The organism is Vibrio navarrensis, assembly GCF_000764325.1.
Taxonomy (GTDB): Bacteria; Pseudomonadota; Gammaproteobacteria; order Enterobacterales; family Vibrionaceae; genus Vibrio; species Vibrio navarrensis.
Genome location: NZ_JMCG01000001.1, coordinates 749728 through 807398, shown reverse-complemented (window position 1 = coordinate 807398; position 57671 = coordinate 749728). Strand labels below are relative to the sequence as shown.

The window sequence follows — 57671 nt, the reverse complement described above, 5'->3', positions numbered from 1 at the left end:
ACTGAGTGCTTCTCCATGAACTCCGACATATCAATGCGCACCATGGCGTCTTCGCTGTCGAACATGAAACTCGCGAGCGTTTTACACAATTCGGTTTTACCGACCCCAGTTGGCCCCAAGAAGAGGAAGGAACCAATCGGTTTGTTCGGATCGGACAAACCAGCGCGGCTACGACGAATGGCATTCGACACCACTTCTACCGCCTCTTTTTGTCCAATGACGCGATTGTGCAGAACCTCTTCCATATGCAGTAGCTTTTCTTTCTCCGCTTCCAGCATTTTTGACACAGGAATACCGGTCTGCTTAGAAAGCACTTCTGCGATTTCGTTGTCGGTAACCTTATTTCTCAATAAGGTCATCTCCTGCATTTCGGCTTGCGTGGCCAGATCAAGTTGCTTCTCGAGCTCAGGGATACGGCCGTATTGCAATTCGGACATGCGGCTTAGATCCCCAGCGCGGCGAGCAAACTCCATATCCATGCGTGCTTGCTCAAGCGCCGTTTTGATATGTTGAGTGCCCGATAAAGCGGCTTTTTCTGCATTCCAGATCTCTTCTAGCTCTGCAAACTCACGCTCTTTTTCGTTCAACTCTTCATTGAGCGAGCGCAGACGCTTTTCACTCGCTTCATCATGCTCATTGCTAAGCGCCTGCTGCTCAATTTTCAATTGAATGATCTTGCGCTCTAGTTTATCCAGTGCTTCTGGTTTGGAGTCGATCTGCATACGAATACTGGACGCTGCTTCATCGATCAAATCAATCGCTTTATCCGGCAACTGTCTGTCTGAAACGTAGCGATGGGACAAGCTGGCTGCCGCCACGATCGCTGGATCGGTAATTTCAACGTGATGGTGCAGCTCATAGCGTTCTTTTAAACCACGCAAAATCGCGATGGTGTCTTCCACGCTTGGCTCATCCACCAGCACTTTTTGGAAGCGTCTCTCCAAGGCGGGATCTTTCTCGATGTATTGGCGGTACTCATCCAAGGTTGTCGCACCAACACAATGAAGCTCGCCACGAGCCAAAGCGGGTTTGAGCATGTTGCCCGCATCCATTGAACCTTCACCTTTACCCGCACCAACCATGGTATGCAACTCATCGATAAAGAGGATGATATTGCCCTCTTCTTTAGAGAGCTCGTTCAAGACCGATTTGAGGCGCTCTTCAAACTCACCACGGTATTTCGCACCAGCCACCAACGCACCCATATCGAGTGACAGCACGCGGCGACCACGCAGCCCTTCAGGAACTTCATTATTAATAATACGCTGCGCTAATCCCTCGACTATTGCGGTTTTCCCGACACCGGGCTCACCGATGATCACCGGGTTGTTTTTGGTACGGCGCTGCAATACTTGAATGGTACGGCGAATTTCATCGTCGCGGCCAATGACCGGATCAAGTTTGCCCTGCTCCGCTCGCTCGGTAAGATCGATGGTAAATTTTTCAAGTGCTTGGCGCAGCTCTTCCGCATTCGGGTCATTGACTTTCTGACCGCCACGAATTTGCTCAATCGCTTGGCTCACTTTTTGTTCTGTGAGCCCCAGCTCTTTAAGTAATTGACCTAACGGACCTCTGTCTTCAAGAGCGGCCAGCAGGAAAACTTCCGACGAGATGTAACTGTCTTGGCGCTTCTGCGCAATTTTGTCACAGAGATTGAACATGGTGCCCATCGATGAGGACAGCTGTACATCACCACCAATGCCACTGACTTTCGGCAGGCGATCCAACATTTCACTGAGCTTGGAACGTAGATGCGTGACATCCACATTTAAGATGGTCAGCAGCGGTCTGATTGGGCTGCCATTTTGATCGAGCAGCGCCACCATAAGATGAACGGGTTCGATGTATTGATGATCGCGCCCTAACGCCAATGACTGTGCATCAGAGATAGCGATTTGAAACTTACTGGTAAATCGATCAAGACGCATACCTACCTTCCCTCAACTGAAATGAATGGTTTAATCAGTATGAAAGATGGATACGTGCTCGACGTTTTTCAAGGGGGACTAAAGCGGATGTCGCACAAATTATGCTGTTATTCTTCCATCCAGATAAAGCTGGCCTGACGGCCAGTAACGCCATCACGGCGGTAGGAAAAGAACTGGCCCGAATTACGGTAGGTGCACATCTGCGATGAAAAGACTTGCCTAACACCTGCACGATTCAGACGCTGAGTCGCGAGCAAAAATATATCAGCAAGCCACTTTCCACTTTTCGCTTGTGCCACAAAAGCTTTAGCGGCTTGTGGATCAAAGTCGGTGAATGCCTGACGGACATCATCGCCTACCTCAAATGCCAAAGGACCAATCGCTGGGCCAAGCCAAACCATGACTTCACCACAAAACTTGTCGAGCGCGTTTTCCACGATGCCCGCAGAAAGGCCACGCCATCCTGCATGCACTGCTGCAACTTGGGTGCCTTGTGTGTTGGTGATCAGCAGCGGCAAACAATCCGCCGTCATCGCACTGCACACCACTCCGACGGTTTGGGTAAATAGCCCGTCGGCATCCAACACTTGCTCTGTCGGAGTCGATACCTCTGCCACTCGTGTTGAGTGGGTTTGATTCAACCACACTGGCGCGCTTGGCATTTGCGCCTTTTGGGCTAACCAAAGGCGATTTTCCCTAACTAGGTGAAGCTCGTCCCCGACATGCGTGCCCAAGTTTAGGCTCGCATACGGTGCATGCGAAAAACCGCCTTCACGCGTTGACGCAAAGGCTTTGATATTTTTCGGAGCAGGCCAGTTAGGGAGAATCATGGTTGATCAGTAGACGTCCGGTAAGCCATGTTCTTGAGTATCACGGCGTAGTGTTTCGGTTAACTCAACCATATCATCTGGCACAGGTGCATGGAACTCCAGCTCTTCACCAGTGATAGGATGATTAAAGCGCAGCATAACAGCATGCAGTGCTTGACGATCAAAGCCACGTATCATCTCGACCACATCATCTGACGCGCCAGATGGAATACGCGCGCGGCCACCGTAAGCGATATCGCCAAGCAGTGGATGCTGAATGTAGGCCATATGCACACGGATCTGGTGAGTACGTCCGGTTTCAAGACGTAAACGCAAGCGTGTGTGCTCACGGAAATGCTCCGCAACACGGTAATGTGTTACCGCCGGCTTGCCCATAGGGCTGACTGCCATCAAGGTACGTTTGGTTGAGTGGCGACCAATCGGTTGGTCCACTTTACCGCCTGCGGTCATACGGCCAATCGCAATGGCTTCATACTCACGGGTAATGTCGCGTTTTTGTAGCGCTCGAACGAGGCGTGTTTGCGCCGGAACGGTTTTCGCAACCACCATCAAACCTGTTGTGTCTTTGTCCAAACGATGCACGATACCCGCACGAGGCACTTCTGCAATTTCCGGACAATGAAACAGCAGTGCATTGAGCACGGTGCCATCAGGAGTTCCTGCCCCGGGATGAACCACGAAATCACGCGGCTTGTTAATGACTAAAATGTCGTCATCCTCGTAGACGATATCCAGAGGAATATCTTGCGCTTCCCAGCGCTCTTCGTCTTCAAGCTCGGCGAGCACCGTGATCGCTTCGCCGCCCATCACTTTCGTACGGGGTTTGGTGATCACCTCACCGTTCACTTTTACTTTTCCGTCCAACAACCACTCTTTCAGGCGCGAACGAGAAAAATCGGCGAACAATTCTGCGATAGCCTGATCAAGTCGTTGACCCAATTGGCTATCTTTTACGGTATTTGTTAATTCAATCTGCTGAGCCATATCGAACTTTTTTAAAAACTGTGAGACTAATGCTCACTACTGTGGAAAAATAGTTGTTGTTCATTGTATCCGTTACTGACGAGAAAGTAACGGAAGCTTAAGAAATATTTAGAATCAAGGAATCGACTCCTGACATGAAACACCATACTTTATCAGGCCTTTTGGCGGTATCACTGCTGTTTGGATGTTCAAGCAGTGAACAAATTGTCCCTGATGTGCCACCAGCCGAGCTGTATTCAGAGGCACAAATTTCTCTTCAAAGTGGTAACTGGCTAACGGCGATTGAGAAACTTGAAGCGCTCGACTCCCGTTATCCGTTTGGTGCTTATTCGGAGCAAGTGCAGCTTGATTTGATTTATGCCTATTACAAGAACGACGACCTCGCCCTAGGGCTGGCAACGATCGCCCGCTTTACGCGGCTCAATCCAACCCATGAGAAAATGGATTGGGTACTTTACATGCGCGGCCTTACCCACATGGCGCAAGATCGCAACTTTATGCATGACCTGTTTAACGTTGATCGCAGCGATCGCGATCCTGAGCCTGTCAAAGAAGCATTTGATGATTTTAAGAAGCTGCTTGAGCGCTATCCAGACAGCCCATACGCGCAAGATGCACAAAAACGCCTATTTGCGCTGAAAAATCGTTTAGCGGAGTATGACCTTGCGACGGCGGATTATTATTTGCGCCGCGAAGCTTGGATTGCAGCGATTAATCGCTGCCAAGAGTTGCAGAAAACCTATCCAGATACCACTGCAGCGAGAAAATCTTTGGCAATTCAACTTAAAGCCTACCAACAGTTGGGACTAGAAGATGCGGTTGCAAGAACAAAAGAGCTGATGCGCCTCAATCCACTCTAATACGCCTCTTTTGATGATTCCGTTTACAAACGCAAAAACGCCGCTGAGATATTCAGCGGCGTTTTTTTCATTCTCTCTTGCCCACGGGTGGCGATCACATTTTTCACTTGGTGCAATTTGACTACAGATTTTACTTAGGCAGTAAAAAATCCCTGAAAAATGGTTTAATTTCAGCGAACTACTCGATTCAATCTACTGCTTTCCAAACGAATCTCAAGCTTTTTCATAAGAAAAATCGACAAGCCTTGCTTAAGATCACATTCTGTTTAGCCACTTAAAACACCATAATAAATAATGATCTCGGTCACATTTTTTTTAGTTCAAAGTCGTAATCTGGAGTCAACCCATGAGGGATACCACAGAGGAAAGCATCTATGAAAGTAAACATCACTGGTAAAAACATTGACATCACCTCTGCTATCCGCACTCACATTGAGAGCAAATTTAAGAAGCTAGAAAAATGGCAAGCGGACATCATCAGTTGCCAAGCCACCTTTAGCGAAGAACCGAACAAACAGAAAAAATTTGAGGCCGTGATTAAGGTTCCTAAAGGTCAACTTATCGCTTCAGCGGTTAACGACGATTTGTATGCTGCCATTAATGAAGTGGAGCAAAAACTGGAAAGACAGCTAAACAAACTACAGCACAAATCCGAAGCGCGTCGCGCCGAAAAACCTGAGTTGGTTGAAGAAGAAGACGAATAAAACGAATTCATTTTGTGAGAGGAAGTAGCGCCGAGAGGCGCTATTTTTTTGCTTGACGCTCCACGCCTGCTTGCTTATTGTGTGGTTAAACGTAACCAAGAAAGATATTTATGCAATTCAATCTACTGTTTATTTTTGACTTCTTTTTCCTCCCCTAACCGCCGGAGGCAAAGCCGTTTGTGAAAGAAAAGTCAAAAACAAACAGAAAGCCTCCCAACTCGGGGGGCTTTTTTATAAGGAATACCACGATGACTGACCAGCCAATCTCACTTGAAGAGATCCGTCTGCGCTTAAATGACCTCGACGACCAATTGCTTAGCCTCCTCTCGGAGCGCCGTAAACTCAGTATTGAGGTGGCGAAAAGCAAAGTGGAAACCTCAAAACCCGTGAGAGATGCCAGCCGTGAGCAGCAATTACTGGTTAAGCTGATCACCAATGGACGAGAAAAATATCAGCTTGATGCTCAATATATTACCAAGCTGTTTCATACCATCATTGAAGACTCGGTACTGCTGCAACAATCTTATCTGCAGAATCTGTTGAATCCAGAGCAAAGTCGCAAACCACTCGCGCGCGTCGCCTTTCTGGGTGCAAAAGGCTCTTATTCACACCTGGCCAGTCGAGAGTATTTTAGCCGTAAGAACACGGAACTGATTGAGCTCAACTGTGAACATTTCAAAGAGGTGACGCAAACCGTTGAATCCGGTCATGCTGATTTCGGCGTTCTGCCGATTGAAAACACCAGCTCAGGTTCGATCAACGAGGTGTATGATCTGCTGCAACACACCACACTCTATATTGTTGGTGAATTGACCCAACCGATTGAACACTGTTTGGTAGCGACCAAAGAGCTGCGGCTTGAACAGATCAAAGTACTTTACTCACACCCACAACCACACCAGCAATGCAGCGAGTTTCTCAGCCGTCTAAAAGGGGTCACACTCGAATCTTGTGCCAGCACCGCCGATGCGATGAAGAAAGTGCAAGAGCTGAATCGCGATGATGTGGCCGCCATTGGCAATGCTTCCAGTGGCAAGCTGTATGGCCTGCAACCTATCCAAGGCAACATCGCGAACCAAACAGAGAACCACACGCGTTTTATCGTGGTTGCGCGTAAGCCGGTGGAAGTCTCTGCACAAATCCCAGCGAAAACGACCCTGATTATGTCGACGTCGCAAAAGGCGGGCTCGCTGGTCGAAACCTTGCTGGTATTGCAACGCTACGGCATCAATATGACTAAGCTGGAGTCGCGTCCTATTATGGGCAATCCTTGGGAAGAGATGTTCTATGTGGACTTAGAAGCACACCTAGATTCCGAAAGTATGCAGCTTGCGCTCAATGAGCTCACCAAGCTGACGAAACACTTGAAAGTACTTGGCTGCTATCCGAGTGAAAATGTCAAACCGACCCAAGTCAAACTAGCCTGACAGTAGCAAATGAACCACGGTGAGTAAAAAGATCATGGCAACTCAAAAAGTGATTATCGCGTCACTCAACCCAGCTAAGCTCAGTGCAGTTGAAAGCGCCTTTCAACAAGCCTTTCCACAGCGCAGTTTTACCTTCAGTGGTGTAAGCGTCCCCAGTGAGGTGGCAGACCAACCGATGAGCGATGAAGAAACCCATTTGGGCGCACTCAATCGGGTAAAAAATGCCAAACAAGCGGTCAGTGATGGCGATTATTATGTGGGCTTGGAAGCGGGCATTGAGGGTGATGTGACCTTTGCCTGGATGGTGATTGAATCGAACACTCATCGCGGCGAATCACGCTCGGCCAGTTTAATGCTGCCCCCCGCGGTGCTGGCAAAGCTTGCCGATGCCAATGAGCTGGGCGATGTGATGGACGAGGTGTTTGGCACCGACAACATCAAGCAAAAAGGAGGCGCAATCAGCTTGCTGACGCAAAACCTTCTCACGCGCAGTTCGGTTTATCACCAAGCTTTGATTCTGGCCTTGATCCCTTTTACCAACCCACAACATTTCCCGGCCAATTTGGCAAGCAAGGGTTAAAAAAGGCGGATTATCCGCCTTTTTTATTGGCCTCCAGCAAGGTCATTAACACCGCTTTCTCTTCATCAGAACGCGCTTTGAGTTCGTTAGAACCACGGGTAATTGTTGCCACGCCAACGCCCAGCAGTTGACTGATCTGACGCTGAGAAAGCTCGCCTTTCAACAACTCGCGCACAATGTTCACCCGAGAAAGCAACGCTTCTCTTTCATCCGGGGTCATCAACATGGTCAGCAACATCTCATGCTGCCCCTGCTCGACACTGTGTTTAACCAGTTCAATGATTTGCTGCCAGTCTGAATACTCGGGTTGCTGCGACATTCTCTACCTACTTCAATACTTGGTTTCGAGTTCATGCTGATTGAGAAACGCACCATCAACCCCCAAAATATCCCGATAGTAGTTCTCAAACATCAGGATATTTTGCACGTAGCCACGGGTCTCTTTAAACGGAATCGCTTCGATAAAGGCGTACGCATCCAATTTTCCGCCCGTGCGCTCACGCCAGCTATTTACTCGGTTAGGTCCGGCATTATAAGCCGCAAACGCAAAAATTCGATTATTATCGTACTGCTCAAGGAGCCCATTCAAATAGTGGCTGCCAATTTCGATGTTTTTCCCCACCTGATATAACTCGTCCTCTCCGGTGTAACTCAACTGATATTTCTTCGCGGTGTAGCGCGCCGTTGAGGGCATGATCTGCATGATGCCGCGCGCACCGACTGGCGATCTTGCTTCCACATCCATCGCGCTCTCTTGCCTTGCCAGAGACATCAAGGTGATCGGATCAATATTGTGTTTATTGGCGTAAAAATTAAACCACCAGCGATGCGCTACGGGAAAACGCACTTCCACATTGTCCCACATTTTGGCAGAAATACTGGCGGTAACGGTTAAATGGTACCAACGCTTGGAAGCGGCGTACACGGCAAGCATCGCTTGGGTGTCATCGTCAGTTCGCGAGAGCAAGTAACGCCACTCGCTCTTCGCGGCGGCAATTTTATCCAGTGCGATCAACTCTTCGATCCGCTGTAGCGATGTTCGAAAAGGGGCGATCCGTTCGCTCTCCAGTGTTAAGGTCGTGACGGGATATTCAATCGACTGCCCGACCTCTTTGGCGGCCGCCACGCTGTAAAAATTGCGCTGCCCGAGCAGTGACTCTAAACGCTGTTTACCTTGCGTTATTTTGCCAAGCGCGATGTCGCTACGCCCCAACCAATATTGCCAACGAAGCGATTGGCGATGTTCGTCATCCAGACGTAAAATCCACTGCCGCACGCCCGCCCAATCGGCCTCTTGTATCGCTAAGCGCACGCGCCTTTCAATCAATGTCTGCCGTGATGACTGGGCTAGTGTCTTGTCTCTCCACGCCGCTAGTTTCGCATCGTCCGTATTGATCAAGCGAAATGCCACATACTCTGCCAACTCTTGCGCTTGTGGCTTGGGTATTTTTTGCGCTTTGACCACATCACTCAAGACGGCTTGTGCCCCGACCACATCCTTGCGGGCTAGTTTTTTAAACGCGTGCACCACTTGCATACGGTTGAAATCGTTGGCTTTGCTTTTTTTGGCAAACTCAGCAACCGATTCAGGTTGAGTAAATAACGCTTTCATCTGCTGCGCTTGCTTCTGCGCCTTAGCACTCTGTGGCAACTTCATCAGGTAAGTCATCAAGTTGCCATTTTTCTCTTCAAACGCCAGTAACATGCGCTGCAAGATGAGTTCATCACTGCGAAGACCGGCTTGCTCCCAAACGGCAAACAGGTGATCGCACTCATCCGCTACCCCTTGACCGCTCAACCATAGCCGTTTGGCTGCGGCAAAGGCTTTATCTCGCGCCCCTTGCTGGTAATGCGCATAGTAGTAAATGCACTGATAACTCTCTCCATTAGGCTCTTGGCGTTGAAACGTCAGGACATTTTTCCAATCCTGCGCTTGATAAAGCGCATCAAGATAAGGTGCACGAATACGCCCAGAGAAAGGATAATCCTCTGATTGGGCAATAAAATGTTCCACCTCAGCTGGCGTTTTGTCTTTCAGTTGCAGCAAAAAAACACGGTAATCGAGATAAGGAGTTAAGGCATAACTGTCCAATTGCGGACGCAACTTGGCAAATTCCTCTAGATCTTTGTTGTCTAGACTTTGTTGCGCTTGTTGATACATTTCTCTCTGCTTTTCCAAGCTCGCGATATCAGCGGCGCTCACCGTTACTCCAGTCAGCCCACACAAAAGACCCACCAAAGCTCGACAAGGTTTGGGCAGTCTTAAAAAATTCAGTCTCATTAGAGTCATATCCTCTGACGTTTTGTCGTCACTTCTAAATTCCCGATCTTAAGCCCTCTTGCTTTTTAAGAGGCGCAAGCGACGATATGCATCTATTTACTCTTATTCATTACACCTTTGTAAAGGTGACAGATGTAAATAATAGTGATTTCATTTTAATGAAACACCGTTGGAGGGGAAACTCACTTGACCAACACCTGACAGACCATCGCCAGTCAGATTGCGCTTTGATTCTAGGCGACTAAAATCACCTTCGACAGTAACAAACGGGCGTCAGTTGATATAAAATGGCGGTCTTACGTGGATTTTAATCTTAGGAACGATCGGCAATGGCTGAATACGTATATACCATGTCGCGGGTGAGCAAAATCGTGCCACCTAAGCGTCAAATTCTGAAAGACATTTCTCTTAGCTTCTTCCCAGGCGCAAAAATCGGTGTCTTGGGTCTAAACGGTTCTGGTAAATCTACCCTGCTACGCATCATGGCGGGCATCGACACCGATATTGACGGTGAAGCACGTCCTCAGCCGGGATTAAAAGTTGGCTATCTGCCACAGGAACCTGTGCTAGACGAGAGCAAAACCGTACGTGAAGTGGTCGAAGAAGCGGTTGGTGATGTCGCTGGCGCGCTGAAACGTTTGGATGAGGTTTATGCGGCCTACGCTGATCCGGATGCAGATTTTGATGCACTGGCCAAAGAGCAAGGCGAATTAGAAGCGTTGATCCAAGCCAAAGACGGTCACAACCTCGACAACGCGCTGGAGCGTGCAGCAGATGCACTACGCCTGCCAGAATGGGATCAAAAAATTGCCCACTTGTCGGGTGGTGAACGTCGCCGCGTTGCGATTTGTCGCCTGTTGCTGGAAAAACCAGACATGTTGCTGCTCGACGAACCAACCAACCACTTGGACGCAGAGTCAGTGGCTTGGCTAGAGCGCTTCTTAGTGGATTACTCCGGTACCGTAGTGGCCATCACCCACGACCGTTACTTCCTAGATAACGCCGCTGGCTGGATTCTGGAACTGGACCGTGGTGAAGGTATTCCTTGGCAAGGCAACTACACCTCTTGGCTAGAACAGAAGGATGCGCGTCTGCAACAAGAAGCGTCTCAAGAAAAAGCGCGCCAAAAAACCATTGAGAAAGAGCTGGAATGGGTTCGCCAGAATCCAAAAGGCCGTCAGGCAAAATCAAAAGCGCGTATGGCTCGCTTTGAAGAGCTACAAAGCACTGACCATCAAAAACGTAATGAGACCAACGAGCTCTTCATTCCGCCAGGTGAGCGCTTAGGTGATAAAGTCATCGAAGTGAAAAACCTGACCAAATCGTTTGACGGTCGCGTGTTGATCGACAACCTTTCTTTCAGCATTCCTAAAGGCGCCATCGTCGGCATCATTGGTGCGAACGGCGCGGGTAAATCGACACTGTTCAAGATGCTCAGCGGTGTTGAACAACCCGATTCCGGCACCATCGAAATGGGTGATACGGTGAAACTGGCGTCGGTTGATCAGTTCCGTGATTCGATGAACGACAAAAACACCGTGTTCAAAGAGATCTCTGAAGGCGCTGATATCATCAAGATCAATAACTTTGAAATCCAAGCGCGTGCCTACTGCTCTCGCTTCAACTTCAAAGGCGTCGATCAACAGAAGATCATCGGTGAGCTATCCGGTGGTGAGCGCAACCGCGTGCACTTGGCGAAGCTACTAAAAGCAGGCGGCAACGTTCTGCTACTCGACGAACCGACCAACGATCTCGATGTTGAAACACTGCGTGCGTTGGAAGAAGCGTTGCTTGAGTTCCCTGGCTGTGCCATGGTGATCTCGCACGACCGTTGGTTCCTTGACCGTATCGCCACGCACATCATTGATTACCGTGATGAAGGTCAGGTCAACTTCTACGAAGGCAACTATACTGAGTACATGGAGTGGCTGAAAAAGACCCTTGGTCCAGCGGCAGCAGAGCCTCACCGTATCAAATACAAGCGTATTACCAAATAACTCATTACTGCTTGAAATTTGTGCAAGGGCCGCTAATATAGCGGCCTTTATTGCAAACACGGTCTTATGTTTCCTGTTGCCAAGCAGCCCTGAATCGTCAATTGAGAGAGTAAACATGGCTGAACGACGTCGATTTTCCCGAATTATCTATCAAGTTCCAGCGCGTCTGGTGCAAGGTGATCTGGTGCTAGACACCACCATTCAGGATCTCTCATTGCACGGGTTGTTATTGCGAACAGACTCAATTCACACGTTAAACAACGACGATCTGGTGTTGGTGTACTTCACACTTTCAGATAGTGATATTGATATTAGTCTCGAAGCAGCGGTAGTAGGCTTTGATCAACAGACGATTAGACTTAAGATTAATCACATTGATATCGAAAGTATCAGCCATTTGAAACGCTTGGTTGAACTCAATGTCGGTGATGATGCTCTCCTGCACAGAGAAATAGAATTTCTCTCTGATCTCGGTGAGCTTGAAGACTAATTGTCTGCTCGATAAGTCGAAGTAACGATGTCCAAGAAAATTACCATGCAGATCCCCACTCAAAATGGGGATCAGTTTTTTTATTTGGCTAAAGGCACTGTCTTTACCATTTTGCTTTCCCTGACCGCCCTGCCGATCTCACTCGGTGGTGGTTGGTATTTGTACCAAAAGCAAAGCGGTGAATCGCAGTCTCTGCAGTCACAAATCGCTCATCTCACTGCTGAAAAGCAGCAGTTAGAGATGGAATATCAAGAGCAGTTGGATGTAAACCACACGCTTTCCCAATCCTTGACCGAGAAAAGCAATCAAATCCAATTACTTGGCAAACGTGTCTTTGATGTGGAATCCGTGCTCGGTCTTGCCGACGAAGAGCTGCTGATTGACGAAGCCAATCTCGAGAACCGCATCGATGCCGCGGCGGTCGACTCAGCGGTGCGCGCGACCATGTTCCGCCTATTGCCTAATGATACGCCGATGGCTTATCAGCGCATCTCCTCCTCTTTTGGTCGTCGCACTAACCCGATCACCGGAAAACGCCACACACACACGGGGATTGATCTCACCTGTAAACGCGGCGAAGAGATCGTCGCGCCGGCTGATGGTGTGGTAGAAACGGTGCGCCCGAGCAAAAACGGTTTTGGCAACTTCCTGACCATGCGTCACTCTTTTGGTTTTATGAGTTCCTATGCGCATTTGCAGCATTTCAAAGTGAAAAGTGGCCAGTTCGTCAGTAAAGGTGATGTGATTGCCACCTGTGGAAACTCTGGCAATTCCACGGGCCCTCACCTGCATTACGAAGTGCGTTTTCTTGGTCGGGCACTTAACCCGCAATACTTGATGGATTGGACACCAGAAAACTTCAATCATCTGTTTGAAAAAGAGAAAACAGTGAAGTGGGCACCTTTGGTGGAGATGATCAGCAGCGTGGTGCGCCTGCAAGTCAATCTGACTAATTCACCCTATCGCGATGCGAGCATCGAAACGGTTGCCAGCGAAGAAACGCCCAGTGTCGAGCCACTGCAAACCAACTAACCAAACCGCCAATAACAAAAGAGCAGCTTCGCGCTGCTCTTTTCGTTTTGGGTCACGAAGGCAACGGCCTCATCCGCGATGAATGTTATCATTCGCTTGTTTAAGCAAGTTTTGGCTCTCGGCCATAAATTGCTGCGAATAGCTGCCAAACCACTGGCTGACCTGTTTGAAGCTCTCAACAAAACTGCTTTTATCATGCTGCTCAAGCAGAGCAAGCGCATCACCAAAGCGTTGATGGAAACGTTTGATCATCTCAATATTCTCTTCGGAAGAGAGAATGATGTCGCCGTACAGATTCGGATCCTGGGCAAAAAGCCTGCCGACCATCGCCAGCTCTAAGCGATAAATCGGTGAGCTGAGTTTCATCAACTTGTCTAGGCTCGGATTCTCTTTGCTCAAATGCATCCCGTAAGCGAACGAGGTAAAGTGGCGTAGCGCTTGGATCAAGGTCATGCCATGATCATGCTCCGCCGCATCGATTTGACACACGCTCGCTCCCCAAATAACAAACTGTTGCAATAGCCACTGATAGGCTTCGCTGTCTCGGCCATCGCAGCAGACAATCACCTGCTTGGCCAAGCTCGGTACGTCTGGGCCAAACATCGGGTGTAAGCCGACAACTGGCCCGCGATGCACATTGAGCATCGCCTGCAATGGCTTGGCTTTGATGGAGGTCAGGTCGCACAAAATGCAGTCTTGCGGCAGATTCCCTAACTTATCGATCACGCCTTGGGTTAAATGAATCGGCACAGTGACAACCACTAAGCCCGCGCCATCAAGGATCTCATCGGCACGTGGCCAATCTTGGCTACCCAACACTTTTACGCCGTAACCTGACAAACGGAACATGCGCGCAAACAACCCACCCAATTGGCCATGACCACCAATGATCACCACCGAGCGCAGTTCTGGATTGAGGCACTTGAAACCGGAATCTTTTTCACTGGCGTAGGACTCGCGCATCACACGACGCAAAATATCTTCAATCAATTGCGGGGGAATGCCCATTGCCTGAGCTTCTGCTCGGCGTGATGCCAGCATGGCCGCTTCTCGATCGGGGGCATAGATGGGCAAGCCGTGCTGGCTTTTCACTTCTCCCACCTTTTCCACCAAAGCGAGACGCTGCGCGAGCAGTTCCAGCATTTGTTTGTCGACGGCATCAATTTGATCGCGCAATGCGTTGAGTTCAACAGCCATGATATCCCTTGTTTACTGTTACTTCAGACGTTGTTGTAAAAATGGCACTAGCTCTTTGTGCGCTTTGCGCAGCAGTGCCTCTGTGGTATCCCAATCAATACAGGCGTCGGTGATAGAAACCCCGTATTGCATTTCACTCAGTGGCAGTTCCGACGATTGATTGCCTGCGTTAATATGGCTTTCAATCATCAAACCAATAATCGATTTGTTGCCTTCGCGGATCTGATGAATCACATCTTCCGCGACCAAAGGCTGACGACGGTAATCTTTACGTGAGTTGGCGTGACTACAATCGACCATCAATGACGCATCCAAGCCCATTTTCGCCATATCTTGCTCACACTCAGTCACGGACACTGAATCGTAATTAGTCTGCTTACCGCCACGCAAAATCACGTGACCGTTTGGGTTGCCTTGCGTAGTCAGAAGTGCCACCTGACCTTCGCTGTTGATCCCCATAAAACGGTGGCTTGACGAAGCCGCTTGCATCGCATTGATCGCCGTAGACAAACTGCCATCAGTGCCGTTTTTGAAACCAATTGGCATCGAAAGGCCACTCGCCATTTCACGGTGAGTTTGCGATTCCGTGGTTCGAGCTCCAATCGCGGCCCAACTGAAGGTATCAGCAAGGTACTGCGGGCTAATAGGGTCGAGCGCTTCGGTCGCGAGCGGGATCTCCATTTCAGCCAATTCCACTAAAAGCTGACGGCCGACATGCAAGCCGTGTTCAATGTCGAAACTACCATCCAGATGAGGATCGTTAATCAGCCCCTTCCAACCCACAGTGGTGCGCGGCTTTTCAAAGTAAACACGCATAACAATATACAGTTGATCATCAAGTTGTTGTGAGAGTGCTTTTAATCGACGTGCATAATCCTTCGCCGCGGCAAGGTCGTGAATTGAGCAAGGGCCGCAAACCACCAGCAAGCGGTGATCTTGCTTATGGATAATGTTCGCGATGGTATTGCGTGATTGCTGAATAAAGCCACGCGCTTTGTCACTGAGCGGCAACTTGGCTTTTAACTGATCGGGCGTGATCAGAATCTGTTCATCACTGATATTAATATTACTCAACTCACTTTTACGCATAACTCTCAACCTGTATATTATTTTTTACAACTAAAATCCATAAGGCAGCTCAATCAACCTTGATGACAAAATAACAGGCTAGAAAAGAAAATCAACCGTAAAGATAAAAAAACATTTAGTGTAAATTTTTAATTACACAAAAGATAAAATGCGTATCGATGAGAATTCATCGCTTAAGCGGTTCTTTTCTCACTTTTATGGCAACAAACGCTGCAGGGCATCACGAGCTGTTTTCCACTCTTGAGAGCGCGTCAACTCGTCTAAAGTAAAGCTCTGCTTCTTCAATAGTGCTGCCGCGCTAGGCACAGAAGTGATGGGCAAACTATCTAGCGCTGCGACTTGCGCGTCACGCTTATTGCACATCAGTAGCATGTCACATCCGGCGTGTAACGCTTGCTTGGCCCGCTCTGCTGGGCCTCCCATCACAGCCGCGCCTTCCATAGTAAGATCATCAGAGAAAATCAGCCCTTTAAAGCCCAATTCTTGGCGAAGTACCTGTTTTAACCAATATGATGATCCGCTGGCAGGCTGAGAATCATACTGAGGATAGATAACGTGCGCGGGCATCATGGCATCCAACATTCCTGCCTCAATTTGCGCTTTGAAAATCGCCATGTCCTCTTGCCATAGGTCATCGCGCTCATCAATCGGTGTCTCTAAGTGCGAATCGGCAATCACGCCACCGTGACCGGGGAAGTGCTTGCCTGTAGTCGCCATCCCGATACTGCGCATCCCTTGCATATAAGCACTGCTGTGACGCAAGATGGTATGTGTCTCTTCACCAAAGGCCCGATTACCAATCGCTTTGCAGGCAAAGCCTTTATCCAGCACCGGGGCAAAACTGAGGTCGATATCGTGCGCAATCAGCTCGGCCGCCATCAACCAACCGCCCATGCGCGCGAGTGCTTCCCCTTGCGCATGCTTGGCGTATTCAGCCGCAGCAGGAATGGGTGAGAAACCTTCGCGAAAACGCTGTACTCGTCCACCTTCTTGGTCGACGCCAATCAGAAACGGGCGCTTGACTGTGCGGCGAATCGACGCCACTAAGGCTTGCAGTTGCTGACTGTCGTGATAATTGCGCGTAAACAGAATCAAGCCACCAACAGTCGGATGAGCAAGAATTTCTTTATCTTCTGCATCCAGTTCGTAACCTGCGACATCTACCCATAACGGTCCCATTTTCTCTCTCCAAACAACTGATATTGGTTAAAACTAAATGAGGTTATTCCGAATGAATTTGCATTACAATGCTTTGCACGAGGAAAAACGGCGGGGAAATCAGGATGCAAGAGAAAGAGCTGTATATCGGTGTGATGTCGGGAACCAGCATGGATGGCGTCGACACTGCGCTGGTTGAAATCAACCAAGGGCAAGTGCGCTTGCTCGCGCACCACGATCACCCACTACCAACGTCGTTAAAGCGGCAACTGCTTTCTGTCTGTACTGGGCAAAGTACCGATTTGCGCACTCTGGGTGAGCTTGACCACCAACTCGGCCACCTGTTTGCCGATGCCGTACTCGCACTTCTGAACAAAACGGGCATACAAGCCAGCCAAGTGAGCGCGATTGGCAATCATGGGCAAACTGTTTTTCACCAGCCCACCGGGCCATCTCCGTTTACCACTCAACTGGGCGATGCCAATATTATCGCGGTGCGCACTGAGATTGACACCGTGGCGGATTTTCGTCGCAAAGACATCGCTTTAGGTGGTCAAGGTGCGCCGCTGGTACCGGCATTTCACCAAGCCATCTTTGCCATGCAGGACTCAACTACCGTGGTGTTGAACATCGGCGGCATCGCCAATATCTCCGTGCTTCATCCAAAACAAAGGGTCTGCGGTTATGATACTGGCCCCGGCAACATGCTAATGGATGCGTGGTGTGAAAGGCACACGCAGCGAAGCTATGACCAAGACGCGCGACTCGCCTGCCAAGGAGAAGTGGATCGCCACTTGCTGGCGCGTCTGTTACAGGAGCCTTATTTGGCCAAGCAGCCCCCCAAAAGTACCGGGCGCGAGCTGTTTAATAGCGAATGGCTGGATGGGATGATCGGCACTCATGATTGCTCAGTCGAAGATGTGCAGCGCACCTTGTGCGAGTACTCGGCGCTAACAATCGCCAACGAAGTCGAAAAACATGCCTTTGGAGCGAACCCGCAACTGCTGGTGTGTGGCGGCGGGGCGCGCAATCCACTTTTGATGCAGCGCTTAGCGCAATGCTTGCCACAGTGGCAAGTCGCGACGACGAGCGAGAAAGGCGTCGATGGCGATAACATGGAAGCTATGGCGTTTGCTTGGCTGGCGTATCGCCACGTGCATCGCCTGCCCAGCAATCTGCCTGAGGTGACAGGCGCAAGCCGCCTTGCCTGCCTTGGCGTGCTTTATCCAAAAGCATAACTGCAGAAAAGAGCAAGGTGGCCGATTGAGCTGCCACCTTTTTGTCTGAGCTTTCTGCTGCTGACTTTTCTCTGGTCACTTTTTTAAGTCGCTTTGCTCTCGCTGACTTTGTTTTCCGCCGTTTGCTCCTTAATCAAGGAAACCACCGTTTCACCGACTTTGGGCGCAAAGTGATCACTATTGTGGCAAATCTGCACTCGTCCGTTGCCATCCACCACAAACAGCGGCAAGACGAAGTTCGCTGCGTGGGTCTGCCGATAATCGGCGTAAGTGTAGTTGTCACTCAGCTTAGTGTGTCGCACTTCTGCCCCCTGATTGATCAAGCTGGCCAGTTTCTTATAGCTGACCGATGAGCCAAGAAAGGGCAAGCCTTTGTAATCCTCTGAAACGGCATGCTTGTCACCGTTGCTCGACGCGCTACTGGCTTGGTCATACAAGCAGAAAATCCGCTTATCGCTGAAGTCATTCATAAAATGCATACAGGCCATGATGTTAAAGTAACGGTCTGGACTCAGTGCCACCACATGGCCAATGCCAATCAAATTCAAATACTCATCTGCATGGCTAGAAACCGGATTGCCGTAGTAATGCTCCAGCCCAGCCATTCTCGCTTGACGAATGTAATCCCAGTTGGAATCCGTCAGCATCACACGGCAATCGTATTTGCTGATCGCCAGCGCCAGTGTGCGGGCCACATCATTAGCCCCGATAATCAAAAAACCTTTAGGTGCGGGTTCGGCCAAGCCGAGTGCCACTGCCATGGGCCGCGCCGAAGCGCTTTGCAACACCACAGTACCGATGATCACCATGAAGGTCAGTGGCACCAGTAATGCTGCTTCAGACATGCCAAGCGAGTCCAACTTGATGGCGAAGAGCGAGGAGATGGACGCCGCGACAATACCGCGCGGCGCAACCCAAGCGAGAAAGCTTTTTTCCTTGAAGCTGAGAGAGCTGCGCAGCGTGGCAATAAAAATCGAAGCCGGACGTGACACCAACTGGATAAACACAAATAGCAACAGCGCACTGATGCCCAAAGTGGCGAAGTCGTCCGCTTTGATTCTTGCCGCCAGCAGAATAAACAGCCCGGTGATAAATAAGATGGTGAGGTGCTCTTTAAAATGCAGAATGTGCTTGATGTCTACTCCACGGGCATTAGCGATCCACATTCCCATGACCGTGACGGTGAGCAGACCAGACTCATGTTCAAGATGATTCGACAGTGCAAACACGCCGAGCACCATAGTCAAGACCGCAAACGGCTGCAAATATTCAGGTAACCAACCACGACGCAAAACCGTCGCCAACAGTTGCCCTGAAACGATGCCAATGCCTAAGCCAATCAGCAAAATCCAGGCTAAGACAATCAAGCTGTGCGTCTCGCTGCTCGAGACAATAAACTCATACACCATGACGACAAACAGCGCGCCAAGCGGATCTATCAAGATCCCTTCCCAGCGCAAAATGTTCGCCAGCCGCGTACTCGGGCGCACCGTTCGTAGCAAGGGGACAATCACCGTCGGGCCAGTTACCACTGTCAAACTGCCAAACAGCAGTGCTAAGGGCCAATCAAACCCGAGTAAGTAATGCGTGGCGCTACTGGTCAATCCCCATGAAACCACGGCGCCCACAGTCACTATGCTCCACACCGTGTTGCTTACACCACGGATTTCACGAAAGTTAAGTGTCAGACTGCCTTCAAACAGAATCACCGCCACCGCCAGCGACACCATGGGAAAGAGCAAATCGCCAAGCAGTTGCTCCGGTTGTAACAGGCCGCTCACGGGCCCGACCAACAAGCCCGCCAGCAACAAATATAAAATGGCCGGAAGCTTTAAACGCCATGCCAACCATTGGCAGGCGAGCCCAACGACGCCAATTCCTGCTAGCCAAAGTGCTGCGGTTTCTGCTTGCATATCCCTGCCCTCGCTGTTGCGCTCAATCGATGTTGATTATGTTTCTTGTCGTTCCATCACCGTTTCATTGCTGGTACTCATTCCAGCCACGTTGCCACTCCATGCGAAAGCGCTGCGCCTGTTCGGTACCTTCGCACACCCCTTCGTAATAGGAGCCCGACAGGCCAATTTGATAGGCAAAATCCGCGTTGCAATATTCATCCACGCCTTGCAGATAGCCTTGGTCATAATCGCTTTTATTCACCTCACCCAGCGCAGCGAGTGCTTTAAAGCTGCGTTGGGTGCGCCCATTCACCCCATCTTGATAGCCGACCTGATACCACTCGCCCGCTTTGGCCAACTCTTCGGTACTCGACGCGCAGCCGACCAAGGCCACCAGCAGCAAGGCTAATGCACTCTGTTTCATTTTTCTTTCCTTAACTCATTGTTTTATCCAATAACCTTACCACTTAAATCCCCCACTCGCCGCATCAAGCGCGAAATAAACCACTCGCCCCGTCAGCAGACCGCTCACGCCGACGAGAAACCACTGAGTCGCCATAGCGACCACTCGTCTGGCTATGCGACCACTCAAGTTAGAAGCCAGTGCAACTGGGCAGAGAGTCACTTACTCTCCACCCTGAGCTTAACTATTATCCAAGGACAAATTGCTATGATGTGGTTTCTATCCTGTGTCGCTGCCCTGATTGGCGGATACTTCATCTACGGCGCTTTCGTTGAGAAAGTATTTGGTATCAACGAACATCGCCAAACTCCAGCCCACACCAAAACCGATGGCGTCGACTACGTGCCGATGTCAACGCCCAAAGTGTATTTGGTGCAACTGCTGAATATCGCCGGTGTCGGCCCGATTTTTGGCCCGATCATGGGGGCTCTTTACGGCCCGGCCGCCATGTTGTGGATTGTGGTCGGCTGTATTTTTGCTGGTGCGGTGCACGATTACTTCTCTGGCATGCTCTCCGTACGTAACGGCGGCGCTTCTGTGCCGAGCATCACCGGCCGCTACTTAGGCAATGGCGCTAAACATTTCATGAACATTTTTGCCATTGTTTTGTTGCTGCTGGTCGGTGTGGTGTTTGTGTCTGCGCCAGCAGGCATGATTACTAACCTTATCAACGATCAAACCAGCTTCTCGGTGAGCATGACAACCATGGTGGTGATCATTTTTGCTTACTACATCATCGCGACGATTGTGCCTGTCGACAAAATCATTGGCCGCTTTTACCCACTATTCGGCGCGCTGCTGATCTTCATGTCGGTTGGCCTGATGACCGCGATTGCCCTTTCACCTGAACACACAGTGATGGGGGATTTCCAAGTCGCTGACATGTTCTCCAACCTCAACCCGAACGATATGCCGCTCTGGCCTGCACTGTTTATCACCATCGCTTGTGGTGCGATCTCTGGCTTCCACGCCACGCAATCACCGCTGATGGCGCGTTGTATGGAAAATGAGAAAAATGGCCGCTTTGTCTTCTACGGCGCGATGATCGGTGAAGGGATCATTGCACTTATCTGGTGTGCCATTGCTCTGTCTTTCTTTGGTTCACTGGAGTCCCTTTCTGAAGCGGTGAAAAACGGCGGCCCTAGCAACGTGGTCTACAGTGCGTCATTTGGTTTGCTTGGCGTGTTTGGTGGTGTGATTGCCTTCTTGGGTGTAGTGATTCTGCCAATCACCTCGGGCGACACTGCGTTTCGTTCCAGCCGTTTGATCTTAGCGGAATACTTCAACATGGAGCAGAAAACTCTGCGCAATCGCCTACTGATGGCCGTTCCGCTGTTCGTCCTTGGTGCGATTCTGACTCAGGTGGATTTTGGTATCATCTGGCGCTACTTCGGTTTTGCCAACCAAACCACCGCAGTGATGATGCTGTGGACGGCATCGGCTTACCTGCTACGCCACAACAAGCTGCACTGGATCACCACGGTTCCAGCCTTCTTTATGACCACAGTGTGCGTCAGCTTTATCCTCAACAACAGCGCGCTGGGCTTTGGTTTACCAATGCAGATTTCCACCATTGCTGGCCTTATCTTCTCGCTGGTGGTAACAGGCTACGTGATCAAAATCTCCAAAGGCAAAGGCGAGCGCGAGCTAGCGGATGAAGAAAAACCACAAGCCGTTTCCGAAACCGCGTAAGCACCACGCCATGAGTGCCTAAACAAAGAGTCTGCCCAGTCGCAGACTCTTTTTCTTTGCCATACAATAAACCCTGTTCAGCCACAGAAGAGTCGTTATGGAACTGGTTATCTCGCTACTGCAGCAAATGTGTGTTTACTTGGTGTTGGCTTATATGCTGAGTAAAACCCCGCTCATCTTGCCGATGCTCAACATCTCGTCACGCCTGAGTCACCGCTTGCTCTGCTACCTGCTGTTCTCTGCCTTTTGTATTCTGGGCACCTATTTTGGCCTGCATATCAATGATGCCATTGCCAACACTCGCGCAATTGGTGCGGTGATGGGTGGGCTGTTCGGCGGCCCAGTGGTTGGTTTTGCGGTTGGCTTTACTGGCGGTATCCACCGTTACACCTTAGGCGGTTTTACCGATCTCGCTTGCGCCATCTCCACCACGACAGAAGGGCTGATCGGTGGCCTATTGCATGTCTATCTACTCAAGAAAAACAAAGGGGCACAACTGTTTAACCCTTCAGTGGTGTTTGGCATCACTTTTTTTGCCGAGATCATGCAGATGATCATCTTGCTGGTGGTCGCCAAACCCTACTCAGAAGCCTACGCTCTGGTGTCGGCGATTGCCGCACCGATGATCATTGCCAACTCGGTCGGCGCTGCACTGTTTATGAGCATTCTGCAAGACAGAAAAACCATCTTCGAAAAATACTCCGCCACCTTTTCCCGCCGCGCACTGACCATTGCCGATCGCTCGGTCGGTATCTTGCACAGCGGCTTTAACAGCACCAATGCCGAAAAAATTGCCCGCATCGTTTACGAAGAGACCAATGTCGGCGCAGTGGCGATTACCGATCAAGAGAAGATCCTCGCGTTTGTCGGTATTGGTGATGACCACCACAAGCCTAACACGCCAATCTCGTCGCAAAGCACGCTCGATTCGATGGCGCAAAATGCGATCATTTATCTCGATGGCAGTGAGCGCCCCTATCAATGCTCACTGGCTGCCGACTGTAAATTGGGCGCAGCGTTGATCATTCCGCTGCGCGCTGGCAAAGAGGTGGTCGGCACCATCAAGCTGTACGAGCCCAAACGTAAACTCTTCTCCACCATCAATATGTCGATGGCAGAAGGCATTGCCCAGTTGCTTTCCAGCCAAATTCTCTATGGCGATTACCAACAACAACAAACCTTACTGACGCAATCGGAAATCAAACTGCTGCACGCGCAAGTCAACCCGCACTTTCTCTTCAACGCGCTCAATACCATCAGTGCCGTGATCCGCCGCGACCCTGACAAAGCGCGCGAGCTGATACAAAATCTCTCCCATTTCTTTCGCAGCAACCTTAAGCAAAACATCAATACCGTCACGCTCAAAGAAGAGCTGGCACACGTCAATGCCTACCTGAGCATTGAAAAAGCGCGCTTTGCTGATCGTCTCGACGTGGAAGTCGACATCGCCGCCGAACTGCTGGAGGTCAAACTGCCGAGCTTTACCTTGCAGCCTTTGGTCGAAAATGCGGTGAAGCATGGTATTTCCAACTTGCTCGAAGGCGGCTTAGTGCGCATCTACAGCGAAAAGAGCCCAACAGGCTACGCCATCACCGTTGAAGACAACGCAGGTTGTTACCAAGCACCGAGTGAGGATCACTCCGGGCTTGGCATGGAGATTGTCGATAAACGCTTGAGTCATCACTTTGGTCATGATGCAGCACTAAAAATTCAAGCGATACCACATCAATTTACTAAAATGACCTTTATCATTCCGCACTCAGCGTTGATGAGCTGAATAGCTGTAACACAGGGACTATACGGATGTTGACCGCACTGGTAATTGATGACGAACCTTTTGCTCGTGACGAGCTTTGCGAGCTGCTGGGTGAAACGGGTGAGATCGAGGTGATTGGCGATGCGGCCAATGCCATCATGGGGTTAAAGAAAATCAACGAGCTCAAACCCGATGTGGTGTTTCTCGACATTCAGATGCCCCAAGTGACTGGCATTGAGCTGCTCGGCATGATGGACCCAGAAACCATGCCGTATGTGGTGTTTGTCACCGCTTACGATCAGTACGCGATTCAGGCGTTTGAGGACAATGCCTTTGATTACCTGCTTAAACCCGTCGACCCCGAGCGGCTGAAAAAGACCGTAAAGCGCCTCAATCGCGCCGCCAGCCAGTCGGCGCTCAGCCAGCATTTGTCCGGCATCGCCCCTGAAACGCTGGACCAAATCCCGTGTATCGGCCACAACCGGATTGTGATCATGGCCACGGACAACGTCGAATGCGCTTACAGCGATATTAGTGGCGTGCATGTGCGCTCCATCAATCAAACCGCCAGTACCCAACTGACGTTAAAAACGCTGGAAGAGAAAACACCACTGGTACGCTGCCACCGGCAATATTTGGTGGCGATCAAAGCAATCAGTGAAATCAAATTGTTGGAAAATGGCTTAGCCGAAATCATCACCCGCACGGGTTTTACCATTCCGGTCAGTCGCCGCTATCTTAAATTACTCAAAGAGATGCTTGGCATTTACCAGTAGCCACACTAATTACCAGTAGCCTCACTAAGTGGCAAAAATGCAAAAGGCGACCCAATTGGTCGCCTTCTTCGTTTCACCGTTCTAATCAACCTGCTTAATTTGCAGCTCTTTCGGCACTTCAAAGAACATATTCTCTTCGCGGCCTAGCACCTCTTCAACCGATTGTGCGCCCAGCTCTTTGATGCGATCCAAGATCTGATTGACCAACTCTTCCGGCGCAGAGGCGCCAGCCGTGACACCGACTTTGACTTTCCCGTCAAACCACACTGGCTGTATATCCTGAGGGCAGTCGGTCAGATAGGCAGGCGTGCCGAGTTTTTCTGCAAGCTCTTTGAGGCGTGTTGAGTTCGATGAGTTCTTTGAACCCACCACCACCATCACATCGACCTCACTGGCTAGCTCACGCACCGCATCTTGACGGTTTTGTGTCGCGTAGCAGATATCGTCTTTGCGTGGGCCTTGGATATCAGGGAACACGCGGCGCAGTTCATCAATCACATCGGCGGTCTCATCAACTGACAAGGTGGTTTGACTGACGTAATGCAGATTGCTCGGATCTTTCACCACTGCTTTAAGGCCAATAACATCTTCCGGTTTTTCAACCAGATACATGCCGCCATGCTGGCTGGCGTACTGTCCCATGGTGCCTTCGACTTCCGGATGACCGGCGTGGCCAATCAGCACCACTTCCATACTGCGGCGACTGGCGCGCGCCACCTCCATGTGCACTTTAGTGACCAGAGGACAGGTCGCATCGAACACGGTGAGATCGCGCTCTTTCGCTTCCTGACGCACGGCTTGAGAAACACCATGAGCAGAGAAAATGACGATGTTGTTATCCGGCACTTCATGAAGCTCCTCCACAAACACCGCACCGCGTTGCTTCAGCCCTTCGACCACAAAACGGTTGTGCACCACTTCATGGCGAACATAAATCGGCGGCTGATACAATTCCAGTGCGCGCTCAACAATGCTGATGGCACGATCGACTCCGGCACAGAATCCACGCGGGTTGGCTAACAGGATTTTCATTTCATTGCTCATGGGTAGTTATCTTTTGGCTGGCTATTCTACTGACAAAATTTCAACTTCAAAAGTCACATCTTGCCCGGCGAGTGGGTGGTTAAAATCAACCGTCACCGAGTCTCCGGCGATTTCGGTAATGATGCCTGGGATCTCCATCCCATCGGGTCCGGCAAAGGCCATGATCGTACCGACTTCCACCGCGGCATCGCCAACAAAACGTGCGCGGTCCATGTGGTGGATATGATCCGGATTGGGCAACCCAAAAGCATCTTGCGCTTTGAGTTCAATTGACTTGTTTTCGCCCGCTTGCAACCCAAGCAGACACTGCTCGAAGTTGTCACTCAGGCTGCCATCGCCCATGACAAACTTCGCTGGTTTGCCCATATTGTGCGTGCTATCGGCGATAGAGCCGTCTTTCATTTTGATCGTAAAGTGCAGCGTTACGGCAGATTGTTGGGTAATAGTGGTCACGTTACGGCTTCCTTGTAGAAAACGGTGGCAGTTGCTTGCTCGTTATAGACAAAAGCGCTGACCGAATCAACGGGCAGCGCTTAGGGTTATTGGTTTTTATTGAGATTCTTTGCGACGAAAGCCATCTAAGATGATCATCGCGGCGCCAAGGCAGATGGCTGCATCGGCTAAGTTAAAAGCTGGCCAGTGGTAGTTACCCCAGAAAAAGTCCAAGTAATCGACCACAAAACCGTGTACTAAACGATCAAAGACGTTGCCTACGGCTCCGCCAATAATCATCGCATAAGCAATGTTGTTCCATTTTTCTTTCGTCGAGAGTTTGCTCATCCAATAGGTCAACAGGCCCGTAACCGCAAAAGCAATACCGGTGAACAACCAACGTTGCCAACCCTCTTGATCACTGAGAAAACTGAAAGCGGCGCCATAGTTATGCACATACAGCAAATTAAAGAATGGCAGGACTTCAATGCGATTGGCCCAGCCGTAACCCATCTTCTCCATCACCACAAATTTGATGCCAATATCGGCCACAAACACCACAAAGGCTAACCACAGCCAGCGCACCCCAGATTGCTTTAACGTCAGTGCTTTTTCGCTCATCTTAATTCCTAAAAATAGCCCCAGTGAATACTGGGGCTGCAATTACGATAAAAAGTTCAGTCTTTCGCTCGCCGACAATTAGGCAAACTTACGCACTTCGCCTTCGCCATCGACGTTAGAGACACAGCGGCCACAGATTTTTTCGTGACCTGCGATAGTGCCAACGTCTGGCGTGTGGTGCCAACAACGGTCACACTTCTCAGCTTCCGTTGCACGCACTTCGACAAACAGACCTTCAATGTCGGTGGCTTGCGCCGCGTCTGACTTCTCGCCCAGCGGTTTAACGGTGGCGGCCGAAGTCAGCAGAACGAAGCGCAGCTCATCGTCAAGTTTGTTGATTTTCGCTGCAAGATCGTCGCTGGCAAACAGCGTCAGTTCCGCTTGTAGTGAGCCACCGATGGTCTTCTCGCTGCGTGCCGCTTCAAGCAGTTTGTTGACCGCACCACGCACTTTCTGGATTTCAGACCAGAATGCATTGTTGAGCTCTTCACCCTCTGCAAGGCCAAACAGACCATCGAACCATTCACCAGTGAAGACAAACTTGTCACGCTCACCCGGCATCTGGTTCCAGATTTCATCGGCAGTAAACGACATGATTGGCGCCATCCAACGTACCAACGCCTCGACGATGTAGTACAGCGCGGTCTGACAGCTGCGCTGTGCATGACCACCACGCTTCGCGGTGTACTGACGGTCTTTGATCACGTCAAGATAGAATGAACCCATCTCGATAGAACAGAAGTGCATCAGACGCTGCGTCACGCCGTGCGTGTTGTACTCTTCATACGCTTTGACGATCTCGTTCTGCGCCGCTAATGCACGACCTACCGCCCAGCGATCCAGCGCAACCATTTCATCAGCGGGCACGATATCCGTTTCTGGATTGAAACCGTTCAAGTTCGCCAAGAAGAAACGCGCCGTGTTACGGATACGACGGTAAGCATCGGCTGAACGCTTGAGGATTTCATCAGAAACCGCCACTTCGCCCGTATAGTCAGTTGAAGCAACCCACAGACGCAGGATATCTGCACCTAGCTTGTTGGTGACATCTTTTGGTGCGACCACGTTACCGATCGATTTTGACATCTTACGGCCTTGGCCATCGACCACGAAACCGTGCGTCAATACTTGCTTGTAAGGCGCTTTGCCTTTCATCGCGATCGAGGAGATCAGCGAAGACTGGAACCAACCACGATGTTGGTCCGAACCTTCAAGGTACATGTCTGCTTGTGCGCCGTTGAACTCTTCGCGTTTATCAACGACTGCGTAGTGTGTTACGCCAGAATCAAACCAAACGTCTAAGGTATCGAGTACTTTTTCATACTGCGACGCTTCTTCGCCGAGCAGTTCTGCGGCGTCAAGATCCCACCACGCTTGAATGCCTTTTTGTTCAACCACTTGAGCCACTTTTTCAATCAGCTCAAGCGAGTTTGGATGCAATTCTGCGGTTTCTTTGTGCACGAACAGGGCAATGGGCACACCCCAAGTACGTTGACGTGAGATACACCATTCTGGGCGACCTTCGATCATCCCTTCAATGCGGCTTTGACCCCACTCCGGCATCCACTGAACGCCTTTGATCGACTCTAGTGCTTTGGCACGTAGACCGGCTTGGTCCATCGAAACGAACCACTGAGGGGTCGCGCGGAAGATGATGGGCGTTTTGTGACGCCAGCAGTGCGGGTAGCTATGCTCGTAAGCGTGATGATGCAGCAATGCGCCTTTTTCTTTTAGCGTTTCGACGACAGCATCATTCGCTTTGAAGACGTGTTGACCGGCAAACAGTTCAGTGTCTGGTAGGTACACGCCGTTTGAGCCCACAGGATTTGCCACTTCAAGGCCATATTTTTGGCCGACTGCAAAGTCTTCTTGACCGTGTCCTGGAGCAGTATGAACCACACCAGTACCCGAATCGGTGGTGACGTGATCGCCAAGGATCGCAGGCACGGTAAACGCGTAGAATGGGTGTTGGAACTGAACCAGTTCAAGATCCGCACCTTTGGCAAAACCAAGGTTGTGGAAGTGCTCGATACCCGCGCGATCCATCACCTCTTTGGCCAGTTCAGCCGCAACGATAATACGCTCAGGTTGACGCTCTGAAGCCGCATCGCCCTCAACTTGGATCAGTACGTATTCAAGATCCTCACGCAAACACACTGCGCGGTTAGCAGGCAGTGTCCAAGGCGTGGTTGTCCAGATAACGATCGAGACGTCACCGTGGCCTTCGTGGCCTTCATTTAAAGCAAATTTCGCCAGCAGCGCCGCTTCATCAGCCGCTTTAAAACGAACGTCGATAGAAGGAGAAACTTTGTTTTTGTATTCCACTTCCGCTTCTGCCAGTGCGCTGCCACAATCGGTACACCAGTGAACCGGTTTAAACCCTTTCAGTAAGTGGCCGTTGTCGGCAATTTTACCCAGCGCACGGATGATGTTGGCTTCAGTGGCGAAATCCATAGTGCGGTATGGTTTGTCCCACTCGCCCATGATACCAAGACGCTTAAAGCTCTCTTTTTGCCCTTCCACTTGGCCTGCTGCGTATTCACGGCATTTTTCACGAAACTCGGCTGCGGTCACTTTTTGGCCCGGTTTGCCGACTTTCTTTTCAACCATCAGTTCGATAGGTAGACCGTGGCAGTCCCAACCTGGAATGTAAGGTGCGTCAAAACCTGAAAGTGTTTTGGATTTAATAATAATGTCTTTAAGAATCTTGTTTAGTGCGTGACCAATGTGAATATCACCGTTTGCATAAGGAGGACCATCATGCAATACAAATGATTTCTTGCCTTTTTTCGCTTCACGGATGGCTCCGTAAAGGTCTTCTTGATACCAACGCTTTAGCATTTCTGGCTCACGTTTAGCCAGATCGCCGCGCATCGGAAACCCTGTTTCAGGTAAGTTCAGGGTATCTTTATACTCACTCATCGATTCTTAATTCCGTTATATTGGGCGAAAGTTAGACATTATGTTGTTCGGTGGAATAAACCGTTCAACGAGTTAGCTGACGCAGCCACACCCTTGCTGCCTCAGCATCCAATTCAATTTGCTGTTTGAGTGCGTCAAAAGACTCAAACTTTTTTTCATCACGCAGCTTATGCAAAAGTACCACTTCTAACTGTTTGCCATACAAGTTGGCCTGAAAGTCGAATAAGTGCACTTCTAACTGCTGACGAACGCCGTTTACTGTCGGACGCTGACCAATATTGGCCACGCCGCCAATGGCGTTTTGTGCAAGCCCTAACGCTTGCACAACGTAGACGCCAGAAACCGGGGAAACACAGCGCTTAAGCGGAATATTTGCCGTCGGAAAACCTATGGTTCTGCCTAATTTCCGGCCATGAGAGACACGGCCGCTAATGCTGTAATCCCGCCCAAGCATCTGAGCCGCAGCGGGCAAGTCGTCATCGGCTAACGCCTCGCGAATGGCGGTGCTGCTCACTCGTAACTGCTCTAAACAGAAGCTTTGAGTATTAACCACGGTAAAACCGTATTTCTTTCCTGCTTCTTGCAACATGGTGAAGTTGCCTTGACGCGCTTTGCCAAAGCAAAAATCGTCACCAACAACAAGAAACTTAACACCCAAACGCTCGACCAACAAGTCGCGAATAAATGCCTCAGCATCAAGAGCGGCAAAATGTCGGTTGAAATTGACACACAACAAACGATCCAGTCCTAACTTGCCAAGTTGCACAAATTTATCCCGCAAACGGGTTAATCGCGCTGGTGCCTTTTCTTTGGCAAACAACTCCATCGGCTGAGGTTCAAAAGTCATGACCACAGACGGCAGTGACATGGCTCTGGCTTGCAGAGAAACCTGACGCAACACTTTCTGATGCCCGAGATGGACACCATCAAAATTGCCGATGGTTAATACACAGCCACGATGCTGCGACCTTATATTATGAATGCCTCGTATCAGTTCCATTTGGATACAGCGAAGTGCCTCTATTTTTCTATTTATGCAGTGTCAAACTGGCGGATTATATACTAATCGAGCTTACTCTGTCCCAGCTTTTAGGTCTTTTAGCCGAATCCCGAACAAAAACGCCGAGATTAAGTAAGCAATTGCGCCGATCAAAATCAGCAGAAGTAGCTCCCCAGCGCGATGAGCCGATGTCCATGCTAACCAAGTGCTCATCTGCTCCATTTTCCACAACAAGACCGCAACCATTGCTGCGCCAGCCAAGATTAAACGTGCAATAAAATAGACGGTTCGCTTAGAAATCCGGTAAACCCCAGCTAGATGTAAACCTCGATACAGCAGCGCCATGTTCACTAATGCCGACAGAGCTGTCGCCACCGCTAAGCCGACATAACCATAAAACCAAGCGAAAATCGCGTTAAACACCATATTGGTCACCATAGCAATAATGCCGTATTTAACTGGCGTCTTGGTGTCCTGACGTGAGTAGTACCCTGGGGCGAGAACCTTGATCAACATGAAATTCAGCAGGCCCGATGCGTACGCCAGCAGCGATAGAGAAGCTTGGTGAACGTCTTGCGGGCTAAACTCGCCGCGCATAAACAGTACCATCAGCATAGGTTTGGCTAAAACCATCAGTCCGAGCATGGCGGGGATGCCGAGCAAGGTCACCATACGTACTCCCCAATCCATGGTATGGGCGAAGCCTTCACTGTGTGCATCAACGTGTTTACGCGACAGCGCAGGTAAGATAACCGTCGCAATCGCAATGCCGAACAAGCCAAGCGGGAACTCGAGCAAGCGGTCAGAATAGTAGAGCCAAGAGATCGAACCGGTTTGCAAAAAGCTGGCAATAAAGGTGTCGAAAAGAAGGTTAATTTGGCTAACGGAGACACCAAACAGCGCAGGCAGCATCAAGGTGCGAATTTTAACCACGCCCGGATCTCGCCATCCCCATTTCGGTTTGACCAACACCCCTGCTTTGATTAAAAAAGGCAGTTGGAAGAGAAATTGCACCAATCCGCCTAAAAAGACCCCTATCGCTAAGCCTACTTCCGGCTGAGCAAGATACGGGGCAATATACCAAGCCGCCAAGATCATCATCACATTGAGAAACACTGGAGTAAAAGAGGAAACGGCAAATCTCCCCATGGTGTTTAGGATAGCCCCGGACAGCGCAACAAAAGTGATAAACCAGAGATAAGGAAAGGTAATTTTGAGGATAAAGCTCGCTAGCTCAAACTTTTCTGCGGCAGGCCCGCCGCGCAACCAATCCAGAAACCATCCAGCGCCGAAAAGTGCACTGACCACGCCTGAACCCAGAACGCCCAAAATGGTCACCACAGTGACGATCACACCCAGAGTACCTGACGCTTTCGCGATCAAATCGCGCGTTTTGTTCATGTCGCCACTGGCGTGATACTCCGTCAGAACAGGAACAAACGCTTGGGAAAAGGCGCCTTCGGCAAACAAGCGTCTTAGAAAGTTAGGAATCTTATTGGCGAAGAAAAAAACATCGGCACTGGCTCCAGCGCCCATTAAATTGGCGACAACTACGTCGCGTACTAAGCCCAAAACCCTTGAAATCAGCGTCATAGCACTGACGATCAAGCCGGACTTAAGGAGTCGTTTACTCACAATAACCTCGAAATCTCACCGTAGCCTAACCTTTCTCCGCCTTTTATTAGAATCGAAGCGGATATTTATTAGCATTGGTCTGAAAATGCTGATAGAATCCCCGCCATCTTAACCGCGTTAACCTTTCTTACCAAAAGTTCTTTTGGCTCGATGGGTTTTTGCACAAATCATTTGACAATCGGGCATAAATGAGGGATATTCCTCGCCCTTAAATTGTCACCGAACTAAAGTTTTTGGGAGTTAGACCCTTGGCAAATAACAAATCTGCTAAGAAGCGCGCTATCCAAGCTGAAAAACGTCGTCAGCACAATGCTAGCCGTCGTTCAATGATGCGCACTTACATGAAGAAAACTGTTGCTGCAATCGCTGCTGGCGACAAAGAAGGCGCAACTGCAGCTTTCGCTGTAGTTACACCAATCCTAGACCGTATGGCGACTAAAGGCCTTATTCATAAGAATAAAGCTGCTCGTCACAAGTCTCGTTTCGCTGCACAAATCAAAGCTCTGTAATAGCGCTCTGATTTCAGTGAAGAAAAAGCCGGCTTAATGCCGGTTTTTTTATTTGCAGAATTTTTATTGCCTTTTAATACAGGCAATAAAAAAGCTGGCATCGCCAGCTTTTTTCTATCAACCATCTTTAATGCCTACGCACACGGCGATTCTTGACAGTAAAGACTGTGGAGCAACTTAATCATCGCTTTGACTTCTTCACTTTTTAACGTGTAGTAAACGGTCTGCGCTTCTTTGCGTGTCAACACTAAGCCATCGCGGCGTAACCACGCCAAGTGTTGAGAAAGTGCCGATTGACTCAGTTCTAGTTTAGAACAGAGCTCGCCAACAGAAAGTTCTTGATTGTGCAGCATGCATAAGATTTGTAGACGCCGTTCATTCGCCATTGCTTTTAACAGCACCACAGCTTTAGCAGAATTCTGCTCCATTTCTTTTAAGTTCATTGGTTGGTCCCCGAGCTACAACTTATATGTCCCAACGGTTGTTGCAGATAGTTGTGTAAGAGTAATTTTATAGTTTGAGTTTATACTTTTGTAGATAGTAATCTATTCGTAGTATCGAAGGAACTCGTTCATGTAAACAAGTGACTAAAATTTGCATCACAAACGTTTTTCACTGCGGGGTGTTGAATCATGCGCTCCGCAAAGATCACGTAATACTCTTCTTTCAAATCTTCAACATGACCGATCAACTGCAAAGTGCGGTCGTCCTCTATCTCAGACATATACACGGTTGGTGCAAGAAAAATCACATCGTCGTGGTATCGGGCAAACGCTTTCATTAAAGCCACGTCATCAAACTCGCCGAGCACATCAGGTTGCATCCCCTGACGGTCAAACCACTGCATGACTTTACGCCCCATTGCCGTTCGACCACCCGGCAGCAGCAATTTCTTACGCTCTAAGATTGCGGGAAAGTCCGTATTGTCCAGTTTGCTTGATGAGAAAAAACTCATGCTACTTTCACCCAGTTTCTTGCTGTATAAACCGGGACTTTGAGTCGAATCGACAGGACAGTCAGAAAGGATCATATCGAGCTTATGTTGAGCCAAACGTTCTAACAACAACTCATGCGTCGATTCATAACAACGCAGATGAATACGATCATCTTCCGGCACCGTTGTCATCAAAACCTTACTCACCAAACGCTTCGACAGGGCATCGGCAACCCCCACTTCAAACAAGATATTTGAGTGTTGGCTGTAATTAACGATATCCAGCATCTCATAACTTAAACCAAACATACGATCGGCATATTTGAACACCAATTGCCCTAACTCGGTCGGCTCAACCGTTCTACCGTTGCGTTTGGTCAATTTGCCTTTCATCCGATCTTCCAGCGCTTTGATTTGCCCGGTCACTGTTTGCGGAGTGAGAAAAAGCGCGTCGGCCGCTTTGGTAACCGAGCCTTGTTTACAAACCATCCAGAAGTAGTACAAGTGGTTATAATTGAGATGTGACATGCTGATTGACCTAAAATGTGCGAACGATAGTTATAGCAAATATGACAAAAGGCAGCAAACATATCGAATAATCCGAAAAAAAACTCAGATAATCATATTAATATCGAAGATATCAATTTCATATTGTCATATTTTGTGACATATCACCCACTCAACAAGCAAATAAACCCCAGCACCAGAAAAATAAATATCACTTAAAAATCAATATATTAAACAACACAAGCACCTATCTTACTGCGAAAAACCTCGAACGCGCCAGAAAAAGTCATTGTGACACCGAACTGTAATAATAATGAAATATTACCCCACTAGTATCGCCCTCAGTTTCAACAACAGACCAAACACCTATTCTTGCGGTCAATGGAGAAAATTATGATGAACCAAGCTACAACAACAGCGGCGCCGATTTCGGTGACAACTCGCTGGCTCCGCTGGGCTAACTTGGCATTCATGTTATATCTACTGCTTTTAGCAGTATCTATGGTCGGCAGTGGCTTCAAGTGGGCAACCGGTGATCAAGCCAAAGTACTTTTTGAATTTGCCTCACACCCTATCGCTGGCCTGATGATTGGTTTGGTCGCAACAGCTCTGATTCAATCTTCCAGTACCGTTACGTCGATTATCGTCGGCCTTGTGGCAGGCGGCCTTCCTGTCGAAACCGCCATTCCTATGGTAATGGGTGCCAATATCGGTACCACGGTGACCAATACGCTGGTCTCTCTCGGTCATATGCGCTGCAAAGAAGAGTTCAAACGTGCTTTTGCCAGTGCCACCATTCATGACTTTTTCAATTTGCTGGCCGTGGCAATTTTCCTTCCGCTGGAGATGATGTTCGGCATTTTAGAAAAAGTGTCTCACTGGCTGGTTTCACCACTGCTGAACACCGGTGATATGAGCATGAAGGGCTTTGATTTCATCAAGCCAATCACCAAACCCGTTGTGAGTGCTGTTAAAGAACCGTTAGGTGCTTTCGGCGACACCATTGGTGGCATCCTGCTGATTGTCTTGGGTATTGCAATTATCTTTGTTGCCATCACTGTGATGGGCAAACTGATGAAGAGCCTAATGGTTGGCCGTGCTCGCGATATTTTGAAAAACGCGATTGGTCGCGGCCCTATTCACGGCATCGTATCTGGTTCAGTCGTGACTGTCTTAGTTCAATCGTCATCAACCACCACCAGCTTGATGGTGCCACTCGTGGGCACAGGCGTTTTGAAAGTGCGTGATGTTTATCCTTTTACACTTGGCGCGAACATCGGTACTTGTATCACGGCCCTCTTAGCCGCAACGGCTGTGTCGGGTGAGTTCGCCGTCTTTGCACTGCAAATTGCTCTGGTCCACTTAACGTTTAATGTTCTGGCAACCTTGCTCATCTACGGAATCCCATTCCTACGTGAGATTCCACTCAAAGGTGCTGAGCTTATCTCTGAGATGGCAATGAAAAACAAAGCGGTTGTTGCTGGCTATTTACTGACCGTCTTTCTATTGATTCCTGGCGCTATTCTCGCCTTTACCGCTTAACACAGACGGATACCAATAAGGGGGAAGCGAATGCTTCCCCCTTTTGTTTTGCTCGAATACTAGGTTTTGATTGGCAAATATCGCCAGCTAAGACACACTAAAGAAAAAACGAGCAGCAGGTATGATGGACTATACAGATAAACAACAGCTACTTTCAGTCGCCAGCACTATCGATGAACAACTGGCTCCATTGGTTGAAGGCATCGATATTCTCAGCAGTGTGACACCTCTTAACTACAAAGAAGAACGTCAACGCTTCTTTGACAATCGCTTCTCCGTTGAACCCGCTTTCAAATACCAAACAAAATCGTTGGATGTTCATCTCGCTAAACGCAATTTGTATGCATTGCCGATTGAGCAAATTGACCACCCAGCGCTAAGACAGCTTTATATCGATATCATCCAATCCTATGCGGATAAGCTGGATCAGCTCTGCTCTATTGGCCAGGCTGAATTTCTGTATAACTCGTTACGTTACTATGGCGAGCCAAGCGACAAAGATGTGCGTAACGCCCATTTTCTTCTGCATTTACCGACCGAAGAAGAGCAAGAATCACGACACGATTGCCATTCTATCGCCGCCTTTATGGGGCAATTTTGCCAAGATCACGGCTACAGTGGCGAAATTGAAATCAATCCCAGCATGATCGCTAATGCCCTTGTTTCAGGCACTAAGGTTAAGATCAACGCCTCGGCCAACATCACCACCAAAGAGTTACATGCCCTCGCTCATCATGAGCTTGGCGTCCATCTTTTAACCACCTTGAATGGCCGCGCTCAACCGCTAAAATTGCTCAGCCTTGGTTGCCCAGTCAACACCACCACGCAAGAAGGGCTGGCGATACTGTGTGAGTTTCTCTCTGGTCATTTTAGTTTGAAACGGCTGAGAACCTTAGCCCTGCGTGTTGTGGCGGTGGAGTCGATGATCAAAGACCGCGATTTTAGAAACACCTTTTTGCTACTGAAAGAGCAATACAAGGCCGACGATATGACCGCCTTTACCATCACCGCACGCGTCTACCGTGGTGGTGGTTACACGAAAGACTACTTATATTTGCGCGGATTTCGGCAAATTCTCAACGCGTATGACGACCTCGGCGATGACTTCAATTTGCTTCTCGCGGGTAAAACCGAGATTCGTTATTTCTCCGCGATCAAAGCGTTAGTGAAAGATGAGATTCTTTTGCCACCTAGGTTCATTAGCCCAGCCATCACCAAGCCTGCTCAAGCCGATCCCATCTATAAGTTCGTTGCTAATGCATTGAGATAAGCCTGAATCATGCCATCGAAAGCAAGAAGGGCTCCATTGAGCCCTTCATTAATCACTGACTTGCTATCGAACAAGTGACGTTAAACCGAAAACGGATACTGGATAGGATCATGATGCTGATACCCTTCCACCCAGAAGTCGTCTAGCGTTACCCAAGTCTCCAAATCTTCGAGCGATGTGATCTCTGGGTTAATGTGGAAGGTCGGCGGCGCCAAAGGCTCACGTTTCAGTTGCACCTCTCGCATCAGTTCTAACTGATCTTCGTAGATGTGTGCGTTGACTATCTTGTGGTAGGCCTGCCCCGCCTTCTTGCCAGTTATCTGCGCCATGATAGCCAAAAACACATACACTTGAACCATGTTGAAATTAAGCCCTAATGGCACATCGCATGAACGCTGGGTGCTGTTGAGGTACAAGGTGTCACCAAGCAAAGAGAAATGGTGGCTATACATGCATGGTCGCAGGCAACCCATATGAAACTCACCGGGGTTATAGAAATTGAGAATTTCACCGCGATCGTCAATTCCACGACCCAAGTCATCGACAATTTTGCGTAACTGGTCGATATGGCCACCATCCGGCTTGGCCCAAGCACGTCCTTGAACTCCATACACGCGGCCCATGTGATCTTCCCCTTTGCGATAAGGGTTGCTAAGCCATGCTTGGTTTAAGTTAGCATTGGCATCCCAAGTTTTTGTGCCAAGTTTACGAAAATCCGCAGCGCTATCGTAGCCACGAATATAACCCAGTAGCTCAGCCACAGCGGCTTTCCAAAAACTCTTACGCGTTGTCACTAGAGGGAATTGGTTGTTGGAAACATCGTAGGTTAAATCCGCATTGATCACCGTAAGACAGCGTTTACCGGTGCGTTCATTTTCAACCCAGTGTCCGTCATCGACGATGCGGCGACACAGTTCTAAATATTGTTTCACTTCAATTCCTTACTATGCACTTGCTTTATCTTGGTAGTGACCACGTTTGTAAGCCCACAGCATTAGTGCCAACCCACCGAAGATCATCGGCGAAGACAAGATCTGTCCCATCGAAATGAAACCACCAAACAGACCTAAATGCGCATCCGGCTCACGTACGTATTCCACAAGGAAGCGGAATGTACCATATCCAGCCAAAAATAGCCCTGAAACCGAGCCGAGCGGACGAGGTTTGCGGATAAACCAGTTAAGAATGAAAAAGAGAACCACACCTTCTAACGCCATTTCGTACAGTTGTGAAGGGTGGCGCGGCAGTGGCCCCCCTGTCGGGAAAATCATCGCCCACGGCACATCAGTTACTCGGCCCCACAGCTCGCCATTCATAAAGTTGCCAAGGCGCCCAACACCAAGCCCAAACGGCACTAACGGTGCGACAAAATCTGCGACGCCAAAGAGGGTGCGGCCATGCTTCTTGGCATACCACAACATCGCAGTAATCACACCAAGCAAACCGCCGTGGAATGACATACCGCCCGTCCAAACCTTAAACAAATACAGCGGATCAGCTAAAAACAGGTCAAAGTTGTAGAAAAGCACGTAACCTAAACGTCCGCCGACGACCACGCCAAGAAACCCAGCAAACAATAGATCGGAAACTTGTTCGCGTTTCCAGCCACTGTTGGGCTTATCCGCACGGCGATTGGCCAGCCACATAGCAAACATAAAGCCAACCAGATACATCAGCCCATACCAACGGACGGAGATCGGGCCAATGGAAATCAAGACAGGATCAATATTGGGAAAGGTCAGATATCCCTGAGACATAAATAAGTACTCTTAACGTTAACAGCTGGAGAAAATTCGAATTAGAGTAACATGGTGAGTGCTACAAACATTAAAAACAGTGCAAAGATTTTTTTCAGCACCGCCGTGGGGAGTGTCGTCGCCCATTTAGCGCCAAATCGCGTGGTCAACATCGATGTCCCCGCAATCGCCGCCAGAGCGGGAAGATAGACATAGCCGATACTGTAATTCGGTAGACCTTGCGCTTGATAACCATGTAAAATAAAACCGCTCATTCCCGCAATAGCAATCACACAGCCACACACCGAGGATGAACCGACCGCTTTACGCATTTCGACCCCGTGTCGGTTGAGAAACGGCACCGAAAGCGAGCCGCCACCGATGCCAGCCAAGCTTGAAACCACGCCAATGCCACTGCCATACACCATTGTCAGAAAACTCCCTGGCATGGTTTTCTGCGAAGTGACGCGAATGGAGCGAAACATCTGCAAAGCAAGAAACAGAACAATGACACCGAACACTTTCGGCAGGTATTGGGTTGGGATCCATTCAGCAATATTGGCACCAATAAAGCCGCCCACCACCACACCGGGCATCAGCCATTTAACCACGAACATGTCGACATTACCCAACTTGAGGTGGTTAAGCGCGGACGAGCCCGAGGTAACAATAATGCTCGCAAGGGAAGTCGCCAGCGCTATATGCATACTCAGCTCCGTGGGAATTCCCGCCCAAGGCAATAGATAAAGTAACGCCGGAACCACAATCAGCCCGCCGCCAATTCCCAACAATCCCGCCATCACACCGACAAAAGCACCTAGTGCCAACAAAAGCATCAACAACTCAATGTTCATAAAAACCTACTCTACTTTTTACCAGCACGAACAAAGCCAGCAAAATCATGTTCAATAAAATGCGCTCGCATCATCTGGCTAATTTCATCGCCATACGACATGTCGAGCGCGCGTTGCGCCAGTTGTTGTAAATCACTGAGCTGACTGTGGCGAATCAAATACTTAATCCTCGCCACGTTAGAGGTATTCATGCTTAAACTGCGATATCCCAAGCCAAGCAACAGCAGAGCACCAAAAGGATCGCCAGCCAATTCCCCACAGATACACACGGGTAACTGGTACTTTTCACACTGTTGGCGGATCTGCCTGAGCACTTGCATCACCGCAGGATGCATGGATTCGTAGACATCCGCGACCCGCGAATTGTTCCGGTCAACCGCCAATAAGTACTGGGTTAAATCGTTGGTTCCCACCGAAACAAAATCGACCCGTTTGGCGATGACCGGGATCAAATACACCATTGACGGCACTTCGATCATAATGCCAATTTTTGGCCGCTGGACTTGCGGTGCAAATTGCAGCACGTCTTGATAGGCTTGCTCAATTAAACGAACTGCATCATCCAGCTCCCGCACGCCAGAAATCATCGGCAACAAAATGCTAAGATTGTTGTGCTCAATGCTGGCACGCAGCATCGCGCGCACTTGAATGAGAAAAATATCTGGATGATCTAAAGTAAAGCGTATCCCACGCCAACCAAGGAACGGGTTATCTTCTTCAATTGGCAGATAGGGCAGCGCTTTATCTCCGCCGATATCCAAAGTGCGCATCACTACTCGTTGGTTAGGGTAGCTGTTGAGAATAGCGCGGTACTGCTGCCACTGCTCCTCTTCGGAAGGAAATCGGTGTTGCAGCAAAAACGCAATTTCGGTGCGATACAATCCCACGCCATCCACGCCAGAGTTAATGGCAATATTACTATCGGCACTGAGCCCTGCATTAAGTAGTAGCTCCACCGGTACTTTATCCAGCGTTTGCGCAGGCTCCGCCAACTCTTGGTTGACGATGGCATGCAATTCGGTCTCTTCCGTGATCAGATTGCGGTATTCACGCAATATCTGCTTGTTTGGCTCTAGGTAAATTTCACCAGTGTAGCCATCAACAATCCCCTTTTTGCCATGAACTTCTGCCAGATTGAGGTTGGCCCCCATCACTGCGGGCACGCCTAAGGCGCGCGATAAAATTGCCGCATGCGAGTTGGCGGCACCTTCAAGAGAAACAACCGCCAGTAAGTATTCTTTAGGAATAGAAGCGAGCAGAGAAGCCGTCAGTTCATGAGCAACCAAGATCACCGGGCGATCAACAGGTTGCAACTCATGTTCACTGTTGTGCAGAAAAAAGAGCAATCGTTGCCCAAGCTCACGCACGTCTTGCGCACGCTCACGCAAATAGACATCCGACATACGGGCAAAACGGTTGGAGTAGCTTTCCACCACTTGGCGCAGCGCCCAGTCTGCGCGATCCCCCCGTTCGATATGCTTTTTCAAATCGGTGCGTAGCATGGGATCATTGAGCAAATGGGTAAACAAGTCGAATATCGCCAGCGCATCTTTGTTGATTTCGCTGTCGAATTTTTTACGCATACGCCGGAAATCAGCGAGGGCGGCTTCAATCGAGACCAGCAGCCACTCTTGTTCACGCTCTTTATCCAGAGTGGATGCCGGGCAAACCTCTGCAAGCTGAGGCTGAGAGTTATCAAACCAAAACTCGCCAATCGCGACGCCACTGGAAGCGGCTATGCCTTGAATCGCTGCGGGTTTAGAAGAAAGGGACCAGTGCCCTTGGCTTTGCGCATGCGCGATCAACACCGCTAACTGCGCAGACAAGGTCACCAGAAATGACTCTTCCATTTCATTAAATAGGCGCGGTGTTTTCTGCTGGATGACCAACACTCCAAGCACCTTTTTACGGTGAATGATCGGCGCCCCAAGAAAAGAGTGGTAGACCTTTTCGCCCAATTGAGGAAAGTATTTAAATGCAGGATGTTTAGACGCTTCGGCCAAGTTAAGTGGTTCGGCACTGCGCTTCACCAAACCCACTAACCCCTCTTCAAAACGAATGTGGATACTATCTCCCTGGAAAATCAGCCCCTGCGTTGCCATCAACTCTAAGCGCTGCCTCTCCTCATTCGCGAGGTAAATGGTGCAACATTCCGTGTTCAATGCTGTACAAGTTTCTCGAACTAAAATGTTCAATGCCAGATGAACATCTTCGACCCGAGAAACTTTTTCAACTATCTCCCTTAGTTGGCTCAGCATAGTTACCCTCTGCGTTTGCTTTTCTTGCCTTTCACCTTACGTTCTCGAAAAGGCATAGCTAAAGAGGCGAACTCTTTCATCGCCCGACGATAAACATCGCGTTTAAATGAGACCACTTGTCTAACCGGATACCAATAGCTCACCCAGCGCCAACCATCAAATTCAGGAGAGCTTCCTCTTTGCATATCAATCCTGGATTCATCACATTCAAGACGCAAAAGAAACCATTTCTGTTTTTGGCCGATACAAACAGGCTTAGAGTCCCAGCGAACCAGACGTTTTGGTAGTTTGTATCTTAACCAGTGACGACTGCTCGCTATGATCTTAACATCTTTGTGTGTAAGACCGACTTCTTCGTACAACTCGCGGAACATGGCCTGTTCTGGAGTTTCTCCATCATCAATTCCCCCTTGAGGAAATTGCCAAGAGTGTTGCCCGTATCGCTTAGCCCAGAAGACCTGACCATGGTTATTGCAAATCACTATACCAACATTCAGCCGGTAACCATCGCCATCTATCACTGGCTAACCTCTAAAATAAATTTTTATTACAGTGATTTTTCCACATATCCCCAGCAGTAGCAAACTTACTGATGTGATATCGCTAAGATTTATCGCGTTTCGAGCTTTAGTGCATAACTTTACAGCGATATACCAGTTATCAACACCAGATTGAGACATTGCCCACATTTATTCACCTTTTCTGTGAATAACTTTGTGTAGAATGAGAGGAACATTCTTAATGCCTTGAAGAAAAAAAATACACAATCTAGAAAAAACGCTGAGAAAACAAAAACAAAACAAATTAAATCAACAAGTTAATCAGTCATACCTTCTTTGAAAGATCACACTAACCCTGATGATCTTTTAATCACAAACGGATCGGTCAAAGATCATACAGTGGCTAATTTATCCACATCAAAGTAGGACAAACTCAGAGTTCACACAGAAAATCAAGCCTCTATTGGTGACACAGGTACTGTTTATTGATCCATGCACCTGAGTTACTAGTGGAAACAGCAGTGACTTCTGTGGATAACTTGTCAAAAGATCCAAAAATAACGCTTTCTGATCGATTTGCACTGCTTCCCAAGCCGTATTTTTTGCTAAAATGGCCCCTTTATTTGCCAGAGCCTACTATCAATGAAACCCGTTCCCCAGTCAGAACATGAGCTCTTTGAGCGCGCGACACAAATTGCTGGTCTTAGCTTTGCGGAACTGGCCGAAGAAGCAGGTATGGAGGTCCCCGAAAACCTCAAGCGAGACAAAGGTTGGGTCGGGCAACTTTTAGAATGGCACTTAGGAGCCCCAGCCGGCAGTAAGCCGCAACAAGATTTTTCTGAATTGGGAATTGAACTAAAAAGCATCCCTGTCAGTTACAGTGGCAAGCCTTTGGAAACCACCTTTGTATGCGTCGCGCCTTTAACAGGGATTCATGGCCTAACGTGGTACAACAGCCATGTACGCAACAAGCTCTCTCGCGTGCTATGGATTCCGGTCGAAGGTGAACGAGAAATTCCTCTCGCCATGAGACAAGTCGGCTCACCACTTCTTTGGTCTCCCTCAGCGGAGCAAGAAACGATCCTACGCCAAGATTGGGAAGAGTTGATGGAGCAGATCGCTCTTGGCCAGTACGATCAAATTTCCGCGCGACGTGGCGAAGCACTCCACTTGAGGCCAAAAGCCGCCAACAGCCGCGCTCTGACCGAAGCGTATAATGCCAACGGCAAACCGATCAAAACCCTACCCAGAGGTTTTTATCTGCGCACTCAATTTACCGAACAGATCCTCAAAAGCGCCTTCATTGCGGCCGTTAATGAGGAGTAACGGCGATTTCGATGTCACAATAAAGGCTGGCTTTAGGGCTGCCACACTCTTCGTAAGCGTTATGCAAACGCAGATACGCTTTCTTGATCCCAAGTCGCACCAGTTCGTCTTTGACCTGCTCTAATGAGGTAAAATGGATTGGATCATCGCCATCGATGATCGGTTCAAAATGGTGCTTGTATTCCACCGCTAATGAGTACTCGTTGACATTTGAGCAGCCAACGACAAACACCTTAGGCATCCCGTCTCCCTCTTTATAATGACTCTGCATCCACAGATCCAGTTGATGTTTTTGCATCATCCAGCTCCTACTTCCGTGATAACAAGTCCTGTAATGATCCAGTTTAGTCAAAAGTAACGAGATTACGAATCGCATCTAAACCACTTGGGCAGCGGCCTAATTTCCCCTATATTGATCACCTACAATTCAGCCAGTTGAGACAGGCAAAACACTGCTTGAGTTGACTTCACTCTCTACCGACAAGGATGTGCCATGCGATATAGCAAACTTCCCCACTCCAGCCTTGAGATCAGCAAAATTTGCTTAGGCACGATGACGTTTGGTGAACAAAATACTGAGCAGGACGCCTTTGCCCAGCTCGACTACGCCGTAGATCATGGCGTCAATTTTATCGATACCGCAGAAATGTATCCGGTGCCGCCCAAAGCGGAAACTCAAGGTCTTACAGAACAGTTTATCGGGAACTGGCTAGGCAAATCAGGCAAACGGGAGAAAGTCGTACTGGCGACTAAAGTGGCGGGACCAAGAAATGTCCCCTACATCCGAGAAAACATGAGTTTGAACCGCCGTCATATCCATACCGCGATCGACGACAGCCTACAACGCCTGCAAACTGACTACGTCGATCTCTACCAGTTACACTGGCCACAAAGACAAACCAATTGCTTCGGCCAGCTAAACTACCCTTACCCAGACGCCCAAGAAGAGGTCACTCTGATAGAAACCTTAGAGGCGCTGACTGAATTGGTCAATGCAGGAAAAGTGCGTTATATCGGCGTCTCAAATGAAACACCTTGGGGCGTGATGAGTTTACTGCGTTTGGCCGAAAAGCATGATTTACCGAGAATTGTCTCGATTCAAAATCCTTACAACTTGCTCAATCGCAGTTTTGAAGTCGGTTTGTCAGAAATAAGCCACTACGAAGGCGTCCAGTTATTGGCTTATTCCCCAATGGCGTTTGGTTGCCTGAGTGGGAAATACTTGAACGGAGCCAAACCCGCGGGGGCGAGATGCAGCCTGTTTGAACGCTTTCAACGCTATTTTACTCCGCAAGGAATTAAGGCCACACAAGCCTATGTCGCGTTGGCGCAAGAGGCGGGCTTAGATCCAGCTCAAATGGCACTGGCCTTCGTCAACCAGCGTCCATTTGTTGCTGCCAATATCATCGGCGCAACCAGCATTGCGCAGCTTAAAGCCAATATTGACAGCATTAATCTCGAGTTAAGTGAAGAGGTGTTAACTAAAATTCAGGAGATTGGCACTACGTATTCCAATCCCTGCCCATAAGCGGTTAAGGCTGCGACCCAAAACGCGTCGCAGCCTTAGTCTTACGTCGGTATTCGCGCACTTAATACCCGACGCATATGACGCATACGACGAGCGACTTTCACATCATCAGGTATCGTATTCGGATTCATTCGTCCACCTTCGTCCAAACCGATATCTTTGAGCAAAAACGCATTGGCCCAAGGAATATCATAGCTACTGCGGCGAACGCGCGCTGCCCATTGGCGTTCTTCACGTTTTAGATCGGCTTGCACCAACAAAGTGGCTAGTTTCAAATAAATAGAATGACGCATAATTTTTCTCCAAAAACAAAATTTTTGCTGAGAAAAATGGCAGACACTAAAAATGAAGATAACGAATGTCTCTAACCGAGCTGCCATTTTCCGCAGCCCAATTACAAACTAAAGGTGCGGATTAACTAACCATCAATACGGGTATCAGCGCCTGCGCCAACACCAGCAAACATCACAGATGAATGTGTATCTCGAGAAGCAAAAGCGGGTTGATGTGCAAAAAGATTCAACATGTTATGCCCCTCCTGAGGTTATTAATCCAAACGATTTGATAGGATGTGACTAAGTAGTCACGGTTAAATTCTAGCCAAAATCACCTTATAATCAAACACTTTTTAGGAAATTGTAAAAATACCGTAGATTTCCCTATATACAAATTGCATATAGCGTTAGAAATAAGATATTCAACTAGAGAATATAAAAATTTCCACTGAATCTAAAAATAGAAAGCCACTTGCGAGGTGGCCTTGTAAGAATCAACCGATTTAAACGACTTGTTCAGAGATCAGATTGTGTTTGTTCAGCAAGCGGTACATCGTCGCCCGTGAAACACCGAGCTCTTTGGCTGCGTTCGACACTTGGCCTGAATGAGATTCCAACACCAGCAGTAATGCGTCGCGCTCACTCTTTTCTCGAATGCTCTTTAGGCTGCGTTTACTCTCCCCTCGCTTGGGGAGATCAAGCAGCGATTCCTCGATCATCACGTTGTCTGACATCAAAACCGCACGTTTGATCTGATTCATCAACTCACGTACGTTACCCGGCCAAGAATAGCGTGTTAGGGCACGCTGCGCATCTTCGGACAAACTTTTGGCTTGCAAGTTGTACTCTTTGGAGAACTCCTGCAAGTAATAGCGCGCCAAAAGGCCGATATCGCTAGCTCGCTCCTTTAAGCTCGGCACATTAATGCGTAGCACATTGATGTAGTGATAAAGCTCTTCGTTAAAATCGCCATCGATCAACGCCTTCTCAATATCCGATGAGTTCGCAGCTAAAATGCGAACATTGATGCTCTTCATTCCATCGTTGGTTTCGATAGCTCCCTCTTGCAAGAAGCGCAGCAGATTCAACTGCTGAGTTTTTGAGATGGTTAGAATATCGTTGAACAGCACGGTGCCGCCGTCAGCCTGTTCAAGAATCGATGGCCCTGCATTGTCGTCCGCGCCAATGCCAAACACGTCCGCTTGAAAGCGCTTTTCGCTTAACGCTCGACACTTTACCGAGAAAAACGGCTTGTGTGCACGCGACGAGATTTTATGTACCGCACGAGCCACTGTCTCTTTGCCAGTACCGTTTTCGCCGTAGATAAGAATGCTCACATCGGTTGGGCCGATCCGTTTGATCTGATCACGTAAGCGCTTCATCGGCATGGAATCGCCGATAAGCCCCATATCCTGATTATTGCCAAAACTTGGCCACACTTTCTTCTCTAATTTGAGCATGCCAAGTTGGTGCCCAATGGTGCTAAGGAGCTGAGCATCCGGAATAGGGGCGGTGAAGAAATCGATGCAGAAGTTGACGATAAACTGGCAAATCGTGTCTGAGCTAAGTTGAGACTCGCGAATAAACGCCAGCCAACGAACGTGTTTGTGTGCACTGACCAAGTTAGCAATGCCATTGAGGCTAAATTCATCATGGCTGAGATCCACAATCCCGATACAAGGACCAATATCAGCCAAAAGTGCATCGGCTTTGCGCAGGTCACCGCTTTGATGACACTTCCAGCCAACCTGCTCTAACACAGATAGCCAAGGCTCGTACGATCCGCCTACCACCACAAGAGAACCCGGGACAGAATCCATCTTAAACTGACCAGCCATAGAACACCCTTATATTCTTCTTACTACGCTCTTTCTTTGCATACATTATCAAGAGTAATGACATTCAAGTCTGTCTTATAAATAAGACCACTGACAATTGATATGCTCACCACTTAGCTTTGGAAGCAAACTGACATTTTCACTAAAAAAATAGAAGTAATACCAATAAGATAGCAAATAATTTCTTTGCACCTTTCGAGTTAAGCAAAAGGCCTTGTCTCAAAAGTGTGATGCGTATCATCTTGGTTTCAGCATAAATAAAAAAACCACCCGAAGGTGGTTTTTGCTATTTTTGAGTGCTTATTGTGCTTGCGACTGCGGGCGCATTGCAGGGAACAGAATCACGTCGCGAATGGTATGCGTGTTGGTCAGCAGCATCGCCAGACGGTCGATACCAATGCCTTGTCCTGCCGTTGGCGGTAGGCCGTGCTCAAGCGCAGTGATGTAGTCCGCGTCATAGAACATCGCTTCGTCGTCACCAGCATCTTTCGCGTCAACCTGCGCTTTAAAGCGCTGATCCTGATCTTCCGCATCATTCAGTTCAGAGAAACCATTTGCCACTTCACGGCCACCGATGAAGAATTCAAAGCGGTCAGTGAAGAACGGGTTGTCATCGCTACGGCGTGCCAGCGGAGAGATGTCTGCCGGGTAGCCAGTGATGAAGGTTGGCTGGATCAGTTTTGGTTCTGCGGTTTCACCGAAGATCTCTTCCAGTAGCTGGCCACAGGTCCAGAATTTCTCTACGTAGATATCCAGTGATTTCGCGATAGCCACCAGCTTGTCACGATCCTGCACGTCTTCTACCGTCAACGCCTGAATGTCAGCGTGGTCTGGGTTGTAGTGCTTGATCGCTTCCAGCATGGTCATACGTGCGTACTTGCCGCCGAATTCCACAGTGAAATCGCCGTAAGGCATTGACGTGTGGCCCAACACTTCCAGCGCCACTGTACGCAGCATGTCTTCGGTCAAATCAATCAGATCGTTATAATCAGCGTACGCCATGTAGAACTCAATCATCGTGAATTCTGGGTTGTGACGTGGAGAAAGACCTTCGTTACGGAAGTTGCGGTTGATCTCGAACACACGTTCAAAACCACCAACCACCAAACGCTTGAGGTACAACTCAGGCGCGATACGCAGGAACATTTGCTGATCCAGTGCATTATGGTGAGTGATAAACGGACGCGCAGATGCACCACCAGGGATCACTTGCATCATTGGCGTTTCCACTTCCATGAAGTCTTTTGACTCCATGTAACGGCGGATAGCAGAAATCAGCTTAGAGCGAATTTTGAACGCGTTGCGTGAATCTTCGTTGACGATCAGATCCACATAACGCTGACGGTAACGCTGTTCTTGGTCAGTCAGGCCGTGGAATTTTTCTGGCAGAGGACGCAATGCTTTAGTGAGCAATTCGTACTCTTGCATGTTGACGTAGAGATCGCCTTTACCCGATTTGTGCAACGCACCTTTAATACCGATGATGTCACCGATATCCAGACCTTGGTACTTCTCTTTCAGTACTTTTTGTACTTCTTTATCTGCGTACGCTTGAATGCGGCCAGAAGTTTCTTGGATAACCAAGAATGGGCCACGTTTCGCCATAATACGGCCCGCGATCGCCACCACATGGTTTAGCGCTTCCAGCTCTTCTTTGCTCTTTTCACCGAACTGTTTCTGAAGGTCGCCAGCAAGGCTGTCACGACGGAAGTCGTTTGGATGGCCATTGGCTTTGCAGCTCTTGCGAATTTGCTCTAGCTTCGCGCGGCGCTCAGCAATGAGCTTATTCTCTTCTGGTGTAGAAGCTTCTTGTACGGTTTCATTTTGAACAGCATCAGTCATTTTTCGATCTATCCTGTTTTGTCGGTGAAAAGCTTATAAGCCAGATTTCAGGCTGGCTTCGATAAATTTGTCCAGATCGCCATCAAGCACCGCTTGGGTATTGCGGTTTTCAATGCCGGTACGTAAATCTTTGATACGAGAGTCGTCCAGTACGTAAGAACGGATCTGGCTGCCCCAACCGATATCGGATTTCGCATCTTCATTCGCTTGTTTCTCTGCGTTTTGCTTTTGCAGTTCCAGCTCGAACAGCTTCGCACGCAGTTGTTTCATCGCCTGATCTTTGTTCTTGTGCTGAGAACGATCGTTTTGGCACTGTACCACAGTGTTGGTTGGTACGTGGGTAATACGTACCGCCGATTCGGTGGTGTTAACGTGCTGACCACCCGCACCAGACGCACGATATACGTCAATACGTAGATCGGCCGGATTAATGTCGATATCGATGTTTTCATCAACCTCAGGATAAACGAACGCAGAAGCAAATGAAGTGTGACGACGACCGCCCGAGTCAAAAGGCGATTTACGTACTAAACGGTGCACGCCCGTTTCGGTACGCAGCCAACCATAAGCGTAATCGCCGACAATGCGCACAGTGGCCGATTTCAGACCCGCGACGTCGCCTTCAGAGACTTCAATCACTTCGGTTTTAAAGCCTTTCGCTTCGGCCCAACGCAGATACATACGCAGCATCATGCTGGTCCAGTCTTGCGCTTCTGTGCCGCCAGAGCCCGCTTGCAAGTCGATGTAGCAATCGGATGAATCGTGCGCGCCAGAGAACATACGGCGGAACTCAAGACCCGCCAGTTTCTCTTCTAACGCTTCCAGCTCAGGGCCAATTTCGTCAAACGTTTCTTGATCTTCTGCTTCGATAGCGAGTTCAAGCAAGCCTTCAACGTCGTCAACACCTTGATCAAGCTGGTCGATGGTTTCCACTACCGCTTCCAATGAAGCGCGTTCACGGCCAAGCGCTTGAGCGCGTTCTGGCTCGTTCCAAACGTCAGGTTGCTCTAGTTCTGCGTTGACTTCTTCAAGACGCTCTTTCTTGGCGTCGTAGTCAAAGATACCCCCTCAGGACATTCGTGCGCGCAGACACGTCCTGAAGACGGTTTTTAATAGGATTGATTTCAAACATGTTGGCTCAACATTTTAGAGTAGAATTTAACCGCAGAATTCTACTGAAAAATGTGACAGAGATACAGGAAAAATTTGGCCGATGTTCACTCGTCAGCCAAAGCATTCGAAGCCCACGGTTCGGGGCTTCGAATGAACATTTATCTTGCTTCGAGATGGTCCACCATCAATTGCAACGATTGATTGCCGCGGAACTCATTGATGTCGAGTTTATACGCCAAACGCACGGTTTTCACCGACGCATCAGGCCAGCGTCGCAGATCGACGTTAAAGGCGATGCCATCCACCATTATGTTAGTCGGGTGGCCTTTAAAAAGTGGTTCGAGCATCAGTTTGAGGTGCTTCTCACCCACCAGTTTTTGATGTAGCAGTTTAAACTCACCATCAAAAATTGGTTCTGGAAAACCTTGTCCCCACGGCCCCGCCGAACGCAGCATTTCCGCGGTATGCATAGAAAACTGCTCCGGTTGGAGCTCGCCATCGGAGAGAATGATCCCCTTGAGCGCCGCTTCATCCAGTTCTTGTTTCACAACCTGATCAAACAGATGGCTAAAGCGCGTAAAATCGGCTTCTTTGATGGTCAACCCCGCCGCCATCGCGTGCCCGCCGAACTTGAGGATCAAACCTGGGTTTTGCGTGTCGATAAGATCCAATGCATCACGCATGTGTAAACCGGGAACAGAGCGACAGGATCCTTTGATCAAACCATCACCGCCATCGGCAAACGCGATCACCGGGCGATGGTATTTCTCCTTGATGCGCGAGGCGAGAATGCCAATTACCCCTTGATGCCAATCGCGCTGGAACAGAGCCAGTCCATAAGGCAGTTCAGTGTTCTCTCCAAACTCCAGACGCTCACAAAACGCCAGTGCTTCTTGCTTCATCCCTTCTTCAATTTCTTTGCGCGTTTGGTTGAGCGCATCCAGCTCGTTGGCCATGCGCCGTGCGGCGTGGATATTGTTACTCAGCAGCAGCTCAACGCCGAAAGACATATCATCGAGACGCCCCGCGGCATTGATGCGCGGCCCAAGCGCGAAGCCAAAATCGGCGGCAACCAGACGTCGCGCATCGCGCTTGGCCACTTCGATCAGCGCTTGAATCCCCGGACGCGCTTTACCAGCGCGAATACGCTGCAAACCTTGATGGACCAAAATGCGGTTATTTTCATCCAGCGGCACCACGTCAGCCACGGTGCCAAGCGCTACCAAGTCAACCAGCTCCATCAACTTGGGCTCGGCCATGCCTTGCTGGGCAAACCAGCCCGCTTTTCGCATGTGTACGCACAGCGCCATCATCAGGTAAAAGGCGACACCAACCCCGGCCAATGCTTTGGAAGGAAAGGCACAGCTTTGCAGATTCGGGTTCACCATGGCATCCACATCCGGCAATTGCGCGCCCGGCAAGTGGTGATCAGTGACCAGTACTTGCAAGCCATTTTGCTTAGCGTACCTCACCCCTTCAATGGAAGAGACGCCGTTGTCGACCGTCATGATCATTTCTGCGCCCAGTTCGAGCGCTTGATCCACCACTTCAGGGCTCAGGCCATAGCCATCTTCAAAACGATTTGGCACCAGATAATCGACATTGCGGCTACCAAGCATGCGCAGCGCCAAAACCGACAGGGCAGAGCTGGTCGCGCCATCGGCGTCAAAATCGCCAACCACGATGATGCGTTTTTGCTCTCGAATGGCTTGAAACAAAAGCTCGACCGCGAGGTTAATGCCATGCAGCTTTTGATAGGAATGGAGACCTTTTGCGGCATTGTCCAACTGAGCAATATCAGTCACGCCACGGTTGATATAAATGCGCTTAAGCAGTTCAGGGACACTGTCGGGTAACAGAGAGAGATCGGGTTCAGGTCGACGTTGTATTTCTATCATGCGTTGAATAGAGCCAAACGCCTAGCGCCTGGCTCTGCTCCTTGGATATAGGTGGGTTTATTGCTGTTGTAGTCGTTGTAAAAGCTTTTCCGGTGGCAAGTAGCCGGCAATCATTTCGCCGCTGGCAAGGAAAATCGCTGGCGTACCATTGATACCGAGCTCTTGACCTAGCTGATAGTGAGCGGAGATGGTCTTTTTACATTGCGCCAAATCATTTTCGGCTGGGGCAAATTTACGGTTTACTTTCGCGTCATGCATCGCCGCTTGCGGATCGGCTGCACACCAAATGCCCGCCATTTGATCGGCCACCGGACTCACACCACCTTGACGCGGGAAAGCCATGTAACGCACGGTAATACCAAGGTCGTTGTACTCTTTCATCTGGTTGTGCAAGCGCACACAGTAGCCGCAAGTAATATCGGTAAACACCGTTACGACATATTTCTCATTGGCGGCTTTGTATTCAATCACGCTATCGCCAAACTTGGCGATTTTTTCTGCATTGAGCGGTGCTTGGCGCTCGGCAATTACGTCACGGTATTGGCCGTTGTCGTCAAGTGCATACAGAGTGCCTGCAATAAAATGCTTGCCATCGTTTGACGCAAACAGCACGCCGCTGTTGGTTTGGATCTCAACTAAGCCAGCCACATCGGACGGTTGAATATCGGTAATATTCAGGCCAAGTTTGCTAAAACGGGCTTTTAACGCGGCGCTATCTATGTTGGTACTCGCAACATTAGCACTGGCAACGACTTCGGTCGCTGGTGTGGTTGCATGGCTCTCTTCAGCGCCACACGCCGTGACAAAAAGCGGAAGAGTCAAAAGAGTTAGTCGGCGTAATACGCTCATTAAAATCACCTTATTTTGGCATCCGCTAAGCGCGCGGATGGTGTTCGCTGTGAATCTGTTTCAGTCGTTCAGTTGCTACGTGAGTATAAATTTGCGTGGTCGATAAGTCACTATGACCGAGCAGCATCTGTACGACCCGCAGATCCGCACCATAGTTCAATAAATGCGTCGCAAAAGCGTGGCGCAGTACGTGCGGCGAGAGATGATCGGTGTCAATGCCTGCGATCACCGCATAATGTTTGATTCGGTGCCAGAAGGTCTGACGCGTCATCTGTCTGGCCCTTTGACTGGGAAACACCACGTCCGAAGTTGTCTCACCGAGCAACACCGGACGACCTTGTTTAATAAAGGTTTCCAGCCAGTCGATAGCGTTTTCCCCCATCGGCACCAAACGCTCTTTGCCCCCTTTACCCGTGACGCGCACTACCCCTTGGCGCAAACTGACATTTTCCATCGTCAGGCTGACCAGTTCTGTCACCCGCAGTCCAGTGGCATACAAAAGCTCTAGCATCGCTTTGTCACGCAGTTCCAGCGGATCATTAACATCGGGCGCATCCAGCAGCGCATCCACTTGCGCTTCGCTGATGTCTTTGGGCAGACGCTGCGGCAGTTTGGGGCTGATCAGCAACGCGCTCGGATCGTCGGCGCGAATTTTCTCCCGGTGCAGATACTGAAACAGGCGGCGAATCGCCGACAACATTCTGGCGCGCGAGGTCTGTTTGTAATCGAGATCCGCTAAATAGGCTTGATACTCTTGCAATCCAGATAAGCTAATGAAATCAAGTCGGTAATGGCTTGTTTCCATCCATTGCAGCAACTTCATCAGATCGTTACGGTAAGAAGCAAGAGTGTTATCCGCCAACCCGCGCTCCATCCACATCGCATCGAGAAACTGCTCCACCAAGCCAAAGTCCTGCATATTGATTGATGCAGACTGCTGCATGCTTGTTTCCTTATCCTATTTAGAACTTAATGGCCTGAGAGTATGTCAGGCAGGTTATTAATGCTATAAAAAATCCTTGTGCGCGCGATATTCGCTGCAATCCTCAGCAAAATATGGGTAGAATTCGGTGTTCTAACCAATCGCAGTGATGACAAACATGAAAATCGGATTGTTTTACGGCTCAACCACCTGCTACACCGAAATGGCAGCGGAGAAAATTCGCGCCTTGATTGGCGAAGAGTTAGTGGATGTTCACAACGTTAAAGAGTCACCTCTTTCCCTAATGGCAGAGTATGATCTGCTGCTATTGGGCATCTCTACTTGGGATTTTGGTGAGATTCAGGAAGATTGGTCGGCCATTTGGCAACAAGTGTCCAACTCACCAGTACAAGGCAAAACGGTCGCTCTGTTCGGCCTTGGCGATCAAGAAGGCTACGGCGAGTGGTTCCTCGATGCCATGGGGCTGCTGCACGATGAGCTAAAAATCGCCGGCGCTGAGTTTATCGGCTACTGGCCAAATCAGGGTTATCAATTCGACGCTTCAAAAGCGTTGACCGCAGACGGTACGCACTTTGTCGGCTTAGCGCTAGATGAAGACTCACAATATGAACTGAGCGATGAGCGCATCGCCACTTGGGTTGAGCAAGTGTTAGTCGAGTACCACGACAAGCTTTAAGCTGGTCATACTTGCGACTCAGCGTTCAAAAAGAAAATTGAGAAAAAACATTGAGAATGAAAAAGCCCGGCAGGATGAGCGCCGGGCTTTTTGTTTTCGTTGCTTAAGGTTGCGCCTGTTACGCGTTTTGCTGCGTCAGCTCTTGCGCCACTGAGCGGCTAACAAAGAACATGCAGATAATCGCAGCAGCGGTTGGTAGCAACCAACCCATGCCCACTTCAAACAGTGGCAGCACTTTAAACGCAGACACATCCACACCAGCGACTTTTGCCGCATCGATCAAAGCAAACAGCAGTGAAACTAAGATCACTACGCGGTAAGCAACACGTGGATTCGGCAGTTTTTTGCGAACAAACGTCAGTGCAACCAAGGCAATCGCCACTGGGTAAAGAGCAAACAACACGGGTACAGACAGAGAAATCAGCTGCGCCAAACCGACATTCGCCACGACCGCACAAGCGACACCGTTAATTACCACCCACGCTTTGTACGAAAGCGGAGTTAGAGAGCTAAAGTAATCAGAACAGGCTGAGATAAGACCAATCGCCGTGGTCAGACACGCCAGCAACACGATGACCGACAATACAATTTGGCCATAAGGACCAAACAGAGCTTGAACGTAAAGGCTCAAAACGACGCCACCGTTGTCAGCACCCGCGGCTACCGTCGCGCTGGTTGCACCGAGATAGAAAAGTGAAACGTAGACAAACGCTAGTCCTGCCGCCGCAATCACGCCGGCGAGGATCAAATAACGCGTGGTTGCCGAACGCTCAGTGATGCCACGATTGCGCAGCGCATCAACGATCAGCATGCCGAACATCAGCGAACCAAACGTATCCATGGTGTTGTAACCCTCTAGGAAACCTTTGGTCAGCGGCTGAGTGAGGTATTCGCCCTGCGCCGCAATAAACGTACCTTGTGGGTCGACAAACACCGCAACCGCTAGAACAATCAAACCCACAAACAGCGCTGGCGTCAGCACTTTGCCGATCACGTCGATCAATTTACCTTGTGACCAAGAGAAAAAGATCGCTACCGCGAAAAACAGCACAGAGAAAATAGTGAGATGCGACTGCGCGGCTTCAGCGAAAAACGGTTTTATCGCCATTTCATAAGCAACTAGACCCGTTCGAGGCGCAGCAAATGCAGGGCCAATGATGATGAAGATCAGCACCGCCATCAGCATCGCAGCTTGTTTGGGTAGATCTTTGGTTAAATGTTCCCAAGTTCCACCTGCGACCGCGATGGCAATAATGGTGATCAAAGGAAGACCAACCGCCGTCAACAGGAAGCCAAACACCGCTGGCATTAAATTATCACCAGCAAGTTGCCCTGCTAGAGGTGGGAAAATGATGTTACCGGCACCGAGGAAAAACGCAAACAGCATGAAGCCGACTGCGAGGATATCGGAAAATTTTAAAGTCTGTTTCACAGATAACCCTTAGAATAATTCTGATGAATGTTGTGTATGCTTTTGTGGATCAGGAAACCTGATCCCTCTTTCGAATAAGGCGCGCATAATGACTAAACCACCATCAATTGGCAACCTTTGCGACAAAAACACTACATTAATTTACAGAAATAACAATATTACAGTTGATGTCACTGGTATCTATTTTTAATCCAGACAAAAAATCTATACAACTTCACCCACAAGCCGTTAACACACAGAGAATAATTTCACACAATCATTTAACAGTGGTTTTTGTATCTAAAAAGTAGCGAGATAAAAACATAAACATGAAGAGTGGCACATTAAAAACTAAAGGCTTCAATTTTAAACAGTTTTCGATCGCAGACAGCCACTCGGGGATGCCTGTCAGCACCGACGGTGTGTTGCTCGGTGCGTGGAGCGATTTTTCCTGCGCAAACAACTTACTCGACATTGGCACAGGCACTGGGCTTTTAAGCCTGATGTCTGCACAGCGTTTTCCTGCGCTAAGCATCACGGCGGTCGATATTGATGCGCATGCTATTGAAGCGGCCAGAGATAACTTTGCACAAAGTCCGTGGCGAGATCGGCTGGAGGTGCAACAAGGCGATGTGCTGACCCTCAATCTAGGAACGCGTTTTGACGCCATTATCTGCAACCCGCCCTATTTCAACAGCGGAGAGCAGGCCAAAATGCAGCAACGTGCCACGGCGAGGCACACAGACAGCTTAAATCACTGGGATCTACTTGCGCGCGCCAAAGCGCTGCTCAACCAAGACGGGCGAGCTAGTTTTGTGTTACCCGATGTCGAAGGAGCCGCCTTCATCCAACTGGCACAAACGCAAGGCTGGCACCTTAGCCGTCTTTGCCGGGTGCGTCCTAGTGAGCAAAAACCCGCCTCACGGCTACTGTTTGAGCTGAGATTGCAAGCGACAGCGGTACAAGAGCAAAGCTTGACCATTCGAGAGGCAAACGGCTACAGCGCCGAGTTTGTCGCCCTAACGCAAGACTTTTATCTCAAGATGTAGAAATAACATGTGATCCTAATCACCGATCACTCTATAATATGTGCCCTTTTAATTGTTGCTGCTCTGTTAACCTGTGAGTTAACCGAGCTTGTGGAGACCCTACTGTGATCAGAACTTTTGCTGAACTGGATCTTGACCCCAACCTGTTGGCTGCCATTGATGAACTTGGCTTTGAGCGTCCAACGCAAATTCAGGCCGAAGCGATCCCACAAGCTCTGGACGGCCGAGACATTTTGGCCTGCGCGCCCACCGGCACCGGAAAAACGGCGGCCTTCGTACTGCCAGCACTGCAATATCTGATTGACTTCCCGCGTCGCAAACCGGGGCCTGCCCGTATTTTGATTTTAACGCCAACACGTGAACTGGCGATGCAGGTCGCTGACCAAGCGCGCGCACTGGCGAAGTACACCAAACTCAATATCTTTACCATCACAGGTGGCGTGCAGTATCAAGAGCATGCCGATATCCTCTCCACAACGCAGGATATCGTCGTCGCCACACCTGGCCGCTTGATGGAGTACATTCAAGCCGAGCGTTTCGACTGCCGTGCGATTGAGTGGCTGATCCTTGATGAAGCGGATCGCATGCTGGATATGGGCTTTGCCCCGACCGTGGACCGCCTATCGAACGAATGTCGCTGGCGTAAACAGAGCATGCTCTTTTCTGCCACCTTGGAAGGTAAGGGCGTGGAAGGCTTCACCGCAGATCTACTCAAAGATCCCGCCGACATTGATGCCGAGCCCTCTCGTCGCGAGCGCAAGAAGATTACCCAGTGGTACTAC

General features: G+C 49.3%; 52 protein-coding genes and 1 other annotated feature (2 of these 53 only partly in view). Of the genes, 19 read left to right on the top strand and 33 right to left on the bottom strand.

Going from position 1 to position 57671, the window contains the following annotated elements:
• From clpB to rluD, 3 genes are all read right to left on the bottom strand, one after another.
• Positions 1-1928 carry the 5' portion of an ATP-dependent chaperone ClpB gene (gene clpB, locus EA26_RS03570; protein ID WP_039424226.1) on the bottom strand. Its footprint begins 646 nt before the window's first position, so 1928 of the gene's 2574 nt are visible here — the first part of the coding sequence; it begins with the start codon at positions 1926-1928; its stop codon lies beyond the left edge, outside the window.
• A 107-nt stretch (positions 1929-2035) separates the two neighbouring features.
• Positions 2036-2758, bottom strand: coding sequence for a peptidoglycan editing factor PgeF (gene pgeF, locus EA26_RS03565; protein ID WP_039424223.1), 723 nt, complete (start codon positions 2756-2758; stop codon positions 2036-2038).
• A gap of 6 nt (positions 2759-2764) precedes the next feature.
• On the bottom strand, positions 2765-3742 hold the full coding sequence (rluD, locus tag EA26_RS03560) for a 23S rRNA pseudouridine(1911/1915/1917) synthase RluD (RefSeq protein ID WP_039424220.1): 978 nt from the start codon (positions 3740-3742) through the stop codon (positions 2765-2767).
• A gap of 134 nt (positions 3743-3876) precedes the next feature.
• On the opposite strand from rluD, the gene EA26_RS03555 reads away from it, so the two are divergent.
• The 4 genes from EA26_RS03555 to yjjX all read left to right on the top strand — a co-directional run bounded on the left by EA26_RS03555 (position 3877) and on the right by yjjX (position 7313).
• Positions 3877-4602 (top strand): outer membrane protein assembly factor BamD, encoded by a 726-nt coding sequence (locus EA26_RS03555; protein WP_039424217.1) that lies wholly within the window; start codon positions 3877-3879, stop codon positions 4600-4602.
• A 374-nt stretch (positions 4603-4976) separates the two neighbouring features.
• On the top strand, positions 4977-5306 hold the full coding sequence (hpf, locus tag EA26_RS03550) for a ribosome hibernation-promoting factor, HPF/YfiA family (RefSeq protein WP_039424214.1): 330 nt from the start codon (positions 4977-4979) through the stop codon (positions 5304-5306).
• A 114-nt stretch (positions 5307-5420) separates the two neighbouring features.
• Positions 5421-5542, top strand: a sequence feature (Phe leader region).
• Positions 5543-5554: 12 nt separating this feature from the next.
• Positions 5555-6733 (top strand): prephenate dehydratase, encoded by a 1179-nt coding sequence (gene pheA / locus EA26_RS03545; protein ID WP_039424211.1) that lies wholly within the window; start codon positions 5555-5557, stop codon positions 6731-6733.
• Positions 6734-6767: 34 nt separating this feature from the next.
• Positions 6768-7313, top strand: a complete 546-nt coding sequence (yjjX, locus tag EA26_RS03540; protein WP_039428738.1) for an inosine/xanthosine triphosphatase — start codon at positions 6768-6770, stop codon at positions 7311-7313.
• Between the two features lie 10 nt (positions 7314-7323).
• Here yjjX and trpR read toward each other — a convergent pair whose 3' ends face one another.
• The gene (gene trpR, locus EA26_RS03535; protein WP_039424208.1) at positions 7324-7632 is read right to left on the bottom strand and encodes a trp operon repressor; all 309 of its coding nucleotides are present in this window, start codon (positions 7630-7632) and stop codon (positions 7324-7326) included.
• A 12-nt stretch (positions 7633-7644) separates the two neighbouring features.
• Positions 7645-9603: a murein transglycosylase gene (sltY, locus tag EA26_RS03530; RefSeq protein ID WP_039424206.1), complete on the bottom strand. Its 1959-nt coding sequence runs from the start codon at positions 9601-9603 to the stop codon at positions 7645-7647.
• A gap of 320 nt (positions 9604-9923) precedes the next feature.
• On the opposite strand from sltY, the gene ettA reads away from it, so the two are divergent.
• From ettA to EA26_RS03515, 3 genes are all read left to right on the top strand, one after another.
• Entirely contained in the window at positions 9924-11591 is a 1668-nt protein-coding gene (gene ettA / locus EA26_RS03525) for an energy-dependent translational throttle protein EttA (protein WP_039424203.1), read from the top strand.
• A gap of 115 nt (positions 11592-11706) precedes the next feature.
• Positions 11707-12081 (top strand): PilZ domain-containing protein, encoded by a 375-nt coding sequence (locus EA26_RS03520; protein WP_039424200.1) that lies wholly within the window; start codon positions 11707-11709, stop codon positions 12079-12081.
• 27 nt (positions 12082-12108) lie between these two features.
• Complete coding sequence (locus EA26_RS03515; RefSeq protein ID WP_039424197.1) at positions 12109-13113, top strand: M23 family metallopeptidase; 1005 nt, start codon at positions 12109-12111, stop codon at positions 13111-13113.
• A 69-nt stretch (positions 13114-13182) separates the two neighbouring features.
• Here EA26_RS03515 and tyrA read toward each other — a convergent pair whose 3' ends face one another.
• From tyrA to nagZ, 3 genes are all read right to left on the bottom strand, one after another.
• On the bottom strand, positions 13183-14310 hold the full coding sequence (tyrA, locus tag EA26_RS03510) for a bifunctional chorismate mutase/prephenate dehydrogenase (protein WP_039424193.1): 1128 nt from the start codon (positions 14308-14310) through the stop codon (positions 13183-13185).
• A gap of 18 nt (positions 14311-14328) precedes the next feature.
• Positions 14329-15399, bottom strand: coding sequence for a 3-deoxy-7-phosphoheptulonate synthase (locus EA26_RS03505; protein ID WP_039424190.1), 1071 nt, complete (start codon positions 15397-15399; stop codon positions 14329-14331).
• Positions 15400-15594: 195 nt separating this feature from the next.
• Positions 15595-16578, bottom strand: coding sequence for a beta-N-acetylhexosaminidase (gene nagZ / locus EA26_RS03500; protein WP_039424187.1), 984 nt, complete (start codon positions 16576-16578; stop codon positions 15595-15597).
• A gap of 104 nt (positions 16579-16682) precedes the next feature.
• On the opposite strand from nagZ, the gene EA26_RS03495 reads away from it, so the two are divergent.
• A complete protein-coding gene (locus EA26_RS03495; RefSeq protein WP_039424185.1) occupies positions 16683-17795 on the top strand; it encodes an anhydro-N-acetylmuramic acid kinase in 1113 nt (370 codons plus the stop codon).
• Between the two features lie 83 nt (positions 17796-17878).
• Here EA26_RS03495 and EA26_RS03490 read toward each other — a convergent pair whose 3' ends face one another.
• The 3 genes from EA26_RS03490 to EA26_RS21855 all read right to left on the bottom strand — a co-directional run bounded on the left by EA26_RS03490 (position 17879) and on the right by EA26_RS21855 (position 20315).
• Positions 17879-19708: a cation:proton antiporter gene (locus tag EA26_RS03490; RefSeq protein WP_039424183.1), complete on the bottom strand. Its 1830-nt coding sequence runs from the start codon at positions 19706-19708 to the stop codon at positions 17879-17881.
• Between the two features lie 64 nt (positions 19709-19772).
• Positions 19773-20114: a DUF2799 domain-containing protein gene (locus EA26_RS03485; RefSeq protein ID WP_039424179.1), complete on the bottom strand. Its 342-nt coding sequence runs from the start codon at positions 20112-20114 to the stop codon at positions 19773-19775.
• A 36-nt stretch (positions 20115-20150) separates the two neighbouring features.
• Entirely contained in the window at positions 20151-20315 is a 165-nt protein-coding gene (locus tag EA26_RS21855; protein ID WP_156111784.1) for a hypothetical protein, read from the bottom strand.
• A 45-nt stretch (positions 20316-20360) separates the two neighbouring features.
• Here EA26_RS21855 and EA26_RS03480 point away from each other — a divergent pair, with 45 nt between their 5' ends.
• From EA26_RS03480 to btsR, 3 genes are all read left to right on the top strand, one after another.
• Positions 20361-21845 carry a carbon starvation CstA family protein gene (locus tag EA26_RS03480; RefSeq protein WP_039424177.1) on the top strand — a complete coding sequence of 495 codons (1485 nt, stop codon included), beginning with the start codon at positions 20361-20363 and terminating at the stop codon, positions 21843-21845.
• A 97-nt stretch (positions 21846-21942) separates the two neighbouring features.
• The gene (locus tag EA26_RS03475) at positions 21943-23622 is read left to right on the top strand and encodes a sensor histidine kinase (protein ID WP_039424175.1); all 1680 of its coding nucleotides are present in this window, start codon (positions 21943-21945) and stop codon (positions 23620-23622) included.
• A gap of 26 nt (positions 23623-23648) precedes the next feature.
• Positions 23649-24377 (top strand): two-component system response regulator BtsR, encoded by a 729-nt coding sequence (gene btsR, locus EA26_RS03470; protein ID WP_039424173.1) that lies wholly within the window; start codon positions 23649-23651, stop codon positions 24375-24377.
• Between the two features lie 81 nt (positions 24378-24458).
• Here the strand turns inward: btsR and ispH are convergent, their stop codons facing one another.
• The 6 genes from ispH to murJ form a co-directional block, all read right to left on the bottom strand.
• Positions 24459-25421, bottom strand: a complete 963-nt coding sequence (gene ispH / locus EA26_RS03465; protein WP_039424171.1) for a 4-hydroxy-3-methylbut-2-enyl diphosphate reductase — start codon at positions 25419-25421, stop codon at positions 24459-24461.
• A 21-nt stretch (positions 25422-25442) separates the two neighbouring features.
• Complete coding sequence (gene fkpB, locus EA26_RS03460; protein WP_039424167.1) at positions 25443-25874, bottom strand: FKBP-type peptidyl-prolyl cis-trans isomerase; 432 nt, start codon at positions 25872-25874, stop codon at positions 25443-25445.
• 96 nt (positions 25875-25970) lie between these two features.
• Positions 25971-26474: a signal peptidase II gene (gene lspA / locus EA26_RS03455; RefSeq protein ID WP_039424165.1), complete on the bottom strand. Its 504-nt coding sequence runs from the start codon at positions 26472-26474 to the stop codon at positions 25971-25973.
• 78 nt (positions 26475-26552) lie between these two features.
• A complete protein-coding gene (gene ileS, locus EA26_RS03450; RefSeq protein WP_039424162.1) occupies positions 26553-29396 on the bottom strand; it encodes an isoleucine--tRNA ligase in 2844 nt (947 codons plus the stop codon).
• Positions 29397-29460: 64 nt separating this feature from the next.
• Positions 29461-30396, bottom strand: coding sequence for a bifunctional riboflavin kinase/FAD synthetase (gene ribF / locus EA26_RS03445; RefSeq protein WP_039424161.1), 936 nt, complete (start codon positions 30394-30396; stop codon positions 29461-29463).
• A gap of 72 nt (positions 30397-30468) precedes the next feature.
• Positions 30469-32031 (bottom strand): murein biosynthesis integral membrane protein MurJ, encoded by a 1563-nt coding sequence (gene murJ / locus EA26_RS03440; protein WP_039424159.1) that lies wholly within the window; start codon positions 32029-32031, stop codon positions 30469-30471.
• A 248-nt stretch (positions 32032-32279) separates the two neighbouring features.
• On the opposite strand from murJ, the gene rpsT reads away from it, so the two are divergent.
• Positions 32280-32540, top strand: a complete 261-nt coding sequence (gene rpsT / locus EA26_RS03435) for a 30S ribosomal protein S20 (protein WP_039424157.1) — start codon at positions 32280-32282, stop codon at positions 32538-32540.
• Between the two features lie 134 nt (positions 32541-32674).
• Here the strand turns inward: rpsT and EA26_RS03430 are convergent, their stop codons facing one another.
• Complete coding sequence (locus tag EA26_RS03430) at positions 32675-32983, bottom strand: ArsR/SmtB family transcription factor (protein WP_039424155.1); 309 nt, start codon at positions 32981-32983, stop codon at positions 32675-32677.
• Positions 32984-33111: 128 nt separating this feature from the next.
• Positions 33112-34002 (bottom strand): transcriptional activator NhaR, encoded by an 891-nt coding sequence (gene nhaR, locus EA26_RS03425; RefSeq protein ID WP_039424151.1) that lies wholly within the window; start codon positions 34000-34002, stop codon positions 33112-33114.
• Between the two features lie 372 nt (positions 34003-34374).
• Here nhaR and EA26_RS03420 point away from each other — a divergent pair, with 372 nt between their 5' ends.
• Together EA26_RS03420 and EA26_RS03415 are read left to right on the top strand one after the other, a co-directional pair.
• Positions 34375-35523, top strand: coding sequence for a Na/Pi symporter (locus EA26_RS03420; protein WP_039424148.1), 1149 nt, complete (start codon positions 34375-34377; stop codon positions 35521-35523).
• A gap of 121 nt (positions 35524-35644) precedes the next feature.
• Positions 35645-36793, top strand: coding sequence for a flavohemoglobin expression-modulating QEGLA motif protein (locus tag EA26_RS03415; protein ID WP_039424146.1), 1149 nt, complete (start codon positions 35645-35647; stop codon positions 36791-36793).
• A gap of 80 nt (positions 36794-36873) precedes the next feature.
• Here EA26_RS03415 and EA26_RS03410 read toward each other — a convergent pair whose 3' ends face one another.
• From EA26_RS03410 to rppH, 5 genes are read right to left on the bottom strand one after another with little or no spacing between them, the layout of a single operon-like run.
• Positions 36874-37725, bottom strand: coding sequence for a thymidylate synthase (locus EA26_RS03410; RefSeq protein WP_039424144.1), 852 nt, complete (start codon positions 37723-37725; stop codon positions 36874-36876).
• Positions 37726-37737: 12 nt separating this feature from the next.
• Entirely contained in the window at positions 37738-38550 is an 813-nt protein-coding gene (lgt, locus tag EA26_RS03405; RefSeq protein WP_039424142.1) for a prolipoprotein diacylglyceryl transferase, read from the bottom strand.
• A gap of 41 nt (positions 38551-38591) precedes the next feature.
• Positions 38592-39383 carry a sulfite exporter TauE/SafE family protein gene (locus tag EA26_RS03400; protein WP_039424139.1) on the bottom strand — a complete coding sequence of 264 codons (792 nt, stop codon included), beginning with the start codon at positions 39381-39383 and terminating at the stop codon, positions 38592-38594.
• 11 nt (positions 39384-39394) lie between these two features.
• Positions 39395-41641 carry a phosphoenolpyruvate--protein phosphotransferase gene (gene ptsP, locus EA26_RS03395; RefSeq protein ID WP_039424136.1) on the bottom strand — a complete coding sequence of 749 codons (2247 nt, stop codon included), beginning with the start codon at positions 41639-41641 and terminating at the stop codon, positions 39395-39397.
• Positions 41642-41643: 2 nt separating this feature from the next.
• A complete protein-coding gene (rppH, locus tag EA26_RS03390; protein WP_039424132.1) occupies positions 41644-42162 on the bottom strand; it encodes an RNA pyrophosphohydrolase in 519 nt (172 codons plus the stop codon).
• A gap of 621 nt (positions 42163-42783) precedes the next feature.
• Between rppH and mutH the strand changes: the two genes are divergently transcribed.
• Entirely contained in the window at positions 42784-43467 is a 684-nt protein-coding gene (gene mutH / locus EA26_RS03385) for a DNA mismatch repair endonuclease MutH (RefSeq protein ID WP_039424130.1), read from the top strand.
• Here mutH and EA26_RS03380 read toward each other — a convergent pair.
• A complete protein-coding gene (locus EA26_RS03380; RefSeq protein ID WP_039424127.1) occupies positions 43454-43765 on the bottom strand; it encodes a DUF6482 family protein in 312 nt (103 codons plus the stop codon). The genes mutH and EA26_RS03380 overlap by 14 nt on opposite strands.
• A gap of 195 nt (positions 43766-43960) precedes the next feature.
• On the opposite strand from EA26_RS03380, the gene EA26_RS03375 reads away from it, so the two are divergent.
• The gene (locus tag EA26_RS03375; RefSeq protein WP_039424126.1) at positions 43961-44995 is read left to right on the top strand and encodes an NADP(H)-dependent aldo-keto reductase; all 1035 of its coding nucleotides are present in this window, start codon (positions 43961-43963) and stop codon (positions 44993-44995) included.
• Positions 44996-45036: 41 nt separating this feature from the next.
• Here the strand turns inward: EA26_RS03375 and EA26_RS03370 are convergent, their stop codons facing one another.
• The 7 genes from EA26_RS03370 to xerD all read right to left on the bottom strand — a co-directional run bounded on the left by EA26_RS03370 (position 45037) and on the right by xerD (position 53753).
• A complete protein-coding gene (locus EA26_RS03370) occupies positions 45037-45288 on the bottom strand; it encodes a hypothetical protein (RefSeq protein WP_039424124.1) in 252 nt (83 codons plus the stop codon).
• A gap of 485 nt (positions 45289-45773) precedes the next feature.
• Complete coding sequence (vpsR, locus tag EA26_RS03365) at positions 45774-47108, bottom strand: cyclic-di-GMP-binding transcriptional regulator VpsR (RefSeq protein ID WP_039424121.1); 1335 nt, start codon at positions 47106-47108, stop codon at positions 45774-45776.
• Between the two features lie 300 nt (positions 47109-47408).
• A complete protein-coding gene (gene lysS / locus EA26_RS03360) occupies positions 47409-48950 on the bottom strand; it encodes a lysine--tRNA ligase (protein WP_039424119.1) in 1542 nt (513 codons plus the stop codon).
• Between the two features lie 33 nt (positions 48951-48983).
• Positions 48984-50082 (bottom strand): peptide chain release factor 2 gene (gene prfB, locus EA26_RS03355; protein ID WP_152593337.1). Its coding sequence is split into 2 segments (ribosomal slippage): positions 48984-50006 and positions 50008-50082, totalling 1098 coding nucleotides; the frame shifts between segments, so codons are not numbered across the junction.
• Positions 50083-50221: 139 nt separating this feature from the next.
• A complete protein-coding gene (gene recJ, locus EA26_RS03350; RefSeq protein WP_039424112.1) occupies positions 50222-51961 on the bottom strand; it encodes a single-stranded-DNA-specific exonuclease RecJ in 1740 nt (579 codons plus the stop codon).
• Positions 51962-52018: 57 nt separating this feature from the next.
• Positions 52019-52810: a bifunctional protein-disulfide isomerase/oxidoreductase DsbC gene (gene dsbC / locus EA26_RS03345; protein ID WP_193244127.1), complete on the bottom strand. Its 792-nt coding sequence runs from the start codon at positions 52808-52810 to the stop codon at positions 52019-52021.
• A gap of 25 nt (positions 52811-52835) precedes the next feature.
• On the bottom strand, positions 52836-53753 hold the full coding sequence (gene xerD / locus EA26_RS03340) for a site-specific tyrosine recombinase XerD (protein ID WP_039424106.1): 918 nt from the start codon (positions 53751-53753) through the stop codon (positions 52836-52838).
• A 157-nt stretch (positions 53754-53910) separates the two neighbouring features.
• Here xerD and fldB point away from each other — a divergent pair, with 157 nt between their 5' ends.
• On the top strand, positions 53911-54429 hold the full coding sequence (fldB, locus tag EA26_RS03335; protein WP_039424104.1) for a flavodoxin FldB: 519 nt from the start codon (positions 53911-53913) through the stop codon (positions 54427-54429).
• 118 nt (positions 54430-54547) lie between these two features.
• Here the strand turns inward: fldB and brnQ are convergent, their stop codons facing one another.
• Entirely contained in the window at positions 54548-55861 is a 1314-nt protein-coding gene (brnQ, locus tag EA26_RS03330; protein ID WP_039424102.1) for a branched-chain amino acid transport system II carrier protein, read from the bottom strand.
• Positions 55862-56169: 308 nt separating this feature from the next.
• Between brnQ and EA26_RS03325 the strand changes: the two genes are divergently transcribed.
• Together EA26_RS03325 and srmB are read left to right on the top strand one after the other, a co-directional pair.
• Entirely contained in the window at positions 56170-56889 is a 720-nt protein-coding gene (locus EA26_RS03325) for a tRNA1(Val) (adenine(37)-N6)-methyltransferase (RefSeq protein WP_039424099.1), read from the top strand.
• A 104-nt stretch (positions 56890-56993) separates the two neighbouring features.
• Positions 56994-57671, top strand: partial view of an ATP-dependent RNA helicase SrmB gene (gene srmB / locus EA26_RS03320; RefSeq protein WP_039424096.1) — the 5' portion only. Its footprint extends 549 nt past the window's final position; the window shows 678 of its 1227 coding nt (coding positions 1-678); the start codon lies at positions 56994-56996; its stop codon lies beyond the right edge, outside the window.

What these genes read in the sequence shown, in the direction of transcription:
- EA26_RS03485 (WP_039424179.1), bottom strand. Translation starts at nt 20,114, where the DNA reads ATGAAACAGAGTGCATTAGCCTTGCTGCTGGTGGCCTTGGTCGGCTGC.
- EA26_RS03515 (WP_039424197.1), top strand. Translation starts at nt 12,109, where the DNA reads ATGTCCAAGAAAATTACCATGCAGATCCCCACTCAAAATGGGGATCAG.
- lgt (WP_039424142.1), bottom strand. Translation starts at nt 38,550, where the DNA reads ATGTCTCAGGGATATCTGACCTTTCCCAATATTGATCCTGTCTTGATT.
- EA26_RS03490 (WP_039424183.1), bottom strand. Translation starts at nt 19,708, where the DNA reads ATGCAAGCAGAAACCGCAGCACTTTGGCTAGCAGGAATTGGCGTCGTT.
- nhaR (WP_039424151.1), bottom strand. Translation starts at nt 34,002, where the DNA reads ATGTCACATCTCAATTATAACCACTTGTACTACTTCTGGATGGTTTGT.
- trpR (WP_039424208.1), bottom strand. Translation starts at nt 7,632, where the DNA reads ATGTCGCAGCAACCCGAGTATTCAGACTGGCAGCAAATCATTGAACTG.
- EA26_RS03370 (WP_039424124.1), bottom strand. Translation starts at nt 45,288, where the DNA reads ATGCGTCATTCTATTTATTTGAAACTAGCCACTTTGTTGGTGCAAGCC.
- EA26_RS03480 (WP_039424177.1), top strand. Translation starts at nt 20,361, where the DNA reads ATGATGTGGTTTCTATCCTGTGTCGCTGCCCTGATTGGCGGATACTTC.
- pgeF (WP_039424223.1), bottom strand. Translation starts at nt 2,758, where the DNA reads ATGATTCTCCCTAACTGGCCTGCTCCGAAAAATATCAAAGCCTTTGCG.
- tyrA (WP_039424193.1), bottom strand. Translation starts at nt 14,310, where the DNA reads ATGGCTGTTGAACTCAACGCATTGCGCGATCAAATTGATGCCGTCGAC.
- EA26_RS03555 (WP_039424217.1), top strand. Translation starts at nt 3,877, where the DNA reads ATGAAACACCATACTTTATCAGGCCTTTTGGCGGTATCACTGCTGTTT.
- EA26_RS03475 (WP_039424175.1), top strand. Translation starts at nt 21,943, where the DNA reads ATGGAACTGGTTATCTCGCTACTGCAGCAAATGTGTGTTTACTTGGTG.
- EA26_RS03430 (WP_039424155.1), bottom strand. Translation starts at nt 32,983, where the DNA reads ATGAACTTAAAAGAAATGGAGCAGAATTCTGCTAAAGCTGTGGTGCTG.
- EA26_RS03420 (WP_039424148.1), top strand. Translation starts at nt 34,375, where the DNA reads ATGATGAACCAAGCTACAACAACAGCGGCGCCGATTTCGGTGACAACT.
- fldB (WP_039424104.1), top strand. Translation starts at nt 53,911, where the DNA reads ATGAAAATCGGATTGTTTTACGGCTCAACCACCTGCTACACCGAAATG.
- xerD (WP_039424106.1), bottom strand. Translation starts at nt 53,753, where the DNA reads ATGCAGCAGTCTGCATCAATCAATATGCAGGACTTTGGCTTGGTGGAG.
- lspA (WP_039424165.1), bottom strand. Translation starts at nt 26,474, where the DNA reads ATGAGCGAAAAAGCACTGACGTTAAAGCAATCTGGGGTGCGCTGGCTG.
- sltY (WP_039424206.1), bottom strand. Translation starts at nt 9,603, where the DNA reads ATGACTCTAATGAGACTGAATTTTTTAAGACTGCCCAAACCTTGTCGA.
- ribF (WP_039424161.1), bottom strand. Translation starts at nt 30,396, where the DNA reads ATGGAACTGATACGAGGCATTCATAATATAAGGTCGCAGCATCGTGGC.
- mutH (WP_039424130.1), top strand. Translation starts at nt 42,784, where the DNA reads ATGAAACCCGTTCCCCAGTCAGAACATGAGCTCTTTGAGCGCGCGACA.
- ettA (WP_039424203.1), top strand. Translation starts at nt 9,924, where the DNA reads ATGGCTGAATACGTATATACCATGTCGCGGGTGAGCAAAATCGTGCCA.
- btsR (WP_039424173.1), top strand. Translation starts at nt 23,649, where the DNA reads ATGTTGACCGCACTGGTAATTGATGACGAACCTTTTGCTCGTGACGAG.
- recJ (WP_039424112.1), bottom strand. Translation starts at nt 51,961, where the DNA reads ATGATAGAAATACAACGTCGACCTGAACCCGATCTCTCTCTGTTACCC.
- EA26_RS03400 (WP_039424139.1), bottom strand. Translation starts at nt 39,383, where the DNA reads ATGAACATTGAGTTGTTGATGCTTTTGTTGGCACTAGGTGCTTTTGTC.
- EA26_RS03415 (WP_039424146.1), top strand. Translation starts at nt 35,645, where the DNA reads ATGATGGACTATACAGATAAACAACAGCTACTTTCAGTCGCCAGCACT.
- EA26_RS03380 (WP_039424127.1), bottom strand. Translation starts at nt 43,765, where the DNA reads ATGCAAAAACATCAACTGGATCTGTGGATGCAGAGTCATTATAAAGAG.
- vpsR (WP_039424121.1), bottom strand. Translation starts at nt 47,108, where the DNA reads ATGGCTGGTCAGTTTAAGATGGATTCTGTCCCGGGTTCTCTTGTGGTG.
- ptsP (WP_039424136.1), bottom strand. Translation starts at nt 41,641, where the DNA reads ATGCTGAGCCAACTAAGGGAGATAGTTGAAAAAGTTTCTCGGGTCGAA.
- yjjX (WP_039428738.1), top strand. Translation starts at nt 6,768, where the DNA reads ATGGCAACTCAAAAAGTGATTATCGCGTCACTCAACCCAGCTAAGCTC.
- ispH (WP_039424171.1), bottom strand. Translation starts at nt 25,421, where the DNA reads ATGAGCAATGAAATGAAAATCCTGTTAGCCAACCCGCGTGGATTCTGT.
- EA26_RS03505 (WP_039424190.1), bottom strand. Translation starts at nt 15,399, where the DNA reads ATGCGTAAAAGTGAGTTGAGTAATATTAATATCAGTGATGAACAGATT.
- EA26_RS03520 (WP_039424200.1), top strand. Translation starts at nt 11,707, where the DNA reads ATGGCTGAACGACGTCGATTTTCCCGAATTATCTATCAAGTTCCAGCG.
- EA26_RS03375 (WP_039424126.1), top strand. Translation starts at nt 43,961, where the DNA reads ATGCGATATAGCAAACTTCCCCACTCCAGCCTTGAGATCAGCAAAATT.
- lysS (WP_039424119.1), bottom strand. Translation starts at nt 48,950, where the DNA reads ATGACTGATGCTGTTCAAAATGAAACCGTACAAGAAGCTTCTACACCA.
- hpf (WP_039424214.1), top strand. Translation starts at nt 4,977, where the DNA reads ATGAAAGTAAACATCACTGGTAAAAACATTGACATCACCTCTGCTATC.
- pheA (WP_039424211.1), top strand. Translation starts at nt 5,555, where the DNA reads ATGACTGACCAGCCAATCTCACTTGAAGAGATCCGTCTGCGCTTAAAT.
- EA26_RS03495 (WP_039424185.1), top strand. Translation starts at nt 16,683, where the DNA reads ATGCAAGAGAAAGAGCTGTATATCGGTGTGATGTCGGGAACCAGCATG.
- rluD (WP_039424220.1), bottom strand. Translation starts at nt 3,742, where the DNA reads ATGGCTCAGCAGATTGAATTAACAAATACCGTAAAAGATAGCCAATTG.
- dsbC (WP_193244127.1), bottom strand. Translation starts at nt 52,810, where the DNA reads ATGAGCGTATTACGCCGACTAACTCTTTTGACTCTTCCGCTTTTTGTC.
- ileS (WP_039424162.1), bottom strand. Translation starts at nt 29,396, where the DNA reads ATGAGTGAGTATAAAGATACCCTGAACTTACCTGAAACAGGGTTTCCG.
- nagZ (WP_039424187.1), bottom strand. Translation starts at nt 16,578, where the DNA reads ATGGGACCGTTATGGGTAGATGTCGCAGGTTACGAACTGGATGCAGAA.
- EA26_RS03325 (WP_039424099.1), top strand. Translation starts at nt 56,170, where the DNA reads ATGAAGAGTGGCACATTAAAAACTAAAGGCTTCAATTTTAAACAGTTT.